This window comes from Klebsiella sp. CN_Kp073 (assembly GCF_040065495.2).
In the GTDB taxonomy this organism is placed as follows: Bacteria; Pseudomonadota; Gammaproteobacteria; order Enterobacterales; family Enterobacteriaceae; genus Klebsiella; species Klebsiella aerogenes.
This window is the reverse complement of the sequence record NZ_CM198051.1, coordinates 2,238,453-2,296,123: the sequence shown is the minus strand read 5'-3', so window position 1 is coordinate 2,296,123 and position 57,671 is coordinate 2,238,453. Positions and strand designations below refer to the sequence as shown.

General features: G+C 53.2%; 53 protein-coding genes and 3 pseudogenes (2 of these 56 cut by a window edge). 18 read left to right on the top strand and 38 right to left on the bottom strand.

What is annotated here, in order from left to right; genetic code table 11:
• Positions 1-387: the 5' portion of a YdbH family protein gene (locus tag ABLV66_RS11040; RefSeq protein WP_348876721.1), read on the bottom strand. 2,247 nt of this gene lie to the left of the window's left edge; 387 of the gene's 2,634 nt are visible here — the first part of the coding sequence; the start codon lies at positions 385-387; its stop codon lies off the left edge, out of view.
• Positions 388-573: 186 nt separating this feature from the next.
• Between ABLV66_RS11040 and ABLV66_RS11035 the strand changes: the two genes are divergently transcribed.
• The 3 genes from ABLV66_RS11035 to hslJ all read left to right on the top strand — a co-directional run bounded on the left by ABLV66_RS11035 (position 574) and on the right by hslJ (position 2,758).
• A complete protein-coding gene (locus ABLV66_RS11035; protein ID WP_348876722.1) occupies positions 574-1,074 on the top strand; it encodes a DedA family protein in 501 nt (166 codons plus the stop codon).
• 146 nt (positions 1,075-1,220) lie between these two features.
• Positions 1,221-2,210, top strand: a complete 990-nt coding sequence (locus tag ABLV66_RS11030) for a 2-hydroxyacid dehydrogenase (protein WP_032711778.1) — start codon at positions 1,221-1,223, stop codon at positions 2,208-2,210.
• 125 nt (positions 2,211-2,335) lie between these two features.
• On the top strand, positions 2,336-2,758 hold the full coding sequence (gene hslJ / locus ABLV66_RS11025) for a heat shock protein HslJ (protein ID WP_032711779.1): 423 nt from the start codon (positions 2,336-2,338) through the stop codon (positions 2,756-2,758).
• A 16-nt stretch (positions 2,759-2,774) separates the two neighbouring features.
• On the opposite strand, the gene ABLV66_RS11020 is transcribed toward hslJ, so the two are convergent.
• Positions 2,775-3,041: a putative hemolysin gene (locus ABLV66_RS11020; RefSeq protein ID WP_032711780.1), complete on the bottom strand. Its 267-nt coding sequence runs from the start codon at positions 3,039-3,041 to the stop codon at positions 2,775-2,777.
• A gap of 655 nt (positions 3,042-3,696) precedes the next feature.
• Between ABLV66_RS11020 and nifJ the strand changes: the two genes are divergently transcribed.
• The 4 genes from nifJ to ttcA all read left to right on the top strand — a co-directional run bounded on the left by nifJ (position 3,697) and on the right by ttcA (position 10,468).
• Positions 3,697-7,224, top strand: a complete 3,528-nt coding sequence (gene nifJ, locus ABLV66_RS11015; protein ID WP_348876723.1) for a pyruvate:ferredoxin (flavodoxin) oxidoreductase — start codon at positions 3,697-3,699, stop codon at positions 7,222-7,224.
• A gap of 361 nt (positions 7,225-7,585) precedes the next feature.
• A complete protein-coding gene (gene ompC, locus ABLV66_RS11010) occupies positions 7,586-8,740 on the top strand; it encodes a porin OmpC (RefSeq protein WP_047048936.1) in 1,155 nt (384 codons plus the stop codon).
• Positions 8,741-8,884: 144 nt separating this feature from the next.
• Positions 8,885-9,319 (top strand): universal stress protein UspF, encoded by a 435-nt coding sequence (gene uspF / locus ABLV66_RS11005; RefSeq protein ID WP_015366316.1) that lies wholly within the window; start codon positions 8,885-8,887, stop codon positions 9,317-9,319.
• Positions 9,320-9,532: 213 nt separating this feature from the next.
• Positions 9,533-10,468, top strand: a complete 936-nt coding sequence (gene ttcA, locus ABLV66_RS11000; RefSeq protein WP_015366315.1) for a tRNA 2-thiocytidine(32) synthetase TtcA — start codon at positions 9,533-9,535, stop codon at positions 10,466-10,468.
• Positions 10,469-10,516: 48 nt separating this feature from the next.
• Here the strand turns inward: ttcA and dbpA are convergent, their stop codons facing one another.
• The 3 genes from dbpA to zntB form a co-directional block, all read right to left on the bottom strand.
• Positions 10,517-11,890, bottom strand: coding sequence for an ATP-dependent RNA helicase DbpA (dbpA, locus tag ABLV66_RS10995; RefSeq protein WP_348876724.1), 1,374 nt, complete (start codon positions 11,888-11,890; stop codon positions 10,517-10,519).
• Positions 11,891-11,904: 14 nt separating this feature from the next.
• Positions 11,905-12,087 carry a proline-rich small protein YnaL gene (gene ynaL, locus ABLV66_RS10990; protein ID WP_071596126.1) on the bottom strand — a complete coding sequence of 61 codons (183 nt, stop codon included), beginning with the start codon at positions 12,085-12,087 and terminating at the stop codon, positions 11,905-11,907.
• Positions 12,088-12,374: 287 nt separating this feature from the next.
• Positions 12,375-13,358, bottom strand: a complete 984-nt coding sequence (gene zntB / locus ABLV66_RS10985; protein ID WP_045397470.1) for a zinc transporter ZntB — start codon at positions 13,356-13,358, stop codon at positions 12,375-12,377.
• A 180-nt stretch (positions 13,359-13,538) separates the two neighbouring features.
• Here zntB and ABLV66_RS10980 point away from each other — a divergent pair, with 180 nt between their 5' ends.
• Entirely contained in the window at positions 13,539-13,982 is a 444-nt protein-coding gene (locus ABLV66_RS10980) for a GNAT family N-acetyltransferase (RefSeq protein ID WP_047079062.1), read from the top strand.
• A gap of 403 nt (positions 13,983-14,385) precedes the next feature.
• Here ABLV66_RS10980 and ABLV66_RS10975 read toward each other — a convergent pair whose 3' ends face one another.
• The 4 genes from ABLV66_RS10975 to ABLV66_RS10960 are packed head-to-tail and all read right to left on the bottom strand — an operon-like array spanning position 14,386 to position 18,639.
• Positions 14,386-15,303 (bottom strand): ROK family protein, encoded by a 918-nt coding sequence (locus ABLV66_RS10975; protein WP_315710729.1) that lies wholly within the window; start codon positions 15,301-15,303, stop codon positions 14,386-14,388.
• The gene (locus ABLV66_RS10970) at positions 15,300-16,160 is read right to left on the bottom strand and encodes an ABC transporter permease (protein ID WP_047048947.1); all 861 of its coding nucleotides are present in this window, start codon (positions 16,158-16,160) and stop codon (positions 15,300-15,302) included. Before ABLV66_RS10970 ends, ABLV66_RS10975 begins: the two co-directional genes overlap by 4 nt.
• Position 16,161: 1 nt before the next feature.
• Positions 16,162-17,082 (bottom strand): ABC transporter permease, encoded by a 921-nt coding sequence (locus ABLV66_RS10965; protein WP_045397480.1) that lies wholly within the window; start codon positions 17,080-17,082, stop codon positions 16,162-16,164.
• Between the two features lie 24 nt (positions 17,083-17,106).
• Complete coding sequence (locus ABLV66_RS10960; RefSeq protein ID WP_348876725.1) at positions 17,107-18,639, bottom strand: ABC transporter substrate-binding protein; 1,533 nt, start codon at positions 18,637-18,639, stop codon at positions 17,107-17,109.
• A gap of 232 nt (positions 18,640-18,871) precedes the next feature.
• On the opposite strand from ABLV66_RS10960, the gene ABLV66_RS10955 reads away from it, so the two are divergent.
• The 5 genes from ABLV66_RS10955 (at position 18,872) to ABLV66_RS10935 (ending at position 25,322) form a co-directional block, all read left to right on the top strand.
• A complete protein-coding gene (locus ABLV66_RS10955) occupies positions 18,872-20,005 on the top strand; it encodes an ROK family transcriptional regulator (protein WP_213292490.1) in 1,134 nt (377 codons plus the stop codon).
• 13 nt (positions 20,006-20,018) lie between these two features.
• A complete protein-coding gene (locus ABLV66_RS10950) occupies positions 20,019-21,470 on the top strand; it encodes a M81 family metallopeptidase (protein ID WP_315710734.1) in 1,452 nt (483 codons plus the stop codon).
• A 3-nt stretch (positions 21,471-21,473) separates the two neighbouring features.
• Positions 21,474-23,291, top strand: coding sequence for an ABC transporter ATP-binding protein (locus ABLV66_RS10945; RefSeq protein ID WP_348876727.1), 1,818 nt, complete (start codon positions 21,474-21,476; stop codon positions 23,289-23,291).
• Between the two features lie 188 nt (positions 23,292-23,479).
• Positions 23,480-24,226, top strand: coding sequence for a DeoR/GlpR family DNA-binding transcription regulator (locus ABLV66_RS10940; RefSeq protein WP_045397495.1), 747 nt, complete (start codon positions 23,480-23,482; stop codon positions 24,224-24,226).
• Between the two features lie 13 nt (positions 24,227-24,239).
• Complete coding sequence (locus ABLV66_RS10935) at positions 24,240-25,322, top strand: oxidoreductase (protein ID WP_348876728.1); 1,083 nt, start codon at positions 24,240-24,242, stop codon at positions 25,320-25,322.
• A 44-nt stretch (positions 25,323-25,366) separates the two neighbouring features.
• Here ABLV66_RS10935 and ABLV66_RS10930 read toward each other — a convergent pair whose 3' ends face one another.
• The gene (locus ABLV66_RS10930; protein WP_047048965.1) at positions 25,367-25,993 is read right to left on the bottom strand and encodes a helix-turn-helix transcriptional regulator; all 627 of its coding nucleotides are present in this window, start codon (positions 25,991-25,993) and stop codon (positions 25,367-25,369) included.
• Complete coding sequence (locus ABLV66_RS10925; protein ID WP_047079056.1) at positions 25,990-26,967, bottom strand: threo-3-hydroxy-L-aspartate ammonia-lyase; 978 nt, start codon at positions 26,965-26,967, stop codon at positions 25,990-25,992. Before ABLV66_RS10925 ends, ABLV66_RS10930 begins: the two co-directional genes overlap by 4 nt.
• A 249-nt stretch (positions 26,968-27,216) precedes the next feature.
• On the opposite strand from ABLV66_RS10925, the gene ABLV66_RS10920 reads away from it, so the two are divergent.
• A complete protein-coding gene (locus tag ABLV66_RS10920; protein ID WP_045397506.1) occupies positions 27,217-27,411 on the top strand; it encodes a hypothetical protein in 195 nt (64 codons plus the stop codon).
• A gap of 79 nt (positions 27,412-27,490) precedes the next feature.
• On the opposite strand, the gene ABLV66_RS10915 is transcribed toward ABLV66_RS10920, so the two are convergent.
• Positions 27,491-28,249, bottom strand: a complete 759-nt coding sequence (locus ABLV66_RS10915; protein WP_063416110.1) for a hypothetical protein — start codon at positions 28,247-28,249, stop codon at positions 27,491-27,493.
• Positions 28,250-28,709: 460 nt separating this feature from the next.
• Between ABLV66_RS10915 and ABLV66_RS10910 the strand changes: the two genes are divergently transcribed.
• Positions 28,710-29,276 (top strand): DJ-1/PfpI family protein, encoded by a 567-nt coding sequence (locus ABLV66_RS10910; RefSeq protein WP_045397511.1) that lies wholly within the window; start codon positions 28,710-28,712, stop codon positions 29,274-29,276.
• A gap of 67 nt (positions 29,277-29,343) precedes the next feature.
• Here ABLV66_RS10910 and ABLV66_RS10905 read toward each other — a convergent pair whose 3' ends face one another.
• The 18 genes and pseudogenes from ABLV66_RS10905 to ABLV66_RS10820 all read right to left on the bottom strand — a co-directional run bounded on the left by ABLV66_RS10905 (position 29,344) and on the right by ABLV66_RS10820 (position 46,657).
• Complete coding sequence (locus ABLV66_RS10905; RefSeq protein ID WP_320482349.1) at positions 29,344-30,684, bottom strand: VasL domain-containing protein; 1,341 nt, start codon at positions 30,682-30,684, stop codon at positions 29,344-29,346.
• 20 nt (positions 30,685-30,704) lie between these two features.
• A complete protein-coding gene (tssE, locus tag ABLV66_RS10900) occupies positions 30,705-31,148 on the bottom strand; it encodes a type VI secretion system baseplate subunit TssE (protein WP_015705635.1) in 444 nt (147 codons plus the stop codon).
• 1 nt (position 31,149) lies between these two features.
• Entirely contained in the window at positions 31,150-31,686 is a 537-nt protein-coding gene (gene tssJ, locus ABLV66_RS10895; protein ID WP_316422433.1) for a type VI secretion system lipoprotein TssJ, read from the bottom strand.
• Positions 31,667-31,908 (bottom strand): annotated as a pseudogene (locus ABLV66_RS10890) (type VI secretion system baseplate subunit TssG); the annotation flags it as partial. The gene tssJ and the pseudogene ABLV66_RS10890, both read right to left, overlap by 20 nt.
• 6 nt (positions 31,909-31,914) lie before the next feature.
• Positions 31,915-32,484 carry a Tli1a family immunity protein gene (tli1a, locus tag ABLV66_RS10885; RefSeq protein ID WP_045397514.1) on the bottom strand — a complete coding sequence of 190 codons (570 nt, stop codon included), beginning with the start codon at positions 32,482-32,484 and terminating at the stop codon, positions 31,915-31,917.
• A gap of 108 nt (positions 32,485-32,592) precedes the next feature.
• The gene (locus tag ABLV66_RS10880; protein ID WP_512174075.1) at positions 32,593-35,007 is read right to left on the bottom strand and encodes a Tle1 family T6SS lipase effector; all 2,415 of its coding nucleotides are present in this window, start codon (positions 35,005-35,007) and stop codon (positions 32,593-32,595) included.
• Positions 34,980-35,546 (bottom strand): Tli1a family immunity protein, encoded by a 567-nt coding sequence (gene tli1a / locus ABLV66_RS10875; protein WP_045423133.1) that lies wholly within the window; start codon positions 35,544-35,546, stop codon positions 34,980-34,982. The genes ABLV66_RS10880 and tli1a (ABLV66_RS10875) overlap by 28 nt, the downstream gene beginning before the upstream one ends.
• A 179-nt stretch (positions 35,547-35,725) precedes the next feature.
• Positions 35,726-36,076, bottom strand: a complete 351-nt coding sequence (locus ABLV66_RS10870; RefSeq protein WP_316423392.1) for a hypothetical protein — start codon at positions 36,074-36,076, stop codon at positions 35,726-35,728.
• The gene (tli1a, locus tag ABLV66_RS10865; RefSeq protein ID WP_348876413.1) at positions 36,049-36,621 is read right to left on the bottom strand and encodes a Tli1a family immunity protein; all 573 of its coding nucleotides are present in this window, start codon (positions 36,619-36,621) and stop codon (positions 36,049-36,051) included. Before tli1a (ABLV66_RS10865) ends, ABLV66_RS10870 begins: the two co-directional genes overlap by 28 nt.
• A gap of 182 nt (positions 36,622-36,803) precedes the next feature.
• Positions 36,804-36,989 (bottom strand): hypothetical protein, encoded by a 186-nt coding sequence (locus tag ABLV66_RS10860; protein ID WP_015705642.1) that lies wholly within the window; start codon positions 36,987-36,989, stop codon positions 36,804-36,806.
• A gap of 19 nt (positions 36,990-37,008) precedes the next feature.
• A pseudogene (locus ABLV66_RS10855) lies at positions 37,009-37,305 on the bottom strand (type VI secretion system baseplate subunit TssF); the annotation flags it as partial.
• A 54-nt stretch (positions 37,306-37,359) separates the two neighbouring features.
• The gene (tssA, locus tag ABLV66_RS10850; protein ID WP_045398046.1) at positions 37,360-38,934 is read right to left on the bottom strand and encodes a type VI secretion system protein TssA; all 1,575 of its coding nucleotides are present in this window, start codon (positions 38,932-38,934) and stop codon (positions 37,360-37,362) included.
• A 41-nt stretch (positions 38,935-38,975) separates the two neighbouring features.
• Positions 38,976-39,251, bottom strand: a pseudogene (locus tag ABLV66_RS10845) (contractile injection system protein, VgrG/Pvc8 family); the annotation flags it as partial.
• 145 nt (positions 39,252-39,396) lie between these two features.
• Complete coding sequence (gene tssH / locus ABLV66_RS10840) at positions 39,397-42,027, bottom strand: type VI secretion system ATPase TssH (protein ID WP_348876414.1); 2,631 nt, start codon at positions 42,025-42,027, stop codon at positions 39,397-39,399.
• Positions 42,028-42,192: 165 nt separating this feature from the next.
• Entirely contained in the window at positions 42,193-42,684 is a 492-nt protein-coding gene (gene hcp, locus ABLV66_RS10835) for a type VI secretion system effector Hcp (protein WP_015366299.1), read from the bottom strand.
• A gap of 119 nt (positions 42,685-42,803) precedes the next feature.
• Positions 42,804-44,339, bottom strand: a complete 1,536-nt coding sequence (gene tssC / locus ABLV66_RS10830) for a type VI secretion system contractile sheath large subunit (RefSeq protein WP_289577727.1) — start codon at positions 44,337-44,339, stop codon at positions 42,804-42,806.
• 42 nt (positions 44,340-44,381) lie between these two features.
• The gene (gene tssB / locus ABLV66_RS10825; protein WP_015366297.1) at positions 44,382-44,873 is read right to left on the bottom strand and encodes a type VI secretion system contractile sheath small subunit; all 492 of its coding nucleotides are present in this window, start codon (positions 44,871-44,873) and stop codon (positions 44,382-44,384) included.
• 401 nt (positions 44,874-45,274) lie between these two features.
• Positions 45,275-46,657, bottom strand: a complete 1,383-nt coding sequence (locus ABLV66_RS10820) for a carbohydrate porin (protein ID WP_348876415.1) — start codon at positions 46,655-46,657, stop codon at positions 45,275-45,277.
• Positions 46,658-47,251: 594 nt separating this feature from the next.
• On the opposite strand from ABLV66_RS10820, the gene ABLV66_RS10815 reads away from it, so the two are divergent.
• The gene (locus ABLV66_RS10815; protein WP_161801886.1) at positions 47,252-48,691 is read left to right on the top strand and encodes an MFS transporter; all 1,440 of its coding nucleotides are present in this window, start codon (positions 47,252-47,254) and stop codon (positions 48,689-48,691) included.
• A 35-nt stretch (positions 48,692-48,726) separates the two neighbouring features.
• Positions 48,727-50,406: a glycoside hydrolase family 43 protein gene (locus tag ABLV66_RS10810; protein WP_348876417.1), complete on the top strand. Its 1,680-nt coding sequence runs from the start codon at positions 48,727-48,729 to the stop codon at positions 50,404-50,406.
• Positions 50,407-50,531: 125 nt separating this feature from the next.
• Here ABLV66_RS10810 and ABLV66_RS10805 read toward each other — a convergent pair whose 3' ends face one another.
• From ABLV66_RS10805 to ABLV66_RS10770, 8 genes are all read right to left on the bottom strand, one after another.
• On the bottom strand, positions 50,532-51,398 hold the full coding sequence (locus tag ABLV66_RS10805; RefSeq protein ID WP_348876418.1) for an aldo/keto reductase: 867 nt from the start codon (positions 51,396-51,398) through the stop codon (positions 50,532-50,534).
• 444 nt (positions 51,399-51,842) lie between these two features.
• Positions 51,843-52,949, bottom strand: coding sequence for a PTS fructose transporter subunit IIC (locus tag ABLV66_RS10800; protein WP_015366291.1), 1,107 nt, complete (start codon positions 52,947-52,949; stop codon positions 51,843-51,845).
• A gap of 43 nt (positions 52,950-52,992) precedes the next feature.
• The gene (locus tag ABLV66_RS10795) at positions 52,993-53,304 is read right to left on the bottom strand and encodes a PTS fructose transporter subunit IIB (protein ID WP_001028229.1); all 312 of its coding nucleotides are present in this window, start codon (positions 53,302-53,304) and stop codon (positions 52,993-52,995) included.
• 52 nt (positions 53,305-53,356) lie between these two features.
• The gene (locus ABLV66_RS10790; RefSeq protein ID WP_047078483.1) at positions 53,357-53,821 is read right to left on the bottom strand and encodes a PTS sugar transporter subunit IIA; all 465 of its coding nucleotides are present in this window, start codon (positions 53,819-53,821) and stop codon (positions 53,357-53,359) included.
• A gap of 279 nt (positions 53,822-54,100) precedes the next feature.
• Positions 54,101-54,778, bottom strand: a complete 678-nt coding sequence (gene alsE, locus ABLV66_RS10785; RefSeq protein ID WP_032711805.1) for a D-allulose 6-phosphate 3-epimerase — start codon at positions 54,776-54,778, stop codon at positions 54,101-54,103.
• A gap of 21 nt (positions 54,779-54,799) precedes the next feature.
• Complete coding sequence (ulaA, locus tag ABLV66_RS10780; protein ID WP_015366288.1) at positions 54,800-56,062, bottom strand: PTS ascorbate transporter subunit IIC; 1,263 nt, start codon at positions 56,060-56,062, stop codon at positions 54,800-54,802.
• Positions 56,063-56,093: 31 nt separating this feature from the next.
• A complete protein-coding gene (locus ABLV66_RS10775) occupies positions 56,094-56,360 on the bottom strand; it encodes a PTS sugar transporter subunit IIB (protein ID WP_045393078.1) in 267 nt (88 codons plus the stop codon).
• Between the two features lie 10 nt (positions 56,361-56,370).
• A complete protein-coding gene (locus ABLV66_RS10770; protein WP_045393081.1) occupies positions 56,371-56,811 on the bottom strand; it encodes a PTS sugar transporter subunit IIA in 441 nt (146 codons plus the stop codon).
• A 222-nt stretch (positions 56,812-57,033) separates the two neighbouring features.
• Between ABLV66_RS10770 and ABLV66_RS10765 the strand changes: the two genes are divergently transcribed.
• Positions 57,034-57,671, top strand: partial view of a LacI family DNA-binding transcriptional regulator gene (locus tag ABLV66_RS10765; RefSeq protein WP_072251429.1) — the 5' portion only. The gene runs 415 nt beyond the window's last position; 638 of the gene's 1,053 nt are visible here — the first part of the coding sequence; the start codon lies at positions 57,034-57,036; its stop codon lies beyond the right edge, outside the window.

Genomic DNA, 57,671 nt, shown 5'->3' with positions numbered 1-57,671 from the left:
GATAGTTAACCAGCTATACGGCAGCATCGATTGCCACTCGGCGAGGGTTCGCGGCGCGCCGGAGAGCGGCTCGCTGGCGGGGATCTTAGCCAGGCAGGCGCTATTGATATCCAGTTCACTCAGGTGTAACCGCCAGCGGCTGGGACGGGTAAGACGCGCGTTGCTGACGCGAGCAATTTCACAATCGCCCACCAGGTAGCGTAAATCGGGGATAACCAACGAGGAGCGCGTCAGGCGCGGACTTTCGCCAAGCGAGATCCGCGTGCCGACCGGCAGCCAGATACCCGCCAGCGTCGGAACCCAATGCGTTAATGTGGCCAGCAGGGCCAACGGCAGCAAAATTAGAGCTAATAACAGCGCAAGAGCGGCTTTATATTTACCCTTCATGGGCAGTCAAATCCTGATTCTAAGTAAAAGCCGATAAGCGCCTATTGTGGCACGTTCGACCCGCGAGTGAAAGTTAACGTCCAGATTAAGGATAGCCGCACTCATTTCTGCTGAAAAAATATTTAGTCTTCGTTTAAATTATGCCTGCGACACTTGGAAAAACAGGTAATAAGGAGCCGTTATTCCGTGGAGCTCATTATCTCGCTGATCGAACGCGCGCAGAGCCACTATTCATTGGTATTACTGATTGTTTTCCTGCTGACCTTCAGTAAATCCTGCGCCCTCATCTCTTTTGTGATCCCCGGGACCTCCGGTTTGCTGGTGCTCGGGGCGTTGGCGTCAACCAGTATCGGTCATTTCTTGCTAATGTGGCTAAGCGCCAGCCTCGGCGCAATCGGCGGATTCTGGCTCTCATGGCAAATTGGCCGTCGCTATCAGCATCATCTGCAGCGTCTGCGCTGGCTCAGCGCCGAACGAGTGCTGCGCAGCCAGCTATTCCTGCGCCGTCACGGCGGTTGGGCGGTATTCTTTAGCCGCTTTCTGTCGCCGCTGCGAGCAACGTTACCGCTGGTTACCGGCGCCAGCGGTACGCCGCTATGGCGTTTTCAGGTGGCCAACGTTGCATCGGGTTTACTCTGGCCATTTATCCTGCTGGCGCCGGGAGCATTTAGCCTTAGTTTTTGGTGAAACGTATTGTCTTTTAAAGAGATTTCTTAAGACTGCGATATGCTCTAGAATTAATATCATAACCTGATGATTAAACTAATTTTTAATATTTGTAAGATTATTTTAATTATGCTACCGTGACGGTATTATCACTAGAGGAAAGCCTTATGAAAATCGCTGTTTATAGTACCAAGCAGTACGATAAAAAGTATCTGCAGCATGTTAACGACGCATACGGCTTTGAACTGGAATTTTTCGACTTCCTGCTGACCGAAAAGACCGCAAAAACGGCCAACGGTTGTGAAGCGGTATGTATCTTCGTTAACGACGACGGTAGCCGTCCGGTGCTGGAAGAGCTGAAAGCCCACGGCGTGAAATACATCGCGCTGCGCTGCGCCGGGTTTAACAACGTCGATCTTGACGCTGCTAAAGAGCTGGGTCTGCGCGTCGTGCGCGTTCCGGCCTACTCGCCGGAAGCCGTAGCAGAACACGCTATCGGTATGATGATGTCCCTGAACCGCCGTATCCACCGTGCTTACCAACGTACCCGCGATGCCAACTTCTCGCTGGAAGGGCTGACCGGCTTCACGATGTACGGTAAAACCGCGGGAGTGATCGGCACCGGCAAAATCGGCGTCGCGACGCTGCGGATCCTTAAAGGTTTCGGTATGCGCCTGCTGGCGTTTGATCCCTATCCGAGCGCGGCGGCGCTGGATCTCGGCGTTGAATATGTCGACCTGCCGACGCTGTACGCGCAGTCCGACGTTATCTCGCTGCACTGCCCGCTTACCGACGAAAACTATCACCTGCTCAATCAGGCAGCCTTCGATCAGATGAAAGACGGCGTGATGGTCATTAATACCAGCCGCGGCGCGCTAATCGATTCTCAAGCGGCTATCGACGCGCTGAAGCATCAGAAAATCGGCGCGCTGGGAATGGACGTGTATGAAAATGAACGCGATCTGTTCTTTGAAGATAAATCGAACGATGTCATTCAGGATGACGTGTTCCGCCGGCTCTCCGCCTGCCACAACGTGTTGTTTACCGGCCACCAGGCGTTCCTGACGGCTGAAGCGCTGATCGGTATTTCCGAAACAACGTTGAGTAATCTTCAGCAGGTTGCTAAGGGCGAAACCTGTCCGAACGCGCTGGTCTAAGCTTCTTTCCCCTTTTGTGCTCCCCGTTAGCGGGGGGCACATTCAGACAATCCCCACAGATCCTGCCTGCATTACAGTTACACTGTTTTTCGTTTTATTGATATGACAAATGTTTTGGAGTACGAATGAATAAGTTTGCTGCACTGCTGGCGGCGGGAATGCTGCTATCGGGCTGCGTATACAACAGCAAAGTTTCTACCAATGCCGAACAACTGCAACATCACCGTTTTGTGCTGACCAGCGTTAACGGCCAGGCGCTACCGACAGGCCAGACGCCGCCGCCGGAAATTAGCTTCGGCGAAAAAATGTATGTGTCAGGCACGATGTGCAACGGCTTCAGCGGCCAGGGCAAGCTGTCTGACGGCGAGCTAAAAGTTGAACAGCTGGCGATGACGCGTAAGCTGTGCGCGGATCCGCAACGGAACGCGCTGGATAATACCCTCAGCAAAATGCTGCGCGATGGCGCGCAGGTCGATCTGACGGAGAATCAGCTCACGCTGGCGACCGCCGACCAATCACTGGTGTATAAACTCGCCGATTTAATGTAGCGAGACGCGTTGCGTATTAGTAGTTTCCGCAGCTTCCGCCCGCTAATGCCTGCTCGCTGCAGCGTTTACCATTCGGTAGTGCGCACATGCCAATAGCGCTGCCATCAAGCTGGCGGGCGACGGATAATGAACCGCCAACCATCGCGCAATTCGCCTGGCCGCTGTCGCTCATCGCCGCGCGCATGCCGGGCGGTACGTGTGCCGCAGTGGCTTGTTGCACCGGCTCGTTGCTACAAGCCGACAGTAATAACGCAGCGCACCCCACTAAAAACGCAGCTCGCATCCTCTCCCCCTTTCAGAAACATCTTAGAATAAACAAACTCAAGAATAATAGGCAGCGCAGCGCCTGCCGTCGAGAGGCGAAATACGTATTTATGCGCCTCATTAACATTTTCTAGCAAATTTTCCGCTTAAAGCTTGATCTCGGCAGGCAAAGCGCCTTACCAGCGCGCTTTTCATCCCAGCCCGAAATATTTTCCCGACGAAAAAATCACGGTTGCAGCGACCGGGCGGCATAGTTTGCACATGATGATTGCGGTGCCGGGTGCCTCCCGGTGAATTAGCCAGTTCGAGCTAATTCGCGTGCTAATTTTCGCCAACAGGGAACTGAACTGAACGCTCCGCCGCAGAGGGGAATTCACCGCAGCAAATAAATAGCACGCGATTGCCGGTTGGCTAAAAGCTATTAAATTTAAAAATATATTTTGCTTTGTTTAAGCGATGCATCGCCGGTATCCGTCACTACCTTTTGAGCCCTCTGGCCAGCCACTTTTCTGTTTTTCCGCCAAAAAATTGATCCAAACATAGATAAGGACATTCCCAAGGACACAAATGCGAAAATGGTCGCGGCGGGCGTTTGCTAAAATATGGAAATAACAACAGGACTCGTCGCCGTTTCACGAGTCCCTTCTTTTTGCGCAATGTAAGGGTGTCTTCTTATGATTACGATTGACGGTAATGGCGCGGTCGCTTCAGTCGCGTTTCGCACGAGTGAAGTTATCGCCATCTACCCGATTACGCCCAGTTCAACGATGGCGGAGCAGGCCGACGCCTGGTCTGGCGATGGGCTGAAAAACGTCTGGGGGGACGTCCCCCGCGTGGTCGAAATGCAGTCGGAAGCCGGGGCTATCGGCGCCGTGCACGGCGCGCTGCAGACCGGCGCCCTTTCCACTTCCTTTACGTCATCGCAGGGCCTGCTGCTGATGATCCCGACGCTGTACAAGCTGGCCGGCCAGTTGATGCCCTTTGTCCTGCATGTCGCCGCCCGTACCGTCGCCACTCATGCGCTGTCAATTTTCGGCGATCATTCCGACGTGATGGCCGTGCGTCAGACCGGCTGCGCGATGCTCTGCGCCAGCAGCGTCCAGGAAGCGCAGGACTTCGCGCTGATTTCCCATATCGCCACACTGCAAAGCCGCGTGCCGTTTATTCATTTCTTTGATGGGTTCCGCACCTCGCACGAAATCAACAAAATCGCTCCGCTGGCGGATGACACCATTCGTTCCCTACTGCCGCAGGATAAAATCGCCGAGCATCGCCAACGCGCCCTTAACCCGGAGCATCCGGTCATTCGCGGCACCTCCGCCAATCCGGACACCTACTTCCAGTCCCGTGAAGCAACCAACCCGTGGTACGACGCGGTGTACGAGCACGTTGAAACGGCGATGAATAATTTCGCCGCCGCAACCGGTCGCCAGTACAAACCGTTCGAGTTTTACGGTCATCCGCAGGCAGAGCGGGTTATTGTCATCATGGGGTCCGCTATCGGTACCTGTGAAGAGGTCGTTGATGAACTGCTGAGCCGTGGGGAAAAAGTCGGCGTGCTGAAAGTTCGCCTCTATCGCCCGTTCTCCGCCGCACATCTGCTGCAGGCCTTACCGGAAAGCGCCCGCGCGGTTGCCGTATTGGATCGCACCAAAGAACCCGGCGCGCTGGCCGAACCGCTATACCTCGATGTAATGACCGCACTGGCGGAAGCCTTCAACCGCGGCGAGCGCGAAACGCTACCGCGTACTATTGGCGGCCGTTATGGTCTCTCGTCCAAAGAGTTTGGCCCGGAATGCGTGCTGGCTATCTTCAATGAATTACAAGCCGCACAGCCCAAGCCTCGTTTTACCGTTGGCATTTACGATGATGTGACGAACCTTTCGCTGCCGCTGGGGGAAAACACGTTACCTGCGGAAGCGAAGCTGGAAGCGCTGTTTTACGGCCTCGGCAGCGACGGTAGCGTCTCGGCGACCAAAAACAATATCAAGATTATCGGCAACTCCACGCCGTGGTTCTCGCAGGGCTATTTTGTCTATGATTCGAAGAAGGCCGGCGGCCTGACCGTCTCGCACCTGCGCGTTAGCGAAAAACCGATCCGCTCGTCGTATCTGATCTCGCAGGCCGATTTCGTTGGCTGCCACCAGCTGCAATTTATCGATAAATATCAGATGGTAGAGCGGTTGAAGCCCGGCGGCATTTTCCTGCTCAATACGCCCTACAGCGCTGATGAGGTATGGTCCCGCCTGCCGCAGGAAGTACAGGCCGCGCTGAATCAAAAGCAAGCGCGCTTTTATGTGGTTAACGCAGCGAAAATCGCCCGCGAGTGCAGCCTTGGCGCGCGCATCAACACCGTTATGCAGATGGCTTTTTTCCATTTAACCCAAATCCTGCCGGGCGACAGCGCGCTGGCCGAACTGCAGGGTGCGATTGCCAAAAGTTATAGCAGTAAAGGTCAGGAGCTGGTGGAACGCAACTGGCAGGCGCTGGCGCTGGCCCGCGAATCGCTGGCGGAAGTGCCGCTGCAGCCGGTTAACGCCAGCAGCCCTAATCGTCCGCCAGTGGTCTCCGATGCCGCGCCGGACTTTGTCAAAACCGTCACCGCGGCGATGCTTGCCGGTCTTGGCGATGCGCTGCCGGTCTCCGCGCTGCCGCCAGATGGTACCTGGCCCATGGGCACAACCCGTTGGGAAAAACGCAACATTGCCGAAGAGATCCCTATCTGGAAGGAGGAGCTGTGCACCCAGTGCAACCACTGCGTCGCCGCCTGTCCGCATTCGGCAATCCGCGCCAAAGTGGTCTCACCGCAAGAGATGGAAAACGCCCCTGCCAGCCTGCACTCGCTGGATGTGAAATCACGCGATATGCGCGGGCAGAAGTACGTTCTGCAGGTCGCGCCGGAAGATTGCACCGGCTGCAACCTGTGCGTCGAAGTGTGTCCGGCGAAAGATCGCCAGAATCCGGACATCAAGGCCATCAATATGATGTCACGCCTTGAGCACGTTGAAGAAGAGAAAGTCAATTATGATTACTTCCTCAACCTGCCGGAAATCGATCGCACGAAACTTGAGCGCATTGATATTCGTACCTCGCAGCTGATTAGTCCGCTGTTTGAATACTCCGGCGCCTGCTCCGGCTGCGGCGAAACGCCGTACATCAAACTGTTGACCCAGCTGTATGGCGATCGGATGTTGATTGCCAACGCCACCGGCTGTTCCTCTATTTACGGCGGCAACCTCCCCTCAACGCCTTATACCACTGACGCTAACGGCCGCGGTCCGGCGTGGGCCAACTCGTTGTTTGAAGACAACGCCGAATTCGGCCTGGGCTTCCGCTTAACCGTCGATCAACACCGCCAGCGCGTAATGCGGCTGTTGAGCGAATTTGCCGATAAGCTGCCGACTGAACTGAATGCCGCGCTACATGCGCAAGCGTCGCCGGAAGCGCGCCGCGAACAGGTCGCCGAGCTGCGTCAGGCGCTGACGGGCGTCGCCGGAGCCGAAGAGCTGCTCACCGATGCGGATGCTTTAGTTGAGAAATCGGTCTGGCTTATCGGCGGTGATGGCTGGGCCTATGATATTGGCTTTGGCGGCCTTGACCACGTGTTGAGCCTGACGGAAAACGTCAATATCCTGGTACTCGATACCCAGTGTTATTCTAACACCGGCGGGCAGGCATCGAAGGCGACGCCGCTCGGCGCGGTCACCAAGTTTGGCGAGCACGGCAAACGTAAGGCACGCAAAGATCTCGGCGTGAGCATGATGATGTACGGTCATGTCTATGTGGCGCAGATTTCGCTCGGCGCGCAGCTTAACCAGACGGTGAAAGCCATTCAGGAAGCGGAAGCCTATCCGGGTCCTTCGTTGATTATCGCCTATAGCCCGTGTGAGGAGCACGGTTACGACCTGGCGCTAAGCCATGACCAGATGCGCCAATTGACGGCAACCGGCTTCTGGCCGCTGTACCGCTTCGACCCGCGTCGCGCCGATGAAGGTAAGCTGCCGCTGGCGCTTGACTCGCGCCCGCCGTCAGACGCGCTGGCTGAGACGCTGCTCAACGAGCAACGCTTCCGCCGCCTGAACGCCCAGCAGCCGGAAGTTGCCGAGCAGTTGTGGAAAGACGCGGCCGCCGACCTACAAAAACGCTATGACTTCCTGGCCCAGCTGGCAGGTAAAGCGGAGAAACCGACAACCGAAAGCTAAACCGGCTGACGCAAATCCGGTGCTATAAAAAAAGCCCGAATAGTAAATCTATTCGGGCTTGTCATTTTCCGACAAATTAATCATTCAATATGAATGAGACGGCAACAATATAAGGATTCAATGACAATAAAGGCATATAACGCAGTCAGAATACGATATTCAATCTGTATTGTATAATTTTTATTTTATATATTTACCCGCAAACCATTCATGCGGAAAATTATCATTACTGTATATTTATTTACTTTAGAATTTACTTATATTGTAACAATTGATACTTATCATATCAGAATGCGCTCCTTTAGCATGGCCGTACTTCCACCCAGGAAGTTAAAACAAAAATAGTTAAAGGAATATCCAAATGAAAAGAAAAGCACTGGCATTGGTTATCCCGGCATTATTGGCTGCCGGCGCTGCTCACGCGGCAGAAATTTATAATAAAGATGGCAACAAATTAGATCTCTACGGCAAGGTAGACGGTTTACATTATTTCTCCAGCGACTCCAGCAAAGACGGCGACCAGACCTACCTGCGTTTCGGCTTTAAAGGTGAAACGCAAATTAACAATATGCTCACCGGCTATGGTCAGTGGGAATACAACGTTCAGGCCAACAACACCGAAAGCTCCGGCGATCAGGCATGGACCCGTCTTGCATTCGCCGGGATCAAAGCGGGCGACTACGGTTCATTCGACTATGGCCGTAACTACGGCGTCCTGTACGACGTGGAAGCCTGGACCGATATGCTACCAGAGTTCGGCGGCGACTCTTATACCCAGTCCGACAACTTTATGACCGGCCGCGCCAACGGTGTCGCGACCTATCGTAACAGCGATTTCTTCGGCCTGGTTAACGGCCTGAACTTCGCGCTTCAGTATCAGGGTAAAAACGAAAACCAGAATACTGAAGATATGAATGTGGGTACCAATAACCGCAGCACCGATGGCGATATTCGCTATGACAATGGCGACGGCTATGGCCTGTCCGCTACCTATGACTTAGGCATGGGTATCAGCGCTGGGGCAGCATATACTTCATCCGATCGTACAAACGCCCAGCAAAACTATACTGTTGGCGATCGCTACGCCAAGGGCGACAAAGCGGATGCCTGGACTGCAGGTCTAAAATATGACGCCAACAATGTTTATCTGGCGACTATGTATTCTGAAACCCGTAATATGACGCCATATGGTTCTACCAACAGCGATCATGGCGGTGGTATCGCCAATAAGACGCAGAACTTTGAAGTCACCGCACAATATCAGTTCGACTTTGGCCTGCGTCCGGCGATCTCTTACCTGCAATCCAAAGGCAAAGACCTGAGTTATATGGGCCAGTACTCTGATAAAGACCTGGTTAAATATATGGATGTCGGCGCGACCTATTACTTCAACCGTAATATGTCCACCTACGTTGATTACAAAATCAACCTGCTCGACGGCAATGACGACTTCTATAAAGACAACGGTATTTCTACCGACAATATCGTAGCACTGGGTCTGGTATATCAGTTCTAATGCTTGCGCCCGCCGTTCACGGCGGGCGTTTCACTTAAACCAACAATAAATTGCCGGTTGTCGTACCAATTTGTGATTCACGCAGTAGCAGAACCTCAATCCTGATGGCATACTGTTTTGGTGGTTATTAAAACAGGAGGTTTTATGAGTAGAATGATTCTGGTACCCATCGATATTTCTGATAAAGAATTTACTCAACGTGTGATCCGCCACGTTGAATCCGAAGCACGCGTCGATGACGCGCAGGTGCATTTCCTCACCGTTATCCCTTCGCTACCCTACTACGCCTCTCTGGGTATGGCCTATACCGCTGAACTACCGGCAATGGATGAACTGCGCGCCGAATCGGAAGCGCAACTGCGCGAATTAGCCAAAGGCTTCGCCATTCCGGAAGACAGAATGCATTTCCACGTTGCCGAAGGCTCGCCAAAAGATAAGATCCTGGCGCTGGCTAAATCGCTGCCCGCCGACCTGGTCATTATCGCCTCGCATCGCCCGGACATCACCACTTATCTGCTCGGCTCTAACGCCGCGGCGGTAGTGCGCCATGCCGAGTGCTCGGTACTGGTCGTCAGATAATCGCAAGCCCGCCGCCCGGCGGGCTTTATTATCTTTACTCCTCGCGGATTAAAGTGCCGGAAAGATGCTGACATTGCCCCCCCGAATCCGTACCATACACGCCACGGTTTTCTATCAGACCTCACTCATTGCTACGCGCCAGCGGGAATTGCTCCAGCGACTGGCACAACGCGTGCTCTTCTGATGCCACACTATGAATTGAGCCACTATTAAATGCTGCAAAATCAAGAAATTAGTAAAAAAGAAAAATACAACATCGACAAGCTGCAGAAACGTCTGCGCCGTAATGTCGGTGAGGCGATCGCCGACTTCAACATGATTGAAGATGGCGACCGTATTATGGTCTGTCTTTCGGGCGGCAAAGACAGCTATACCATGCTGGAAATTCTGCGCAGCCTGCAAAAAAGCGCGCCTATTTCTTTTTCGCTGGTAGCCGTTAACCTCGATCAGAAACAGCCGGGCTTCCCGGAGCACATTCTGCCGGCGTATCTGGAACAGCTGGGCGTTGAGTATAAGATTGTCGAAGAGAACACTTACGGCATCGTTAAAGAGAAAATCCCGGAAGGCAAAACCACTTGCTCACTGTGCTCTCGTCTGCGCCGCGGCATTCTCTACCGTACGGCGACCGAACTGGGCGCGACCAAAATCGCGCTCGGCCATCACCGCGACGATATCCTGCAGACGCTGTTCCTCAACATGTTCTACGGCGGCAAAATGAAAGGTATGCCGCCGAAGCTAATGAGCGATGACGGCAAGCATATCGTTATCCGCCCGCTGGCCTACTGCCGCGAAAAAGATATCGAACGCTTCTCGCAGGCCAAAGGCTTCCCGATCATTCCTTGCAACCTGTGCGGATCCCAACCTAACCTGCAGCGTCAGGTGATCGCCGATATGCTGCGCGATTGGGATAAACGCTATCCTGGCCGTATCGAAACCATGTTTAGCGCAATGCAGAACGTGGTGCCGTCGCACCTGAGCGACGTCAATCTGTTTGATTTTAAATCCATCACTCACGGATCTGCGGTGGTTGACGGCGGCGATCTGGCTTTTGACCGCGAAGAGATCCCGCTGCAGCCTGCGGGCTGGCAGCCGGAAGAAGAAGACGCTCAGTTAGATGAACTGCGTCTGAATGTGGTTGAAGTAAAATAACAGGCAACACGTCTCCGGCAACCGCCGGAGACCATCACTTGTCGCCCCTTACTTCAGCAGACGTACGCGGCAGGACTTGCCTTTAATCTTGCCGTTTTGCAACTGCTTATACGCCTTCTGCGCCACGCCCTGGCGGATAGCGACATAAACATGCGCGGGATGAACGTTGATCTTACCGATATCGGCGCCATCAAACCCCATATCGCCAGTTAACGCCCCCAGCACATCGCCCGGACGCATCTTCGCCTTCTTACCGCCATCGATACACAGGGTCGCCATCTCCGCCTGCAGCGGCGCAATATGATTACCCGCCGGCGCGTTAGCCCAGTTGAGTTTGATCTGCAGCATTTCGGCAAGAATGTTAGCGCGCTGCGCCTCTTCCGGCGCGCAGAAACTAATCGCCAGGCCGCTTTCGCCTGCGCGGGCGGTTCGCCCGATACGGTGGACGTGCACTTCAGGATCCCACGCCAGTTCAAAGTTAACCACCAGCTCCAGCGATTTGATATCCAGGCCGCGCGCCGCGACATCGGTCGCCACCAGTACGCGGGCGCTACCGTTAGCAAAACGTACCAACGTCTGATCGCGGTCACGCTGTTCCAGGTCGCCATGAAGAGACAGCGCGCTCTGGCCGGCAGCGTTCAATGCATCGCACACCGCCTGACAATCGCGCTTAGTATTACAAAATACCACGCAGGAAGCCGGCTGATGCTGGCTGAGCAATTTTTGCAGCAGCTTGATTTTACCGCTTTGCGAAACGTCGAAGAACTGCTGTTCAATAGACGGCAGCGCATCAACGCTATCGATTTCGATCGTCTGCGGATCCCGCTGCACCCGGCCGCTGATCGCAGCGATGGCTTCCGGCCAGGTCGCGGAGAATAGTAAAGTCTGGCGCGAAGCCGGCGCATAACGAATCACTTCATCGATAGCATCGCTGAAGCCCATATCAAGCATGCGATCGGCTTCATCCATAACCAGCGTCTGCAGCGCATCCAGCGACACGGTCCCCTTCTGCAGGTGGTCAAGCAGGCGACCCGGCGTGGCGACAATAATATGCGGCGCATGCTGTAAGGAATCGCGCTGGGCGCCGAAAGGCTGGCCGCCGCAGAGGGTTAATATTTTAATATTTGGCAAAAAGCGCGCCAGGCGACGCAGTTCGCCAGCAACCTGATCCGCCAGTTCGCGGGTCGGGCACAGAATCAATGACTGGGTCTGGAACAGACCGGCGTCAACGTGCTGCAGCAATCCCAGACCAAAGGCCGCCGTTTTACCGCTGCCGGTTTTCGCCTGTACGCGCACATCCTTCCCTGCCAGGATTGCCGGCAACGCGGCGGCCTGCACCGGCGTCATCGCGTGGTATCCCAGTTCGTTAAGGTTGTTCAGTTGAGCTTCGGGCAAAAGGTTCAGTGTTGAAAAAGCGGTCACAATGTTTTCTCGCATTAAAGGGCGGACAATCTGCAGGCGCGTATCCTCGCAGATCTCCGCTCTTGATGCGACAATTTAATCGGGTCATCGTCCGGCGGCGGGTCGGGAAGCGGGTGTGGACGAGGCCGCGGATCGGGAACGGGCACCGGATCGTTAGGCTCAGGGCCGATGGGTATCGACTGCAATGATAGCGCCATTTTACGCATAGTTTATCCCCTCTCTTTACAGGACTATTCTTTAAGCGTAGAAGTTAGCTGGCAGAGGGCAAAAAAAAAGCCGACTCAATAAAGTCGGCGTCGTACGAATCAATTGTGCTATGCAGTAATTCAAAAAAGGAAGTAAGACAATATGGAGCGCAACGCCCATCGCTTGACGTTGCATTCACCTGCGAGAGAGATATTGCCCTGAATGGGTAGAAGGTTTATTGATTTCGCTCAAATATTGCCGGGGTTTCAACGGCAAAATCGCCTGTAAAGACAATTTCTTACAACCATTTACTACGATGTAACCACCAAGTAACACCACCAATTAGAACAACTAACATTACGCAAAAAATCGAAAAACCAAGATGCCAGCTGTTCCCCGGGATACCGCCAAGGTTGACGCCAAACAGCCCGGTCAGGAAGGTGCTGGGCAAAAAGACCATCGCCATCAACGACATCGTGTAAGTCCGCCGCGACAGCGACTCCTGCATAATCTGTGCGATTTCATCGCTCATGATCGCCGTGCGGGCAATACAGCTGTCAATCTCATCAAGCCCCCGTCCAAGACGGTCGGCAATATCCTGCATCCGGCGACGATGATCGTCACTCATCCACGGCAGGCGTTCACTGGCGAGGCGGGCGTAGACATCGCGCTGCGGGGCCATATAGCGGCGCATCACGATAAGCTGCTTACGCAGCAACGCCAGAAAACCGCGCGGCGGCACCTGCTGGTCGAGCAGGTCATCTTCAAGGTCGATAATCCGGTCGTGCAGCTGTTCAATAAACTCGCTGGCGTGATCGGTCAACGCATCGCAGATTTCCACCAGCCAGCTACCGCAATCCGTCGGCCCGTTGCCCTCCTGCAGATCGCCCAGCACATCATCCAGCGCCAGTACTTTACGCTGACGGGTGGAGACGATCAGCCGCTCGTCCATATACAGACGCATCGCCACCAGTTGATCGGGGCGTTCATCGGTGCTGCCGTTAATACAGCGCAAGGTGATTAGCGCGCCGTCGCCGATGCGCGTCACCCGCGGGCGCGTACTTTCCCCGGCCAGCGCGTCGCGAACGTTATTCGGCAACAGCGGCGTGGCGGCTAACCAGTCGGCGCTGTCAGTATGGGTATAATTGAGATGTAGCCAGCAGGGATTGCTCTTATCGATATTATCGTTATCAGCCAGCGGCTTTACGCCGCCCTGCCCGTCGAGCACCCATGCAAAGATGGCGTCCGGCACTTTCAGCTCCGAGCCCTTAATCGCGTCCACTGAACCTCCATTAATGCATGCCTGTAAAAAGCGTGAATAATCCATAAGGTACGCTATTCAGCTGAATTTCGCCTCCCGCAATCATCGCAATCGCCTAACAAATAGGCAGCATACCGCTTTTGGCGACAGCTGATCATATTTGTATTACAATTATATCCGTAATTTTAATGAGGTTTTAGTATGAATATTTATCAAGCCCAGCCCCAGGATGTCGATACCGTCCTGCCGCTGTATCTCGCCTATCGTCGTTTCTATCAGGTCGAAGAAAATCTCGTTCAGGCGCGGGAGTTCATCCTTAAGCGCCTGCAACTGAATGAGTCGGTCATTTTCTTCGCAGAAATGGACGGCAAAGCGGTGGGCTTTACCCAGCTCTATCCCCTGTTCTGCTCGCTGGAAATGAAGCGCATCTGGCTGCTTTACGATCTGTACGTTGATGAATCTGCCCGCCAGCACGGCGTAGCGCAGCAGTTGATTGCCCGTGCCGAACAGCTGGCAAAAGAGAGTGATTCAGCATTTATTATGCTTAGCACGGCAACCGATAATACTAAAGCGCAGGCGTTATACGAGCGTAGCGGCTTCGTACGTGATACGGATTTTTACGTCTATAACAAAATGCTCAAGTAAGTTGGTCAGGCCGTCATAAAGGGAGAACCCGCCATTGGCGGGTTCTTATTAGTTCGTATCAGTCGTCGGCTAATCCACAGTAGTAACCCTTGCCATCGTCTGGGCGGGCACAGGACGGGATTAGCAGCAAGCGTTCATTTTTTCTCTTCCGCATAGCGGCGGGCGTTATCGTGTAAATTGGTGCACATGGTTATTACTCCATTTTTATAAGCAGACTAAGAGCCTATCCCATTAGGGCTATTTTACTTGCCATTTTGAACCAGGGCAGTGCTCGAAATCCTCACGTACTACGTGTACGCTCCGGTTTCTGCGCGCTGTCCGTGTTCAAACTGGCTGCGCCAATTACGCCTACTGGGATAGGCTCTAATCCTAGAAGCTTCCGTCAGATTTGCCACATTCCTGGCTAAAATTTTTCCCAGCCCAGCACCGATGCCCCCAGTAATCCCCCTTCGCGACTAAATTGCCCGGCGACCAGTAGTGGCTCAGCGCTCTTCAGCAGAATCTTTGCCCGCAACGCGGTATCAAGGCGCGCCAGCAGAGACGTTTCGCTCGCCAGCCCGCCGCCTGCGACGATTTTATGCGGCCCGAGGATATTTACCGCATGTGCCAACGGTTCGCTCACCAGATCAAGCCATACTTCAAGGGTGAACGCCGCTGTCTCTTCTCCGGCCATGCCCTGCGTCACGATCTCGACACTGCTTAGCGCCTGACCGCTGAGCAGTTGATGCAGCCGCTGCATCCCTTTTGCCCCGCCAAGGGTGTCAAGACACCCCTGCTGTCCGCAGCCGCAGGGCAGCCGCGGCAACTCAACTCCCCGCAGATGAGTGCGCGTAATGGGTCCGTGCCCCCACTCGGCGCCGATCCCCTGATTGCCGTAGAGGATTTTGCCGTTGATGGCAATCCCGCCGCCGATCCCGCTGCCGAGGATCACCCCTAACACCACCGGCAGATCTTTTGCCGCGCCGAAACGCGCTTCGGCCAGGGTAAAACAGTCAGCATCGTTAGCCATCGCCACCGGGCGCCCGAGCTCAGCCTGCAGGGATTGGATAATATCGATACCGGCAAACGGCGGAATGTTGCTCGACAGAATACGATCGTTGGCAACATCCACCACTCCGGCGCAGGAGAGCGCCAACGGACTCTGTCCGCTAATCGCATCGCCATATTGCGCGATAATCTCCTGTACGGCGTCGATGAATGCCGGCCAGGAAGTCAGCGGCATCGCCCGCTGACGCGGCATTACTACCTGGCCAGGCGCCGGAGAGATAGCGCTTTTAATAAAGGTTCCGCCAATATCCAGGCACAGCACGCTATTACTCATAGGCGAGAGTCCATGATGTCACGCAGGCCATCGCCCAGCAGGTTGAAGCCTAATACCGAAAAGACAATAGCCAGCCCCGGCCACAGCGAAATCCCCAGGCTGATGCCAAGGAAGTTACGCCCGTCGCTCATCATCGTTCCCCACTCCGGCATCGGCGGTTGCACGCCCATGCCGAGGAAGGAGAGCGAAGCGGCGGCCAGGATCACCGAGCCGCCGGTCAATGTCGCCTGCACGGTAATCGGCCCCAGGGTATTACGCAGAATGTAGTGAATTATCTGTCGGCGATAGCCAATTCCCAGCGCCCGCGCCGCTTCCATGTACTCCATATTCTTGATACCCAAGGTCAGGTTACGGCTGAGGCGCGCGTAAACCGGCACGGAGAAGATAGCGATCGCCAACAGCATATTCAGCAACCCTGCGCCGAGGACGCTGACCAGCAGGATAGCCAGCACGATGCCGGGAAAAGCGAAAATGACATCCATCACCCACATAATCAGGTGATCGACACTTTTCCCGCACAACGCGGCGATGATGCCCAGAGGCAGCCCCATCAGTAGCGACAGCGCCACGCTGACCACCACTTCAATCAGTGAGATCCTGGCGCCGTAAATAGTGCGGGAAAAGATATCGCGGCCATAGTCATCGGTGCCCAACCAGTGGTCGGCCGACGGCGCGGAGAGAATATTCAGCAGGTCCTGCGCGTAGGGATCGTAGTGGCTTAACCATGGCGCGAAGATGGCGCATATCAGGATTAAAGCGACGATGATGCCGCCGAGGGTCAGCGAGGGATGCTCCATCCCCCAGCGCAGGCCGCTGAGTACGCCGCTGCGCGATTTGGCGAGTGAAATTTCCGACATATCAGTCAAACCTTATTTTCGGGTTGATTCTGGCGATAATCATCTCGCCAACCAGGTTCATCACCACCACGCTTGCCACCGTAATCATCGTCACGCCCTGGATAACGGGATAATCGCGATAGCGCACCGAATCCACCAGATAGCGGCCTATCCCCGGCCAGTTAAACACCGACTCGGTCACCACCGCGCCGCCGATCAGGCTGCCGAAATTAAGCGCGATAATGGTCACGATGGGGATCAGCGCATTGCGCAGCGCATGTTTAAAATAGACCTGAAACGGCGCCAGCCCTTTGGCCCGCGCGGTGCGGATATAATCTTCGCCTAACACGTCAACCATACTGGAGCGGGTCATCCGCGACATTACCGCCATTGGGAAAATCCCCAGGCAGACCGACGGCAGGATATAGCTTTTCCAGCCATCCGCGCCCAGCAAAGGCAGCCAGCCCAGCTTCACCGAAAAAGTATCCATGGCGATCAGCGCCAGCCAGAAGTTGGCTATCGACGCGCCGGCAATCGCCACCAGCATCAGCACATGGTCGGCAACATGATTGCGGTAAATGGCCGCGCACATCCCCATGGGAATACCGAGGATCACCGCCATCATCCACGCCAGCAGCGCCAGGCCTAAGGTATAAGGAACCCGCTCGCTCATTTCGGTGGAGACCGGCTGGCCGGACTTCAGCGAGGTGCCAAAATCCCCCTTCAGCATTCCGCTGACGAAATGGCCATACTGCACCGCCAGCGGATCGTCCAGGCCGAGGCGCGTATGCATACGGCTGACATCATCCTGGGTGGCCTGCGGCCCTGCCATCAGGCGGGCCGGGTCACCGGGGAGCATCCTGATCGCCAGAAAGACAATCAGCGATGCGCCCAGTAGGATCAGCGGCAAAGAAAGCAGTTTTTTAATCACATAAGCTTTCATAACAACTCCACCCTGACCCCAGCGTTACGGTTTTTGCGCTTCGGTGACGATAATTTCGCCGCCCGGCTCCATCCGCACGCCTTTAATGGTGGCGCGGGTGGCGTACAGATCGTCCTGGAAATAGAGCATCACATGCGGCGCGTCCTGCATAATGGCCTTTTGCGCCGCCACATATTCGGCGATACGCGCGTTGTTATCCATGGTGGTCGCGGCTTTATCTAACAGCTCATCTACCTGCGGGTTGCGGTAGAAACCAAGGTTAGCCCCGGCCGGCGCGGCGCTCTGTGAGTGGTACAGCGGGCGCAGTTGCAAATCAGAACCATTAAGGCCGGAAGACCAGGAGGCCAGCACCGCATCGGTACGGTTGGCCAACTTTTCCGCCGCCGGGGCAAACGCCGCTTTGCTCCAGACGCCGCTCTCCATCTGCTGGATGTTAAGTTTCACGCCAACTTTGCCCCACATCGCCTGCAGGATTTGCGCGGTACGCGCATCCGGTCCCTGCACGGCGATGTTCATCTCAAAGCCCTGCGGGTACCCGGCCTCTTTTAATAGCGCTTTCGCTTTATCGAGATCCCACGGATAGTCGTTGAGGGTTTTATCATATCCTTCGTTCACCGGCGCCAGCGGCGAGTTGGCGGCAGAAGCAAAACCAAACATCACCGCCTTCAGCAGCGCTTCTTTGTCGGTCGCCAGGTTCAGCGCCTGACGCACGCGGACATCATTCAGCGGCTTTTGCTCAACGTTGAGCGCTACCCAGAATACCGACGCTCCCTGCCCCTGCTCCAGCTTCACCTGCGGGTTGCTTTTCAACTGCAGACCAAACTGCGGCGGTACCGGGTTAATCACATCGACCTGGCCGGAAAGCAGCGCCATGTTCATCACCGACGGCTCCGCGCTCCAGGTCCACTTAATCTCATCCGGGCCGTGATTCTCGCCCCAGTATTTCGGGTTTTTCTTCTCCAGCACATATTCACCGGTTTTATACTCCTGCAGCATATATGGGCCGGTACCGTCCGCTTTACGGCCAATGGTGCCGGCTTTCGCCGCCGTGGGGCTCACCATCTTCGCTGAGCCGCCGGTCAACAGATTGAGGAAAGAGGGATAGACCTTTTTCAGCGTAATCTCGACGTTGTCATCATCGAGCTTCTTCACGGAAGCGATCACGTTGCGCATCCGCGAACTGGCTGCCAGTCCGCCTTTCGGGTCGATATGTCGTTCAATATTGGCGACGACCGCATCGGCATTGAACGGCGAGCCGTCATGGAAAGTGACGTTTTTACGCAGGGTAAAAGTCCAGACTTTACCGTCATCGCTGACCTTCCAGGCGGTGGCCAGCGCCGGGGCGATTTTGAAATCCGGCGACAAATCCACCAGACCTTCATACATCGGTTTTAAAACGGTATCGGTAAAGGTCGCGGTTTGGTCGCCCGGATCCATGCTACGCGGAGGTTCGTTTTGCATCACGTTCAGCGTCGCTGCCTGCAGCGCCGTCGCCCCGCCGGTTGCCAGTAAGCCTGCCAGAATGGCAAGTCGATATTTATTCATAATTGCCTTCATCCGTTAACCCCTACCTGTCTGTTATGTCGCCAGTTGTGGCTGTTATGTTGCGATTAGGTTTTCTTTTTACCCAAAACAGAGTCCCATAAATGTGATATTAGCCATGATTAACGCTTAATTAGGTAATAAATTTAACTTATATGTGATTGTTTAGTTATTTTTGAAAATAAACTGGTTGCTAAAGCGCCAGCCCGCGATTATGTTCAGAAAAAAGCGTTATGGCTGAGTAACTATGCTGAACAAACTCCACCAACAATTGATTCATTTGGTCTGTAGCGAGGAAGGCGCCAGCCGCGCAGACCTCGCCCGCCTGACGGGTATGAGTAAAGCGGCCATTGGCGCACTGGTAAAAGAGATGCTGGCCGATGGGCTGCTAGAGGAGAGCGATATGGCCGCTTCCGGCGGCCAGGGGCGCCCCTCCGTCACCCTTTCGCTGGCGCCGGACGCCGCTTACGCTATCGGCATCTCGCTGATTGATAATCAGCTGGTGTTGGTACTGATGAATGCCAGCGGTGAGAAAATCGCCGAGCGGCTGCTCACGCCGCTGCTTGAAATCCCCGCCTTAATCCAGCAACTGGCGGATGAAATCCGCAGTTTGTTAAACGATACGCTTATCGAGCGCCAACGGCTGGTCGGCATCGGTTTTGCTCTGTCTGCCTTTGTCGACGCCGCGCAATCGGTCTGCGTACAGTCGGCGCTGCTGGGCTGGCATCAGGTACCGCTAGCTGAACTGTTAAGCCGCGCGACCGGCGGGATCCCGGTATTGATTGAAAACGACACCCGGGCGCTGGCGAACTGGGAGAAAACTTTTGGCCATCTACGCAAGCTGGAGAGCGCAGTGGTGATTTCTCACGGCAGCGGCATCGGCAGCGCGGCGGTCATCTGTAACCGAATCTGGCGCGGCGCCCACGGCGGCGCGGGAGAAATAGCCCACTGCACCATCGTACCAGCGGGCACGCCTTGTCGCTGCGGGAAGCGTGGCTGTCTCGACACCATTGCGTCTCTCACCGCCATCTTTGAACAGGCGCGTATGGCCGGTATCGACACTGACCAACTGGATGAACTGGAAGCCATGGCGCGTAAGGGCCACAGCGCCGCCATCCAGATCCTGCATCGGGCCGGCGATGCCTTAGGGTTAGCCATTTCACATCAGATCCAGACTCACGATCCGGCGGCGATCATGCTTGCCCACCAGCCGGAAAGCTTTAACGGTTTACTGAATACCGTGATGCAACAAGCCATTGAAACCAACCTGCTGCCGGGGATGGCGGGAAAAACGCCGCTTATCTATCGTCCGCTGGCTCAGGACAGCTGGGCGCTCGCCGCGGCGAGCGTCGCGCTGACTCACGTTCTCTTTCCAGGATAATTTCGAGGTCCTTATGCGCATTGCCGTTGGCGGAATACATATTGAATGCAGCACGTTTAATCCGGTCCTGACTCATGAAGCGGAGTTTCGCACCGTCAAGGGCGAAGCCCTGCTGGAAGCGCCTCACTTTCAGTTTTTACGCGATTATCCGGCGACATTTCTGCCGACGCTGCACACCCGGGCGATTCCCGGAGGCCCGGTGGCGCGAGAGACCTATGAGCAGTTCAAGGCCGAATTCTTAAGCCGGCTGCAGGCGCAACTGCCGATCGACGGCCTGTACCTTGCGATGCACGGCGCAATGTACGTTGAAGGTATGGAAGACGCTGAAGGCGACTGGATCACCGCCGCCCGCGCCTGCGTCGGCGATGACTGCCCGATTGCCGTCAGCTACGATCTTCACGGTAACGTGACCCAGCGCATCATCGACGCCATCGATATCTACTCAACCTATCGCACCGCGCCGCATATCGATATCGAAGAGACCATGCGCCGTTCGGTCAGTATGCTGGTGAATAGTCTGCAAAGCGGCGTGCGCCCGGGCATAGTGTGGGCCCCTATCCCGGTATTACTGCCTGGCGAGCGAACCAGTACGGAAGATGAACCGGCAAAAAGCCTGTACGCCATGTTGCCGCACAGCGACCAGATCGACGGCGTACTCGATAGCTCATTAATGGTCGGCTACGTGTGGGCCGATGAACCTCGCGCCACCGCCGCGGCCATTTTTACCGGCACCGATCGCGCGGTACTGGAGCAACAGGCCGCAAAACTGGCGCAGGCCTATTGGGATGCGCGGGAAGATTTTGTTTTCGGCTGTCGGACGGGCAGCGTCGCCGAATGCGTCGCTCAGGCCATCGCCAGCGCCACGGGCCCGGTGATCCTGGCGGATTCTGGCGATAATCCAACCGGCGGCGGCGTCGGCGATCGCGGCGATGTGCTCGCCGAACTGCTACGCCAGCAGGCGCAAAATACCCTGGTGGCCGGCATTACCGACGCGCCGGTGACGCGTGCGGCCTTTGAGGCCGGCATTGGCGCAGAACTGCAGTTGACTATCGGCGCCAGCCTCGATCCGGCGGGCGTCAGCGCGAGCGCGCGTTTTACCGTCACCGGTCTGCTGGCGGCGGATCCGCAGCGCCCGGCCAATCAGGCGGTGCTACAGACAGGTGGTGTTACCGTGGTGGTAGCCGACCGCCGACGCCCGTATCACGATATCGCTGACTTTAGCGCGTTGGGGCTCAACCCGCGGCAGGTGAAAATCCTGGTGGTCAAATCCGGCTATTTATCGCCGGAGCTGGCGCCGTTGGCCAATCCGAACCTGATGGCGCTCTCGGAAGGGGTGGTCGATCAGGATATTGAACGGGTGGCGCGTCTGCGGATGCTGACACCGACCTGGCCATTTAAGCGTGATCTCGAATTCACCCCACTGGTGCGGGTTTCCGCTCGCGCGCCCTTTGCCGGGGAGTGCTGACTCATGAACCGTGAAACGCCTGCGCCAGTGCTGGCCGTCGACAATCTGAGCGTCGCATTCCGCCACGGCGATAGCTGGCAGAAAGTGGTGCGTAATATCTGTTTTAGCCTCTATCCAGGTAAGACGCTGGCGATCGTCGGCGAATCCGGCTCGGGTAAAAGCGTGACGGCGATGGCCATTATGCGTCTGCTTTCTGCCCGGCATAGCCGTACCGAGGGACAGGTGCTGCTCGGCGGCAAATCCCTGCTCGACCTTCCTGAAGAGGAGATGCGTCGCGTGCGCGGCGCCGAGGTGGCGATGATTTTTCAGGAGCCGATGACCAGTCTTAACCCGGCATTTACTATCGGCAATCAGATAGCGGAAGTTTTTATCCGCCATCAGGGCTTATCGGCGCGCCAGGCGAAGCAGGAGGCCATCGCCCTGCTGGAAAAAGTCCGCATTCCGCATGCCGCGCAACGTTTCGATGAATATCCGCATCAGTTTTCCGGCGGTATGCGCCAGCGTGCGATGATCGCGATGGCGCTGGCCCTGAAGCCGAAACTGCTGATCGCCGATGAACCCACGACCGCGCTGGACGTCACTATCCAGGGGCAAATCCTCGATCTGATTAAAACCCTGCAGGCAGAAAACAATACCGCGGTGCTGTTTATTACCCATGATATGGGCGTAGTCGCGGAAACCGCCGACGATACGCTGGTGATGTTTCGCGGCGATGCCATCGAATGCGAGCGTACGCCGACGCTATTCGCCACCCCGCAGCAGCCCTATACCCGTACGCTGCTGGCCTCGGTACCCGCGGCAGGTGAAATGGATATAAGCTCGACCCCCTGTAAGTTCCCATCGGTGAACCTGCAAACCGGGGAAATCCGTCGTTACCCGCCAGAGCCTGACCTCAGCCTGACCAGCAACGAGCCGGTATTATCGGTCAAAAATCTGGTCACCCGTTTTCCAGTTAAAAAAGGCTTTTTTAATCAGTTAGCCGGGCATATCCACGCCGTAGAAAACGTTAGCTTTGATCTATGGCCCGGAGAAACGCTATCGCTGGTGGGCGAATCAGGCTGCGGTAAATCGACCACCGGTCGCAGTCTCATTCGCCTGGTCCAGGCGCAATCCGGCCATGTTCGCCTTAATGGCTATGACGTCCTGCAAGCCGGGCGCCAACAGCAAAAGCGGATGCGTCAGGATATCCAGATGATTTTTCAGGATCCGTTCGCCAGCCTGAATCCACGGCTGAAAATCCAGGAAACGTTGATTGAACCACTGCTGGAAAATGGCCTCGCCACACGCCAGCAGGCGCTGGCGCGCGCCCATGAATTGATTGAGAAAGTGGGACTCAGCGTCGCGGTGCTTAACCGCTATCCGCATGAATTTTCCGGTGGTCAGCGCCAGCGCATCTGCATTGCCCGCGCGCTGGCGATGAATCCCAAGGTGATTATCGCCGACGAGTCGGTGTCGGCGCTGGATGTGTCGGTCAAAGCGCAGGTGGTCAACCTGATTATCGAACTGCAACGAACGATGAAAATCGCCTTTCTGTTCATCTCTCATGATATGGCGGTGATTGAACGCATCAGTCACCGGATAGCGGTCATGTATCTCGGCGAAATCGTCGAAATTGGCCCGCGGCAGGCAATTTTCGCCAATCCGCAACACCCCTATACGCAGAAGTTAATTGCGGCGATCCCGAAAACCGATCCGTCTCGCCGACATCTTCTGCGCGAAGCCAATAACGATGAACTACCCTCGCCGTTTCGCGATAAAGACTGGCAGCCGCCGACGCGCCGCTACGAACAAGTCGGTAATCAGCACTGGGTAATGCGCTGAGCGGAGTACCTTTAAATAGACCGGCTTAACGCTCTGTAGTCTGCGCTGAGCCGGTCCCCCTTCCCAAAAAGCGATGCACAATCCCCCCTTTTAGCTGGCAACGCATTTTTTGCTGCTTTTTGCGATTCACATTCTCACTTCATGCTGTATTATGCGGCTTATTGCAGTCTTTTGCAGGAACAACGATTATGCATAAAACCGCCCGACAACAGTTTTTACTCGAACTACTGAGCGAAAACGGTCAAATTAGTATCAGCGAACTGGTCGAACGATTGCAGGTCTCGCCCGATACCGTTCGCCGCGATCTTAGTGACCTGGAAAAACGCGGACTGGTACAGAAAAACCATGGCGGCGCTATCGCTCTCGATCTTCCAGCTATGAATCGTCAGGCGCGCAATGCGCTGCTGCCCGAGACTAAGCAACGCCTCGGCGCGCTGGTCGCCCGTGAGATTCCTCCAGGATCAACGCTATTTTTAGACGCCGGCAGCACGGTACTGGCCGTCGCCGCTCATCTAAAAGGACCGCTGACGGTCATCACCCCTTCGCTGGATATTGCCCAACTATTTAGCGAACGGCCCGATATCGAGTTGGTTTTACTTGGCGGAAAATGGGATATGCGGCAGCGGCTGTTTGCCGGTAGCGCCACGCTGGCGCTGCTTTCTCGTTACCGCGCGGATATCGCCATTCTCGGCGCCTGCGCGATCCATGCGCAACAAGGGCTTAGCGCCAGCCAGGAAGCGGATGCGGAGGTAAAGCGCGCGATGCTGGCAGCCAGCGTCGAGCACTGGCTGGTGGCTGACCATCTGAAACTTAATCGCTGCGAGCCATACCTGGTCGCCGAACTGAAACACATCGATCGTCTGTTCCTCGACAAGCCATGGCACGCGCTTGGCGAAGACAATTCAATGCAGGTCAGCATTGCTGACGCTGAATAACGTGGAGAAAGTCATGCATAAAGTTATCACCGGCGCAGGTAAACCTATTAACATTGCGCTGATCGGCTATGGATTTGTCGGCAAAACGTTTCACGCACCGCTCATTAACTCGGTCGATGGGTTAAAGCTTGCCGTCGTCGCCTCCCGCGACGAAGCCAAAGTGAAGCAGGACCTGCCAGATGTCACGGTAATCGCTTCTCCGGAAGAGGCCATTCAGCATCCGGACGTCGATCTGGTGGTACTCGCTTCGCCGAACGCCACCCACGCCCCGCTGGCTCGACTGGCGTTGAACGCCGGTAAGCACGTGGTGGTGGATAAGCCCTTCACTCTCGATATGCAGGAAGCGCGCGAGCTGATCGCGCTGGCGGACGAAAAGCAACGACTGCTTTCAGTCTTCCACAATCGCCGTTGGGATAGCGATTATCTCGGCGTTAAGCAGGCCATCGAGCAGGGGCTGATCGGCAAGGTTAAGCATTTCGAGTCGCATATCGACCGCTTCCGCCCGGAAGTACGCGTTCGCTGGCGCGAGCAAAACGTGCCCGGCAGCGGCCTGTGGTTTGACATCGGCCCGCACCTGATCGACCAGACGCTACAACTTTTCGGCCTACCGCAATCGGTACAAGGCAATATAGCCACTCTGCGACAGGGCGCGGAGATCAACGATTGGGCGCACGTGGTGCTGAATTATCCGCAGCACAAAGTGGTTTTGCACTGTAGCATGCTGGTGGCCGGCGGCGTCTCGCGCTTCACGGTCCACGGCGATAGCGGCAGCCTCGTGAAACTGAAAGCAGACCAGCAAGAGAGCCAGCTGCTGGCTGGGGTCGTCCCAGGGAGCGAAAGCTGGGGCCAGGATGACGACAGCATGACGCTGTTCGACGCCAGCCTGCAGGCGCACACGCTCGCCACGCCGAAAGGCGATCAGCGTCAGTACTATATTCAGGTTCGCGATGCCCTGCAGGGCAAAATCGCCAACCCGGTGCCGCCGCTACAGGCGCTGGCGGTGATGGCGGTGCTGGAAGCCGCCGTTGCTTCAGCAGAAAGCGGCAGCGTGCAAAAGCTGGCGTTAACCACCGACGAACTGACCGGGCTTCAGTAACCCCTTGATGGAATAGCGGCTGCAGCTCCGCGCGGCCGCTACGCTTATCTCTCCTGTCGGGCGTATAAATAGGCGGTCGCCCGCGAAATGCCAAGATGCTGCGCGACCATTTCCATTGATTTGCGCAGATCTAATAGCCCCTCTTTACGCAATTGTTGAATCACCGTTTTACGATCCGTCGCACTCAGCGCCCTGGCTGTCGTCGCCCGCTCGGCGGCGAATGCATCAATTCGTTGGCGAATGGCCGCTGCGCCGCCCGGTTCAAGATGCTCAACCACCGTGGCGCTTTCCGTGGCGGTAAAGCGCGCCAACGCGCTCTGCATACCGCGAAACAACGTCATATCGACGTTAAGACAGAGGGCGGCAACATATTCACCGTTATCGCCCTTAATACCGATGGAGGTACTTTTCACCGCACGGCCATCGGCAAATTGATTGGCATAGTTGGCAACGACGGCCGGAAACTCGGCGCTGGCAATCCGCGCTAACCCCATCTCGGTCGCCGGCTGACCAACCTCTCTGCCGGAGAGATTATTGTGGATTGATAAAATGGCCTGTTGAGGATGCGTCAGGTCATGGACGACCACTTCACAAAACGGCGCGAAGGTTTCGCTTAACCCCTGGGCGATGAGATCAAGCTGTGCCAGCAAGGGCGACATCTCGCTACTCATAATTCGTTCCCGGTGGCCAATAAAGCGCTGTAACGACTCATATCCACATTACCGCCGCTGATAATAATGCCGACTTTTTTACCCCGCAGATGCGCCATGGCGCCTCGTGCGGCAGCGAAGCCCAGACAGCCGGTCGGTTCGACCACCATTTTCATCCGCTCGGCGAGAAATTTCATCGCTGCGACCAATTCATCGTCACTCACGGTCAGGATATCGTCGACGTGTTGCTGTATTAGCGGAAAAGTATATTGCCCCAGATGCTGGGTCTGCGCGCCGTCGGCGATGGTTTTCGGCGTCTCAATATGCACAATGCTGCCGCAACGAAAAGATTGCTGGCCGTCATTGCCAGCTTCGGGCTCTACGCCATAGATTTTACACCCCGGAGACAGATGACGCGTCGCCAGCGCCGAGCCTGACAACAGCCCACCGCCGCCGAGGCAGACAAATAGCGCATCCAGCGGACCGACCTCTTCTATTAGCTCTTTCGCCGCCGTCCCCTGCCCGGCAATCACGTGCGGATGATCGTAAGGAGGGATAAGGGTTAACCCATTCTGTTGCGCCAGATCGCGACCGATCTGCTCGCGATCCTCCGTGTAGCGGTCATAAAAAACGACTTTACCACCGTAGCCCCGGGTGGCGGCGACTTTAGCCGCAGGCGCATCGTGTGGCATGACGATAGTCGCCGGAATGTCCAGCAGTTTAGCCGCTAGTGCAATGGCCTGCGCGTGATTACCAGAAGAAAACGCCACTACCCCGGCCCGTTTTTGCGTTGGGCTAAACTGTTGCAACGCGTTCATCGCGCCGCGGAATTTAAATGCCCCCATGCGCTGATAATTTTCACACTTTAAAAACAGCTGCGCTGAGTATTGCTCATCCAGGGTACGGGAGGTCATCACAGGAGTAGAGTTGGCGTAACCGGCAATCCGCCGGGCGGCGGCTGCCACGTCGCGATAATCGGGAAGTTGTAGAGTCATTGTTTCGCCTTGTTGTTCAATGAGTAATCAGGACCTAATACATTTCGTCTAATTAAATACATTATGTATGATCAATATTCAACCGCAAATGGCATAGATCGCAACCAGAAGAAAATGTGCTCCGCTTGCCTATTGCCTGCTGGAAATTTCCCACATTTGGGAGCAGGATATAATCAAATACCTGATTATTGTGGTAACGCCCCATCAGCTTCTGCGGACGCAACCCGACACACTGGACAGGAGAATGTCATGTATTACACGTTAGGAGAAAAGACCCTCCACTTTTATCGCTATCAGTGCCGTTACTACGTTGCTCATTGGGACGGCGGTCACGTGATGGCCGAGCAGTTCAAGCCGTTTATCGCCGGGATCAGCGAAAAGACCGGTCTGGAAGCAAAGCGTGTGGAAGCCGTCGCTCGCGATTACTTTACTAACGTGGATTAACACAATCCTTTGATATCGCCAGAAAAGACTAAACGGCACCTCAAAGGTGCCGTTTTATATTCACTTTGGTGAGAACCAATCAGGCGGTGGGGATTTTTGAAATAATATATTCGAGTGATTCATCAATATTCTCACCTGCCAGCATTTTCTTCCGCACGCTAAACGCCCGGCCTGTACGTAAGAATTTTAGGGAGACAGTGTCATTAGTAACACCTTTTCCTGTTAATACGATTTCATTCAGCGGTACGATAAAAGTATCTGAGTACAATTTTGGTTTAACTATCAATTTATCACCAGAAAGACCAATCATAACGCTCTCCTTGAGGCGTACCCCATTCCAGATATTGAGAATGCCTACTGCGACCAATAAATAGCCAATTCCCACGCCCATCACCAGCACAATAACTCCCATGCATAAAGCAATAGCACCAGTAGGCGCAAATCGGGATGTATCGCATGTTAATTTATAGTTTTTATCTTCAGGCTTAGATATATCAACCTCTGCTTCAGGGTTATAAACATCAAGGTTTGCATTGCAGTATCTTTCGTAGCTAAAAAGATAACCGATTAAAAACAACAAACCAATCGGCACCATAGCAATCCCACCGATATAAGCAAACACAATACCAACACGCGGGACTTTCGGTAATAAAAAAACGCTTACCACCTGAACAACTATAGCAAGGGGAAGTACAATTGTGACCAAATCTTTAATCAAACGCAGCGTTCGATCGTAGCCATAATAATCTGAAAGCGAGTTGACCTCATTGAGCACCAAAAGAAACATGGCTAAGTTAATTATAATACCAATCAATGTCAGACGGTGAATTTTATTCATTCATACTCCATTATGCTTACTCATCGTAACATATTAATTTAATTAATGGGTTTACACTATGCCGCCAATAACAAAAGGCATTTTTAACACCTGACGCCGTTCAACAATTCGAAATATCCGAATATATTCTCGCATGTAAAAAAGACAACACACACATAAGATAAAAAAATATTCCAAAAATTCGCACGCCAATAAAAAGAGCCAGCCGATATTAACAAACACACCCTCCCCGTCAACAAAAAAAGCAAAACACAATATACAGGCGTCATTTCTTTTTAATGTAAACTTCCCTGGTGCGGAATTTAATTCATGCGTTAAATTTATTACTCTTGATCCGATACATCAGGTCTATATTTTATCGACATTGCTGCTTTCATTCTTATTCATGCATTAACCATTGGCATTGTTCATTTTACCAGGCTATACCTTAGGCATCATTATTCATCAAGGATCTGTTGCAATGGGCAAGAAAATTTTAATGCTGGTGGGTGATTACGCTGAAGATTACGAAACCATGGTCCCGTTTCAGGCATTACAGATGATTGGCCATCAGGTCGATGCTGTCTGCCCGGATAAAAACAAAGGCGACTATATTATGACGGCGATTCATGATTTTGACGGCGCACAAACCTATAGCGAAAAACCCGGTCATCGCTTCGTACTGAACGCTGACTTCGATAGCGCCAATGAGCAAGACTACGACGCACTGCTCATCCCCGGCGGCCGTGCGCCAGAATATCTGCGCCTGAATGAGCAGGTGATTAAGCTGGTACAGGCTTTTGACGCTGCGCGTAAACCGATTGCCGCCGTCTGCCACGGCCCACAGCTTCTCGCGGCCGCCGGCATTCTTAAAGGCCGTACCTGCAGCGCTTATCCAGCTTGCGCTCCCGAAGTTCGCCTCAGTGGCGGACATTACGCCGATATCGGTATCGACCAGGCGCACGTTGATGGCAATCTGGTTACTGCCCCCGCCTGGCCCGCCCACCCGCAGTGGCTTGCTAAATTTGCCGAGGTGTTGCAGCGGTAAGCGCCTTTTCCAGGGCTGGAGTCGCTACGGTACGATATGCCCCCCAGCCCTTACTCCTTGCGCGAAGCTATTCCACGGTTTTATTTTTTACTAGTGCATAAGAGACTATCAGCTGCTGCAGGTGCTGTTCCGCTTGTTGCTGCTGCGCGGCGCGGCTGATTTGCCCTTCTGTCATCGCCGATAGTTGGCGTAACTGTTCTTCAGCCGGAACGGTTCGATTAAGAGACTGAGTAATGGCGAACACCGCGGATTTCAGTTCACTGACCGTCAGGTATTTTCCCTTCTGCTCATCCAGGGCATTCAGACGCTGAGTTAATTGCTGCAGTTGCTGCATTCCCTGATACCACCCGGTGAGGTTTTCCGCCGGCAGCGCGGCAGCTATGATCTGCTGCCGCCACTGCGAGGACAATGTTTTCGCCTGCTCCGGCCATAGCGCCAGTGCCTGTTGTACCAGTTGATCGCTATAGTCGATGGCCCAATTAGGTTTGAGTTGAGCCAGATGTGTAAGCTGCTGCCGGGTCTGCTTTATCCCACTGTCTGCTGACGGTGCGTGCAGAGAAAAGGAGCGTAACTGATCTGGCGAAAGTACCGTCGGCAATGGCGCCAGACTGAGAGCGAATTGCTGCTGTTCCGGATCTGGTTGATTCATCGCCTGCCACCCCCACCCTGCCGCTGCGGTCAGCGCCAGCATCGTCAGCATACCGGCCATAAAAGGTCGCCATCGTTTTTCAGAGTTCTGACGCTCATTGCCGACTTGCACGTTTGGCAGCGTTTCCGGCGGCGCAATATAAACCCACTTTGTTCGCTCAACCCGCTCATCCAAATGGGTGGACGCGTTCTCCATCGTGACTACGTGCGGTAGGGTATCAGCGCTGGTCACGCCATCGCTATTCTCCAGCCGTACTGCCGCGTTATGCATCAAATTGAGCAACGCATCAAACTGACTGACGTGCTTTAATTCCAGACGCTGCAGCGCAGCATCCAGCGCTTTCAGATGCACTTCCGCCTCATAAATCAAACTAAGATCGACATAGGCTAGCGTCAGCGTCCGCAGCGCTTGCAGTAGCCGTTTACCCAAACCGCTAAGGATTTCCAGCCGCGCGTGTACCGGCTGTGGCCAAAGGCTCCCCCACTGACGGGTAATCAGCGTTTCCAGGATAGCCAGTCCTTCATTCAGCCCGCATAAGCCGGTTAACTGCGTACGGGCAAGCGTATACCAAGCCGCGGTCTGCAGCTCTACGCCGTTACGGTCAAATAATGACAGGCAAAGCCGTTCTGCGTATAGCCAGTCAACGTCGGGGCGCGCCGGGTGGCTGAGTTTGTGCATTTCTTCACGCAGCTTTGCGTAGTCTGCCAGCGTGCGCGGGTCGCCGCCGGTAGTCAGGTGACGCTTAGGATAAGTTGTCATAGGGGTAACCAGAGTGAGGGCTAAATAGCGGTGCGGGCATTCAGATACTGTTGCTGTTTCAGATGGCGAAGGAGAACCCTGCCTTCAGGCATAAATTCCGTGCCATAGCGTACCAGACCAATTTCCTTCAGTTCCGCGTCGATGGCATAACGCAGTTCGCCTGGCTGTGTCTGTTCGAGCATCTCCACACGGAGGCTGTTCAGCCGCGGTTCGTATTTGAGCAGTACCGCGGACAGCGTGGTCATTAACTGGTGCGCGCTACCCGGCATCCCCTGGAGAATTTTTGTCATATCCGGCAGACCGTAATCCGGAAGATGCGCCAGCGTGCCAGCCCGGCAGTTGAGGATACGCTGCATATTATCAAGCACCGATAAAATGACCTGATTTTCTTCACCGATCTGATGCAGATCGAGACCGCCGGAGAAATTACCAAACAGGGTGTCGTAAAGTGAGGGGCGCGGCATTTTAGTTACCTTTTAACGGTTGCAGCGTCAGCCGGTTGTGACCGGCTTCGATAATACGCGGCTTGTCGGGGTCGAGGTCGTCGCGGGTCAACACTAACCGCCAGCTGTCCTTGACCCGATCCGGCGCGATAAACATCCCCGCCACCGCGACGTATTGCGCCGCCGTCTCCAGCGGCATATCCAGCGCCACGGATTCCCCCGGGTGTAGACGGATATCTTTTTGGGCCAGCCAATCGCTTGGTATTGCCCGGCTATCGTCAGCAAATAGCGAGGGATAATCGCTGGCGTCAAACGCTTTGCGCTCTTTGAGTTGGTAAATTCGCACTACGGTTGCCAATGACGCCCCTTGCGCATTGTGGTTCACCCCTTCCCGGGCCCGAATATCCAAATGCAGCGTTTTGATCTGTTTATAAAAAATAGCGTAGGTCACTGAGACGGCTCCATCTTTTACGCTCTGCGTCAGGCCGCAGCCGGTTAAGGCTGCAGTGAGAGTGATGGGCAGCAATGTGGCGCAATTTTTACCAACGATAGTTGCCATCTTCATCGTTCTCCCTTCGGTGAATATTTTTCGGACGCGCTGATAACGCCCCAGATGAATGGTGATAATGTCAGTAGCAGGGTATTGCGCGTTAAGCGGGCGCAGTACCGCGGTCCGCCCTAACCGCGCCGCGTTTTTGGGTTGGCAAGAGCGTTGCGCAGCCGGTAATAAATGGCGGGCCACATACAGCTGTAGCCGTACATCCAAATGGGCGCCCAGCCAGGGCATTCAGCGTGGAGTCTGCGGTGTCGGACATACGATCTCCTCCTTGATATGTTTGAAAATAACGTTATCTGCTTTTTTATCCTCATCAGGATGAGGAAGTATCGGGTATTTCGGATCTGCGCGACCGTAGCAGGAACGGACTATCCGCACCTTATCGCAGGGGAAAATATGCACATCAAAACCGCACGCCTGCCCCTTCTCCCAGCGTTCAATGGGGACAGTAATCGGCCCATGTTTCTGATAGTGAGTCTCATAATCATCGGGCATCTCACTCGATTTCATCCAGGCATTAGGATCGGAGGTCCAGGTGATTTTTGCCGTCAGTCCCGGGCGCCAGACATCAGGCACCATCACGCAGCAGAATCCGCCACCGCCACCGTAGGGATTCGCCCTGGGCCCTCCGTAGCCATCAACCTGCACCGAAACGATGGCATCAGGTCCGTGGTTTAATACGGCTATATCAGCGCCGCTCATGCCGTCATGACTGTGATCGCGGCAGGCCGTCAATAGACAGAGAAAAACGGCGACCAGTACCGCCAGCCCTGTGGACAAAATACGGGTATGCTTTATCATTGATGTATCCTTACAAAAATAAAATAAAGTAATGAATTATTAAGAGATGACGTAATTTCAGATTTTTATTTTTACGACGCCGTCCATAGTAATATGGTAATTAAAGTGTCAGGGAAGCAGTATTTTAAAAGCCTCGCTTTTTATATCCCGATATATTTTCCCCAGCACGCCCGATACCGTATTCAGATCTTTCATATCCGTTCGCGCCTGCACTAATATATCGCCAACATTAATATCAATAATCGCTTTTACCCGCTGGCCAAATTGTTTCACCGAATCCCACGTATCGTCATCGTTATCGTAAATCGTCCGCGACGCAAAATAACCGTGGGAAAACGAGGAATGCAGCGGATCATGATTATATTTGGCCAGCGTGTCATGCACGTAGTTATCGTAAAAATCCAGCATCGTCGGCGAGCCCATCAGCGCCGCCCGCCGGGCATCGCCACTTTTCTTGATCTGGATATATTCCGACTCCTGCGCCGCCACCAGCGGACCGCCAAGCTGGTCGGTTTGCGTGGTGGGGATCACATCCAGCAGCACCTGGCCCAGCAGCGCCACGATACCGGTATGGGCAAAGTCATAACCCCACGCCGCGCGGTCCAGCCGATCCTTATCGATAAACGGCACTTCTCGCGGCCCTTCGCTTTCCGCGGGCGCCGTCGCCGACGGCAGCGCGCCGGTCTGCTCATTCAGCGCCTGCTGATAAAAAGGCTTACGCTGATAATACTTATCGGCGTATTGCGGGCTGGCAAAGCGCTCGGTGCGCCAGGCGGTGATCCAGCTCAGCTGGTCCGCCAGCATCACCTCCAGCGCTTTGGCCTTCAGCGGCACATACACCGGATCCGGCAGTTTGCCCAGCGGACCGTTCTCCGGCGGCTTCGCGGCGGCGGCCGCAGCTTTCGCCTTATCGCTATCCGCCTTGTCGTGAGCCGCCTTCAGCGCGGCGACCGGATCCCGGCCCTGAGCCACGGCGATGGCCACCACCTCCGCCTCGTTGACGGCCGGCGTTTCGGTCTTCGCCCCCGCCTGCTGCGCCCCGGCCTGCTGCCAGGCGTTAAACAGGGCGATCGCCTGTTCGGAGATTTTGAAATAATCAGCAACGTAGCCTTGCATTACCCGATATTTTTTGTCCTGAGCCCCACCGGGTAATACTTCTTCAGGTACGCTCAGCGGCGCCCCGGCATCGAAGGCGGCGGCATACATATCATGCAGCACAATCTTTGACAGCAGGCTGCGGGAGTCGGTCTGCACCTTGCCGAGCTCCGCAGGCTTACAGTCGCCGCCGACATCGGCATGCATCCCGGGGTAGACCACCTCCACCGCTCCCGCCGGGTATTTACCGTCCGGACCGCGAATGGAGTCCAGCGGCAGGTCGCCGTGCTGCTCGTGGCCGGCGACAAAGTGGTAGCAGCTTTTTAAGAAGCCTTTGGTGGTCGGCAGCCGCAGGCTGTTGGCCGCCCAGCCCAGATGCCCGGTGGCCGACGGCAGGATATGCGGCACACCAACCGCCGAGACCGAATCCAGCAGTCCCATAAACTCGATACTGATGGGAATGCCCAGCAGCGTGGGTCCCCCCGGAACCACCGTCCCCGCCGGCAGCATATTTGTCGCATCGAGCGGCATTTTAGCGTCATCGAGCAGCGACTCCAGCCCGCGGGCGGTGGCGGCCCCCCGGCAGTAGCCGTAGACGAACAGCTTGATTTTGGCGATGCGCCGCTGCGAGCGCTGGATATGCAGCCGTGTTGGCTGCCGCGGCCACTGATTGACCACGGCACCCAGATGCTTGCTGCAGAACTCATCGAGCGCGCTTTTACGGTTGAACTTCTGGGTCAGCCGCGAGAAGGGCCAGACGGTGGCCATCTGAGGCCGAAAGGTATCCAGTTCGCTGTCCTCGATCCTTTCCTTTTTCACCGCATAGCAAATGCTGCTGTAGGTTTTAAGCAGCGCCTGGTTGATACGGTCCTCACCGCCGTTGGCAAACAGCTCGCCGTCCAGCGAGTATTCGTTCTCGCCAATCTGCGGAAAGCGCGCCCCGCAGCCGGGAAAGTAATAGCTGAAGTAGCCGTCGTTCTCCGCCTTATCTAACCAGTTTGCGGCATGGTAGAGACGGCCGATATTGGTCAGCGGCGGGTTTCGCGAGCCGTACACTTCATTACCATCTTCTTCATTACAGCAGGTACCGTCAAAGAATAGGCTGATATGCAGGCTGGCGGGGCAGCCCGGTTCCGTTTTTTTGTCCGATTGATGATCGGACTCTTTAACATACCCCTCCAGGTACTGCCTGGCGTAGTTGCCTTCGGTCTGCGTTCTGCTCGCTGGCAGGCGGCCGCGCTCGTTGTATTCGGTTTTCTGCTGCGTGGAGTTATCCGCGGGCTTTTTGTCATCCGGCCCGGGAAACTTTGGCGGTAGGCTGGCCGCTTCTGCGGTGGAGGTTTTGACTGCGACCGGAGTGGCACCGGTCTGAAAAGCCGCAATAAGCGCCTTCAGGGCATTCAGCGTGGAGTCTGCGGTGTCGGACATACGATGTTCTCCTTAACATGGTCAAATAATATTTTTTTCGCTTTTTCATCCTCATCGGGCGCACGATGTATCGGATATTCCGGAGATGAGCGATCGTGACAAGAACGAACAATTCTTACCTTATCGCAGGGAAAAATATGCACTTCAAAGCCACAGGCCTGTCCCTTCTCCCAGCGCTCAATGGGAACGGTGATCGGTCCATGGCGCTGATAGTATTGTGAATAGTTGTCAGGCATATCGCTTATTTTCATCCAGGAGTTAGGGTCGGAAGTCCAGGTGATTTTTGCCGTCAGCCCCGGCCGCCAGTCGTTGGGCACCATCACACAGCAGAAGCCGCCGCCGCCGTAGGAATTGGCTCCAGGCCCGCCGTAGCCGTTCACCTGCACCGAAACAATGGCATCCGGACCGTGGTTTAAGACGTTTATATCAGCGCCGCTCATGCCGTCGCGACTGTGATCGCGGCAGGCCGTCAGCAGGCAGAGAAAAACGGCGGCCAGCACCGCCAGCCCGCCGGGCAAAATACGGATATGCTTTATCATTGATGTGTCCTTACAAATACAAAGTGATGACTTATTAATAAATGGCGTAATTAAATGCTTGTATTTATGCTAATAGATGAACTTCCATATATAACTGATGATGATATTTGTAGCGGTCAAATAAAATGGGCCGCTACAAATATCAATACCGGTTTCTCATAGACCAGAGCCGGGCAATATTAGTCAGCAGCGAATTGTGTATGCAGGCTGGCGGGACAGCCCGGCTCCGTTTTTTTGTCCGATTGATGTTCAGACTCCCCGACATATCCTTCCAGATACTGCCTGGCGTAGTTGCCTTCGGCCCGCGTTCTGCTCGCCGGCAGGCGGCCGCGCTCGTTGTATTCGGCTTTCTGCTGCACAGAGTTATCGGCAGACTTTTCTCCGTTTTTATCATCCGGCCCGGGAAACTTCGGCGGTAAGCTGGCCGCTTCCGCGGTGGAGGTTTTAACCGTGACCGGGGTGGCGCCGGTCTGAAAGGCGGCAATAAGCGCCTTCAGGGCATTCAGCGTGGACTCTGCGGTGTCGGACATACGATCTCCTCCTTGATATGTTTGAAAATGATCTTATCCGCTCGTTGCTCCCAGTCAGGAGGAGACTGGAGTACCGGGTAGCCCGGCTGCCCAGGCGGGATGCAGGAACGCACTATCCGCACTTTATCGCAGGGGAAAATATGCACATCAAAGCCACAGGCCTGCCCCTTCTCCCAACGTTCGATAGGGACAGTAATCGGCCCATGTTTCTGATAGTGAGTTTCATAATCGTCCGGCATCTCACTCGATTTCATCCAGGAGTTAGGGTCGGAAGTCCAGGTGATTTTTGCCGTCAGGCCCGGTCGCCAGTCGTTGGGCACCATCACGCAGCAGAAGCCGCCGCCGCCGCCGTAGGGATTCGCCCTTGGCCCGCCGTAGCCGTCAACCTGCATAGAAACAATGGCGTCTGGACCGTGGTTATAGACATTTATATCAGCGCCGCTCATGCCGTCGCGACTGTGGTCGCGGCAGGCCGTCAGCAGGCAGAGAAAAACGGCGGCCAGCACCGCCAGCCCGCCGGGCAAAATACGGATATGCTTTATCATTGATGTGTCCTTACAAATACAAAGTGATGACTTATTAATAAATGGCGTAATTAAATGCTTGTATTTATGCTAATAGATGAACCTCCATATATAACTGATGATGATATTTGTAGCGGTCAATGAATATTGGCCACGATAAATATTCTCAGCAGTTATTTCATATCCGTTCGTGCGTGTATTAATTATTTCGCCGATATTAAGTTCAATAATTGTTTTACTCGCAGGCCCGGCAGGACGCTATTATCGTAAAAATCCAGCATCTGCGGCGAACCCAGCTGCGCCACGATGCCGGTGTGGGCAAAGTCATAGCCCCACGCCGCGTGGTCCAGCCGATCCTTGTCGATAAACGGTACCTCACGCGGCCCCACGCTCTGCGCAGGCGGCGCAGCAGACGGTATTTTTCGGCCCCAGCGGGCGGGAATATATCTCCAGCCCGGCAGGCACCGTTTCCGCCATCTTCATCGTCGGTAGTTCCGGCGTCAGCGCCACCACCGATAGCCACGGAATGGTGCGCAGATAGTGCGGCCACAGCATGCTAACCAGCCCTTCGGTAAGCTCAGGCAGGTCGTCATCAATCTTTTCCCGCAAGCGCTCCATGGAAAAAGCAACCCCTTCAAACAGACGCTCTACGTAGGGATCCGGCGTACCGGCTTTGTCGAGATCCAGCATCGAAATAGCATAAGGTTAAATCATCGATCGTATGTTATCCGTTACTCGTCCATGACGATCATCAGGCGTTTAAACGCACAGCACCGCCGCGCGGGCGGGGTCAATAGCAATCAGGTCCGCCAGCAAACGGTCCATCTGCGACTGCAGACGAGCTCTTTCCGTTTCGCTGCGTCCGGCCTTACCGCGCAACAGCCGCAGATGACGCGCTCGGACTTCAAACAGTAGTTCCGGTTCCCATTGCGCCAGTGACAGCGTGGCTGCCAGCACGTCCAGTTCCGCCAGCAGATGTTGCGCCAGTTCGTTTTTCCCGCTCTGCTCGGCAATCCGCGCCATCAATAATCGCAGTAACCAGCGGCTTCTGGGGGTGGTGATACCCGGACGATGTTGCAGCCAGGTCAGCGCCGCCTCAGCGCCATCGCTGTCGACCAGAGCCAGCGCCTCCGGCTCTAACTGAAGGATGTTGTCGTCGCCGGAAGCGGTGACGGCGCGGGAAGCGGTGTCGTCCAGCCAGATGGTTGCATTATCCAGCACCTGTTGCTGTATCCAGTTCAGCGTCACCTCATCGGCAAACGGCGTACCATCGTTAAACGCCAACCCTTCCAGGCCGATCAAACGTGCCAGCAGTCCTTGCAGATCATGCTGAATAATAGCGGCCTGCGCGTCGCGCCCGGATTTCAACAGCGCCTGGTGAACATACCACTGCAGATCCAGCCACAGATGGTTTGCGCCGCGGGAAAACATCTCGCTGGCCTGCTCGAGTAATTCCATCCAGCTCTGTTGGAGATACAGCCTTTTCAGCAGCGCCCGCTGGTCCGGTTTTGGCGGATCAATACGAGTTCTGCCGTCCGCCAGTAACGGCGGCAACTGATGCAGCGTATCATGGCGAATGCTCTTTATCAGGTGATGGGCAGAGAGCCAGCCATCCGGCTGGTCGCTGAGATACTTTGCCAGCACCCGCGCCTGCGTCAGCAGCTCCTGACCAGAGGTGATACCGCTGAGCACTGGCGCGCTGCCCCCCACCGCCGCTAGCGGCGCATCGCTGATATTCTGCGGGACCACAGCTTCTGGCCCGCCGGATTTCATTAACCGGGTTTCGAGGGCGGCGCACAACGCGCCGGGGACCGCCCCTTCTTGCGTCTGCTCCATGATCAGCAACGCGCCGGTGATACGTAGCGCATCGCTGTTGCATACCTCCGGGTATAACGACAGGCTGTCGAGCATGCGCTGGCTCGCCAGCCAGTCAAGGGCAGCTCTCCTGCTGCGATCCCGCTGCGGGTGTAGACTCACGCCAAAACGCTGCATTAATCCAGCCAGTAATTCCAGCCCATCAGCCAGACCCGCTTCGCCATCGCGGTGCAGGCGGGCCCAGGCGTAGTATGAGGCGACGCGGATATCCTGGGTGACGGTGGTCAGCAGCTTTTCCGCAAGCTGACAAATCAGATCGGTATTGGCGCCGGATAGCTTATTCACTTCTTCGCGCATCAACTGGAAATCATCGTCATAGCCGGGATCATCGCCCGTTGGTTGCTCGGTCGTGACCGGCTGCAGCCAGTTTTCCCACAGCAGCAAACGCTGCTGGGTCTGTGCGGCCAGCGCTTCCGGCGCTACCTGGCTCGCACTAATCAATGTAAGAACTGATGCCATTAATAAAGATCCTCCCTGCGCTGTTCACTCTCCGCCTCGCAGCCCCATACGGACTCCGCCCCGCTGTCGCTCATTCCCGACGGGCTGTTGACGGGGAGTGTCTTACCAAATATCAACGTGCGCTGCGCATCGGCGAAATTCACCACTTCGCTCTGCGCCTCTTCCTGCAGGGTGAAATAATAGAATATGCCGACTTCAGCCAGCAGGCGCTGAATAAACGCCAGGTCGCTCTCGCGATACTGGTTTATCTGTTCGCGTTTTGGGTAGCTTTGCTTGAGATTAAATTCATATTCCCAACCATGCAGGTTATGCTCCTGCGGTTGTGTTGCGCTCACGGCCCAACGAACTCATCCAGGTCATATTTTTTCTCCATAAGACCGCAATGCCCTGCAGATAGTGTTCTGCTTGCCCATCGCCCGCGCCATCCTGTACCGGGATGGGGTTGACGCTAAGAAATTCTCATCAGGAGTGGCTAAATTCCATGACCACGTCGCCTTCTTCATCGACATCCAGAGAAAGGCTCTGCTGCTTCAACCCTGCCGCCAGATGGCTCAACAGTTGCTGACTCAGCATCGGTAGAATTTGTTGATTAAGCAGGCTGTCAATGTTACGCGCGCCGGTATCCGGCAGCAGGCAGGCGTCCGTCAACGCGTCGTACAAGCCTTCGGCAATATCGGTTGTCATACCGTAGTGACGATACAAACGCTGGCTGACCTGGTTGAGTTTCATGTTGACAATTTTGCGCATCGCCAGTTGGCTGAGCGGACGGTAAATAATGGTCTGGAAACGCGCGAGCAGCGCTGGTTGAAAATGTTCTCGCAGCACCGGGCGCAACAGGTCATGTAAATCGGATTCTGTCGCTTCCGGCCGCTCCTCCAGCCTCTGCATCAGCCGATCGCTGCCGAGGTTTGAGGTCATCAGGATCACCGTATTGCGAAAGTCGATTTCGCGTCCCTCGCCATCGCGCATTAAGCCACGGTCGAACACCTGGTAGAACACATTCATCACATCACGATGCGCTTTTTCCACTTCATCAAGCAGTACCACGCTGTACGGGCGTTTGCGTACCGCTTCGGTGAGAATCCCCCCTTGACCGTAGCCGACATAACCGGGAGGCGAACCTTTCAGTTGGGACACCGTATGCGGCTCCTGATATTCGGAAAGGTTGATGGTAATCAGCGATCTCTCACCACCGAACAGCTCATCAGCCAGCGCCAGCGCGGTTTCCGTTTTTCCAGTGCCGCTCGGACCGACAAGCAGAAATACGCCCTGCGGGCCGTTATCCGGTGCAAGCCCGGTTTTGGTCGCCCGCAGTCTCTTGGCAATGGCGTTTAGCGCCATATCCTGCCCCACCACTCGTTTATCCAAATGAGATTCGAGACTCAGCAGTTCCGTCTGCTCGTCCTTCAGCAATGAAGAGAGCGGTACCCCGGTCCAGTCGGCAATCACCGTTGCTACGGTACGTAAATCGACATCCAGCCCCAGCAACGGATGGTTATTCTGGACGCTGGCAAGTTGGCTCTGTAATGCGCCGATCTCCTTGCGGCGGGAAGGATCGGCTCGGCAGCTCAGCAGTTGCTCGGTCAGCTTCAGTTCCAGGCCGTACTGCGTTTCCAGATCACCAAGCTGTAAAATAATACGCGATTCTTCCAGCTCAATTGCCGCCAGCCGCGCTTCGTCGCTACCGCTACCGACCATGGCATCTTCCAGCAACGCCTGTTTTTCCATTTCCAGCGCCGTGATTTGCGCTTTCATACGCGTCAACAATTCCGGCACCGTATCGATTCCCATGCGAATGCGGGCCGATGCGGTATCCAGTAGGTCCACCGCTTTATCTGGCAACTGGCGGCCGGTGAGATAGCGTCGGGAAAGTGTCACGGCGGCGCGAATGGCTTCATCGGTGATATGTACCCCGTGATGCTGAGCATAGCGAGATTTTAACCCGCGCAGCATCAGACAGGCGGTGTCATCGTCCGGTTCGTCGACTTTGACCATCTGGAAGCGGCGCTCCAGCGCGGCATCACGCTCGAAGTACTGCTTATACTCACTCCAGGTCGTGGCGGCGATAGTTCGCAGTTCGCCGCGCGCCAGGGCCGGTTTGAGCAAATTAGCGGCATCCGCGCCACCGGCCTGGTTGCCTGCGCCGATGATAGTATGAGCTTCATCGATAAACAGCAGCACCGGAACAGGCGACTGCTGTACCGCTTCGATAATGTTCTTAAGCCGCTGTTCGAATTCCCCTTTAACGCCTGCGCCGGCCTGCAGTAAGCCGAGATCCAACGTACGCAATGAAACCGGCTTCAGACTGTCCGGCACGTTGCCCTCCGCGATACGCAACGCCAGCCCTTCGACCAGCGCAGTTTTGCCGACACCGGGTTCGCCAACCAGGATTGGGTTGTTTTTTCGCCTGCGCGACAGGATATCCACCATTTGACGAATTTCGTTATCGCGACCAAAGACCGGGTCGATTTTGCCTTCGCGGGCGCGAGCAGTGATATCAAGGGTAAATTTGTCCAGCGCGTTCTGTAACGCAGGGGTCATCTCAGCGGACTTCACGCCCGATTCCACGGGGCGGCCGACAAACTCCACATCGCCAACGTGGCCTGGTTCATCTGGCTGTAATTCCGGGCGCTCATCAGACTGCATATCTAATAGTGGTCGCAGGTGTTCAAGCTGCGCTTGTCCTAACGTTAACAGCGGCCACAGACTGTCACAGCGCACCCGCGTTGGGTTGCTGACTAACGCCATCAGTAGATGAACACTGCGTAGAGAGGTCTCGCCCGCCAGTGAAGCCCTTAACCACGCCTCCTGCATCAGGCTCTGGATGCTGCCGGACAGCTGCGGCCGGCTGTGTACCGAGCGCGGAAGCGTTTCCAGAAAAGAGAGCAGATCCTGCCAGATAGCGTCCATATCCCACTCATAACGCCGCGCTAATACGGTCAGGTCTCCCTCGCCCTGCTCCAATAGTTTTAGCAGCCAGTGTTCGGGAAGGATTTGCGCATGCGCGCGGGCCTGGCACAACGAAGCGGCGCCTTCCAGGGCGCGGGCGCAATAAGGGTTTAAACGGCGTAACAGAATGGCTGGGTTTTCCATGAGGCTCTCTCTTTGTCGATTCCGGACACGCTACCGCCCATCGCCGTTTCCCGTGATGCAGGAGACCAAAGCGCACAAGGTCGGGCAGGCTGATTATTTTTGCTAAAAGCCAACGGTCACTGGCGCTTAGCAAAAAAGCAGACGGCGAACCGCCTGCTTCGGGCGTCAGGCTGTCGTTCGTTCATTCCATGAATCGGAATGAATGATGTTGCCGTCTTTATAGGTCCAGGTGATTTTTTCGTAGCGCAGTTCAATCTGCTCAAGATGGCTGTGCTTCTCGTAGGCTGGGTTCTTGATGTCGTGCATCAGCGGATTGACCTTCACCACTTTCACGTTTTCCAGTTTGGTGTTGAAGTATTCCACTTCCTGACCAGCATCATTGATTTTGTACCACTTGAATTCGGCAGACTTCAGCGTCTGGCCGGTAGTCACCGCCTTGTAGAGATAGGGGCTTGAGGAGTCGATTTCCTTGGTAAACAGAAACGGCGTGTGGATACGCGTGCCGGTTAGCTTTCCGGTGTTGTTGTCGGTCGGGATGTACAGGTTATGCTCCTGCGCCACTACTTCGATGCTGCCTTCACGATCTTTCACATCTACGGAACCTTTAATGTCCGCCCCGCCGTCGTCTTTCAACCATAAATAGACTGGTATTGCCATGTTAATTACTCCATTTCATTTTTTAACACGCCATCATCCTGAGATGGCGCAGGTGTGTTGTCTGTCGCCAGACAGGCTGTAGCCTGTCGAGCCAGACGACTTGGATAGTGACAGGCGTGTTACCCTTTCGCCTTCGGCATTTGGCTAACCAGAGACAAATTGACGTCCATGCCTTCCACCTGGAAGTGCGGCACCGCGAACAGCTTGACGCGGAAGAAGCCAGGGTTATCCTCGATATCTTCCACTACCACTTTCGCATCACGCAGCGGATGTGAGGCCTGCAGCTCGTCGCCCGGATCGGTCATTTCCGTAACCAGGCCACGAACCCAGGTATTGAGCTCCAGCTCAAGCAGGCGGCGATCTTTGGTGGTGCCGATGTTCTCGCGTTGGATCAGTTTCAGGTAGTGGGCGATGCGCGATAGCAGGAAGATGTACGGCAGGCGGGCGTTGATACGGCTATTGGCTGTCGCATCCGCGGTGTCGTACTGCGCGGGTTTCTGAGTTGAGTTAGCCGAGAAGAAGCAGGCATAGTCACGGTTCTTATAATAAGACAGCGGAATAAAGCCCAGATTGGCGAATTCGAACTCACGGGTTTCCGGGATCATCACCTCGGAAGGGATTTTCACCTGATTTCCTGTGCCGAGATCATAGAGGTGGATGGGAAGATCTTTCACCGCGCCGCCCGCCTGCGGGCCACGGATTTGCACGCACCAGCCGTTTTGAATAAAGCTGCGTACCATGTTCGAGGCGAAGGCGAATGACGCGCTGGTCCACAGATACTTTTCGTGATCCGGCCCCTTTACCTGCTCAATGTAGTTAAAGCTGCGCACCGGAACCGTGTCCGGCCCATACGGCAGACGGCCCAATACCCGCGGCATGACCAGGCCGATATAGCGCGAGTCATCGGTATCGCGGAACGATTTCCATTTAATGTACTCAGCGCGATCGAAATAGTTGCCGATATCTTTAATTGCCGCGACTTCTTCCATTGAATCCTTGAGGAAAAATTTCGGCCCTACGGCGCCGATAAATGGCATATGCGCCGCAGCGGAGACTTTCGAAATATTACGCAACAGCGCCATGTCCTGCGGGCTGGCGTCAAACTCGTACGCCGATATTACCGATCCTATCGGCTCGCCGCCGGGGGTGTCGTATTCGGCGGTGTAAGTATGCCAGTACAGGCCGCTCTGTATCACCTCTGGCGCATCTTCAAAATCCTGACGTAAATCGTCTTTGGACACATCGAGGATTTCGGTTTTCACGTTCTGGCGATAGTCGGTGTTATCTACCAGTTGCTTCAGGCCGCGCCACAGAGATTCCACCTTCTGGAACTCCGGGTGATGCATAACAGCATCAAGTTGACGGCTTATACGAAAATCCAGGTCCGCGATGTGGTGGTCAATAAGCGTTTTATCGAGTTTCTCCACCTGCTGGCCGGATTGACGAATGCAGTCCATAAAAACCTGCATCGCCGCGGTCAGGCGTTCCCCCGCCGTGGCCTCTGATAGCGCCGTGTCGTCCAGAAAGACATTAATATCGCCAAGGCTTGATGCCGGGCTCAGATTGATTTTTTCAAACAGAGAAGCGTAAACGCTTTCTTTGTTCATTACGGCAGTTTGCCCCTGTGCGGGGTTCGTTTCAGTATTTACAGACATCAGCATATTCCCGGTTAATCCATTAAAAGAGATGACCGCCGTTTACTTCCCGGCAAGGGCACTCATTTCGGCGCGTAATTCGCTGGACAGAGCTGGATCTTTAAGGATTCTCTCAAGCTCTTTTCTGAAAGTAGCGTTATCAAGCAGGTTCGATTTGAGATCGCGTAATAAATTACGCATCGCCAGCATGGCGCGGAGTTGAGGGATTTGCCGGGCAACCTGTTCGGGCTCAAAGTCTTTTATATCGGAAAAACGCAGTTTAACATTGTCTTCTGAGTTATCCCCAGCCAGCGTATTCTCAACGGTGAGATTGATCTCTGGGTTAAATTCAGAAAGCACACTATTAAAATTATTCTTATTGATATCTATTTTCTGGCGCTCGGCCAATGGTCGATGCTCTTTTCCATTACTGAAATCACCAACGGTGAGCAATTTAAGCGGTAGTTCAACCTTCTTCTGCGCCCCCCCGGTATGTAAGGATAATTTTAAATTAATACGTGCCTTCGGCACCTCATTCTGGAATGAATCAGCCATAGCGGTCCCTTTTCCTTAAGGAATGATTGTGGAGTAAATTTCGTTTTATTCACGACGTTATGTTTAAAGAAATCAGGGCAATATATCAACCAGCAGATACGAAGATCCAGAGATAACAAGTCATTTAATTGGCATAGATCAATATCGCCGGCAAGCAATCATTTCAACCAATAACTTATGCAATCTCAACACGATAACCAATATATAATTCACTCAATCACAGATGGAAACTATTTAAATGTGATAAATTCAACTTTCAGCGTCGAAATAAACTCATTCCTTTTAATAAATGAATTATTAAAAGAAACTATTAATAGAGACGTTAATAAAATAGCATTCTGGGTGTCAAAAACTACCAGACTGGCGTAGGCCAGTCTGGTATTCCCGTAAAAAACATTCTCTCAGAACCAGGCCTCAAACATGCCGCCGATGTTCAGCGAATCCAGCCGCTCGTCGCTGGTGCCGTCTACTTTCGCGGTGTGTTCGTTATCCACCTGGCCGCCGGTCACATAGAAGCGCAGCATCGGGCGGAACTCCGGCCCCATACCGATGGCGATGTTCTGCGACAGCGTCAGCTTCCAGCCGTGGTTATCCCCGCCCTGGTCGTAGTCCACGCGCTGGTAGCCCGCTTCCAGCCAGGTCGAGTGCACATCGTTCCAGAAGTACATTGGCCGGACGATCGCGCCGTAGTTTTTACGGTTGTCGGTATTATCCTTGCCGTTGTCGTAGTCGTGGAAGGCCAGCAGATACTCGATCTGCGCCTGCTGGGTGAATTTATGGCTGCCCTCGAAGCTGGCGTAGACCGTGGTCAGGTCGTCGGTTTTGTTGTAGACGCTGTTATCCGAGTTGTCGGAGTAGCGCAGGATCACTTTGTTCACCCCGCTGTCGTTGGTGTGGCTCAGCACCAGCCCGCCCTGCCAGGCATCGAGGCGCGCGTCGCTGTCCACCGCTTTTGAGTCGAAGCCGTAGTTGGCGTACACCTCGACGTCGATCGGCCCGGCCTTGATGTTGTGGGTTTTGGTGGTCAGCGCGTAGTGGCCGTTGTCGCCGGTATCGGAGCTGCCGGTACAGGTGATGCGCGACGGGTTGGTCTCATCGGCCATCACTTCCGGGCTACAGGATTTCACCTGCGACACCGTCGCCACGTCGAACTGCACGCCGCCGATATCGAAGTTCTTCACCCCGGCGCCCTGGCCGTCGTGGTTCATCCAGAAGTAGTCGTTGATCCCCTGTTGCGGGCGCTGGTGGAAGTCGCGGCCGGCCCAGATATAGGCGTTGGGGTTAGATTCGAGGACGTTGGTGACGCCGACGTAGGCTTTTTTCAGGTTAACCTCGTCGCTCCAGTGGTCAAACATGACGTTGAGATCCCAGATGGCCCCCTGCGCGCTTTTGAACGCTTTGCTGATCTGGAATTCGCCGCCGTTGCTTTCGTTGCCGAGACGGCCGATCGCCGAGGCGCCGTTATAGGAGCCGTCGACGCCGACATATTTCTGGTCGCCGGTCTGGAAGTGGGCGCCATAGCGGGCGTAACCGCTAAATTTCAGGCCGAAAGGGATCGCCAGATCCGGCGAAGCCGCGGTGGTTTGCGGGTTGGTTATAACATCGACCTTCTTATTAGCCGCGGCGTCGATTTTGGCCTGGCGGTCGGCCAGCGCTTTATCGACGGCTTTCGCGACGATGGCGTCGATCTGCTCCTGGGTAAATTCTTGGGCTGTTACAGAGGTAAGCGGAGAAAACACGGCGATGACCGCCATAGTTAATGGAAGCTTTCTTATCATTGTCATCATTATCTCAATAGAGGTTAATTTTATTCAGGCAATAACAATCTGACTCTGGCCACGCAGAATATGTTGCTACTGTGAGAACAATTTAATTTTTATTTTGTTCGACTACAGAGGTTTTATACGAATAACGCTCTCCTTTCCCACAATTAAATTAATGATTAGCGCTAAAACAAGCAACGCCGCAGAGACTTGCCAGTTGAATTTCATTGTATGGTGAACAAAACCATTAATCGCGCTGCACTTGACCTAAGATTGCATGAACACTCCAATATTGGTGGATGTAAGAAATGTAACAACTATGACACATCCTGTATTCTATAAACCGGCTGCTCAATTACGTTATTTCACTCAGCGATTGAGAAAACACTCAAATGTGAGCCATATCGCAAATATCACTTTCATATATTCAACATCATAAAATCCATATAGAGTACAGAGATAATGCCAAACGGCCTTTGCTTTGAGGATCACAGAAGTAAAAAAACATAATTAATTAATTTAAAAACGTAATAGATTCTTCGCGATCTTTTGTGTCAGAAAGTGTTTCACATTCACACAACAAACCGGAGTCTGCTCAGAATGAGTAAAAACATAATGCAAAATCGCAATGATGAATATCATAAATTAACTCGAGGGGAACGTATTGGCTACGGTATGGGCGATTTTGCGCAAAACCTGGTTTTCGGCACGATCGGCGGCTTTCTTGCTCTACATATGTTGACGGTAAATACGATCAGTACAGCCACTGCGGGGTTCATTTTTCTTTTTGTCCGAATCATCAATGTTTTTTGGGATCCGATGGTTGGAACCTATGTGGACAAAAGGACCTCCGCGGCAGGGAAATATCGTCCCTGGCTATTAAGAGCCGGAGTGCCGCTAGTGATTCTTTCCGCTTTGCTTTTTGCCCCCATTCCGGGCGTCAGAGGCTCCGTACCGTTTGCTTTTATCATCTATTTAGCGCTGGATTTAGTCTATTCCCTGGTCAATATACCTTACGGTTCTCTTAATGCCTCGCTAACCAGAGATCCCGAATCAATTGATAAATTAACCAGTACGCGAATGATGCTGGCTAATAGCGCCAACCTTTTAGTCTATACCCTGTTTCCGATGTTCGTACAAATGGCTTCACCAAAAGATCGTAGCCTCAAGGATACTGGTTTTTTTGGCATTGAACTCAACCTTGGTAACTATACCGACCCATCAGCGAATTACGCCTGGTTCGGCGTCTACTCCGTTTATATGTTATTAGGCGCGGTGGCACTTTTTATTTGTTATAAATTCACCAAAGAACGCGTCGTTGCAACCGCAGAACAGACGGCGAATGTCAAAACAACCGATCTGTTCCTTGAGCTCAAAAATAACCGTCCTCTTGTCATTCTTGGACTATTTTTCATGCTGGCCTTTACCTTCATGTTCTTTATGAACACGGTAAATGGCTTTTTCAATCAGTATGTGGTTGGTCACTCTGAGTGGATGGGCGCCGTCGGTCTGGTCGCCTCAATACCGGGTATTGCGTTCCCTATTTTTTGGCCAAAACTTAAGAAAATTTTTGGTAAGAAAGGCTTCTTCCACATTTTCCTGGGGATGTTTATTGTCGGTGAGTTATTAACGTATGTCTGGTCACGGGAAGGTATGCACGATGCGCTGTGGCTTGCTTATATCGCCACATTTATTAAACAGTGGGGCTTAACCTCAGCCACCGGATTTATGTGGGCACTGGTACCTGAAGTGATTGCCTATGGCGAATTAAAGTCTGGTAAGCGAAATGCGGCAATCATCAACGCGATTATGGGACTCTTTTTCAAGATTGGCTTTACCATCGGGGGCGCTATTCCTCTGTGGTTGCTGGCCGTCTATGGTTTTAATGAAACCGGCGCGCAACAAAGCGCGAGCGCTATCGACGGGATCATGATGACAGCGGTCTGGATCCCCATCGCCTTAGCGATTGTCTCGATGATCATCATGCAAATTTATCCTATCTCAGACAAACACGTCAGCGACATTAACCGCCAACTTGATGAGATTCGGGTGTAAAACCAATACGATTAAATTTATAAAGGTATAATGATATGTCTCTTATCCAAAACCCTATTTTGCGTGGCTTTAATGCCGACCCCAGCATTATCCGTGTTGAGGACACCTACTATATAGCCAACTCGACGTTTGAATGGTTTCCCGGCGTCCGTTTGCATGAGTCAAAGGATTTGCAGCACTGGAATCTGCTGCCGTCACCATTGTCGACCACTACTCTTTTAGATATGAAAGGCAATCCGTCTTCAGGCGGCATCTGGGCTCCGGCGCTCTCTTATGCGGATGGCAAATTCTGGTTAGTGTATACCGATGTGAAAGTCACCGAGGGTGCCTTTAAAGACATGACAAACTACCTGACCACCGCAACTGATATTCGCGGCCCGTGGAGTTCGCCGGTCAAACTTAATGGCGTAGGTTTTGATGCTTCACTTTTTCATGATGATGATGGCCGTAAATATATCGTGCAGCAAACGTGGGACCATCGAGAGTACCATCATCCTTTTGACGGCATTACCTTAACTGAACTCGATACTAAAACGCTAAAACTGATGCCCGAAACAGCAAGAACCATTTATCGCGGTACCGCGGTGGCGCTCGTTGAGGGGCCGCATCTCTATAAACTGCACGGCTATTACTATCTCTTTGCCGCTCAGGGGGGAACGGTATTTACTCATCAGGAGGTGGTGGCGCGTTCCACGACATTAAACGCCGATAGCTTTGAAACTGAGCCTGGGGAGGTATTTTTAACTAACGTTGATACCCCTGACAGCTATATCCAGAAACAAGGACACGGGGCTTTGGTTTCGACGCCCGAAGGCGAGTGGTATTATGCTTCGCTGTGCGCTCGTCCATGGAATCGCCCTGGTGAGTCAATTTATGATCCACGCGGTTGGTCCACGCTTGGCCGGGAAACGGCTATCCAAAAGGTGTACTGGGATGACGATGGCTGGCCACGAGTGGAAGGCGGTCACGGCGGTAGAACGTTTGTCGAGGGACCAAAAGACGCCATTTATACCGAAAGCACGAAAGACAACAGCCAACATGATGAATTTACAACACCAGCGCTCAATCTCAACTGGAATACCCTTCGGGTACCTTTTAGCGGAAAAATGGGTAGCACAGGCAACGGAAAGCTAACCTTAATCGGTCAGGGGTCATTAGCGAACACCCATGACCTGTCGTTGATTGCCCGCCGCTGGCAAGCCTTTTACTTTAATGCTGAAGTTAAAGTAGTCTTTAATCCCTTTAGTTACCAACAAATGGCCGGGTTAACAAATTACTACAACGATCGCCACTGGAGTTTTGCTTTTATCACCTGGAATGAAATTAACGGCAGAGTCATTGAGGTCGCCGAAAACAACCGTGGAAAATATACTTCATATTTGAAAGATAATGCGATTAAGGTTCCTGAAAACGTCGAATACGTATGGTTACGGACGAAAGTCAGGAAGCAGACCTATAGCTATGAGTATAGTTTTGACGGCATCGCGTTTATTGAAATCCCGGTGATATTAGATGCCGCTGTTCTTTCTGATGACTATGTCCTGCAGAGCTATGGCGGTTTCTTTACTGGGGCATTTGTAGGTCTTGCTGCAGTAGACTACTCCGGTTATGACGTCAGCGCCGAGTTTTACCATTTCGATTATCAGGAACTGGGCGACTCATTAATTGGCGATGATGTTTATAGCTGGGAGGCTGGCGAGCTACGTGCTGGTTAGTTTGATGAACATCTTTTATAGTCAACCTGGCGCAGATTAACCCGGTAAGATGAAAGCGAAGATCTGTGGATTGGCAATGTTTATATCAGGACGGTGGGTTCCCCCACCGTCTCATTATGACTTTTCTACTGCTTTTTAACGCCCAGACAACCGCGAACAAATTCAGGATTAAAGTGTTTCACCGCTTCACCCACATAGCCTAAATCCAGTGCGCTGATTTGCGCCATTTCGCTGTCAGTCAGTGAGAAATCCCAGATTGCAAAGTTCTCTGCAATCCGTTCCTGCCGAGTGGATTTAGGAATCACCGTGACACCGCGCTGCACGTTCCAGCGCAGGACAACCTGAGCAATGGTTTTTTGATGAGCAGCGGCAATCCCCTGAAGCATTGCATCTTCATAAGGTTTATATCTGCCGCCGCCTAACGGCGCCCAGGCTTCAGGCTGAACGTTATAATGCTTCATGGTTTCCAGCGATGCGGGTTGCGCAAAGTAAGGATGCAGTTCGACTTGATTGACCATAGGTTTAATTCTGACGGTTTCGCAAAAGTTGGCTAAGACATGCGCATAGAAGTTGGACACGCCAATGGCTTTCAATTTACCGGCTTCATAAGCATGTTCCAACGCGCGCCAGGCGCTGAAATAATCGCCCATGGCCTGATGCAATAAATAGAGATCGAAGTAATCCAGGCCCGATTTTTTCAGTGACGCCTCGATACCGGCTTTGGCCATATCGCCGTTGGCCATGTCCTGAACCCACAGTTTTGAGGTAATAAATAATTCCTCACGGGTACACAGCCCTTCGGCAATAGCTTCACGAACCGCCTCGCCCACGGCGTCTTCATTGCCATAGACGGCAGCGGTATCAATCAGGCGATAACCGGTACGAATAGCGCTTAATACCGACTGCTTACACTCTTCTTTATCGGTAACCTTAAACACGCCAAAACCGACCATCGGCATGTTGAGGTTGTTACTTAAAACTGTGTATTCCATGAAAAGGCTCCCGTCATGTGAAAACATCATTTTAGGACCGGAATGCCAGCATGATTAGTCTGTCATTTCTGATTTGACCTATGCATTGAATTCATAAATACAGGCAGGTTTGATTGGCGCAACGCTACAGAGCGGCGAACGTATTGAATTAATGCCGGATATGGAAACGACGATTAAGACTGAACCACAAAATATTACTGCTATTTACCCTCATGCTCTTCACCCAACGTTAATCGTCAGGGCCGTAATTGATTATTAGATAGTCTTTTTAAGTAACTCTGATAACATGCCTGTAAAAAATGGGCCACCCTGGCGACCCATTTTTTACTCGTGGCGATTAGAACAGAATGCAGAAATAATATATGTCGCAAAAACAATAACATTCTATTATCACATTGTATTGTGAACGCGACATCAAGTTACGGCATGCCATTATGCATATATCTAACTAATCTTAATATCATCGAAGTTGATATCTTCCTCTTCTTGATCGTTATTAATAACAACATCGCGAGGAACATCTTTTTTGATGACAGCATAGATGGTTGCTGTTACTAAAATATTAACTATTAATGCCATAATACCTGCCATAGGATTTGACATTGTTGGGAGCATTAATACCCCGCCAAAAGGTACAGTTGCATCCGCACCATAAACCATGGTGATTGCACCACCACAAGCACCGCCGATTGCCGCTGCTGCAATACCACGAACGATATCATTCATCACTATAGGGATAGATCCTTCAACAATATTCACTACCCCCATAGGAACCGCCGACTTCAACATTTCGATTTCTTCGTTATTATAGATATTTTTGCGAAGCAGCTTAGCGATAAAAAATGCAAGCCCAAAACCGATAGGTGTTGCCGTGTTGACTAACTGAAGGGCCGTAACTGGCTCATTTATACCCTGTGCCTGGAGGGTTAAGACGAATGCAAAGCACGTTTTATTGATCGGCCCACCAAAGTCAACGATACACAACGCCCCAATAACAGCACCTAACACTAAATTAGATGAAGTTCCCATACTTCTCAGGAACGATGTGAGTGCATCGGTAAAAATACCAATAGGCGTGCCGATGATATAGACCATGAGCAGAGCACTGAAAATGGATGCAAAAAATGGCACAATCAATGTCGGCATTAAACCCCGAGCCCAGCCAGGAACCTTCACATTTTTAATGATAGCAAGAGCAATATACCCGGAAATGTAGCCGCCGATCATTCCCCCGATAAAACCCGCACCAATAGCATTAGCGGCCAGACCGACAACAAAACCAGGGGCAATACCGGGCTTACCTGCGATCGAACCGGAAATTCCGATAGCAATAACGACGGGTAATAGTCCGAGTGCCTTAGCTCCCATGGTAGCGAAAGCCTGCCACAGATCAAATTGACCCGATACTAAAGTGTCCTGAACCGTCCCGCCAAAACCCATACCGATGGCAATAATAAACCCAGCGCCACAGACAATCGGAATCAAGAATGAGATGGCAGTCAGCAGATGACCTTTAGGGTTTGCTGCTTTCCATATTTCTTTTATATTCATAAATTACGCCCTTTATTTTATATAGGATACGCATAGGTAGGGGTTATGAATTGACTAATTCACCAAGCTTTTCAATAAGCTTATTTGGTGATTTAACTGCCATTTCCGTTGGTACTTTGACGACTTTCTTTCCGGCAAACCTTTCTTCACCGGAAACTTTAACATCGGCGGCTAACAGAACAATGTCGGCTTGTGCAATTTCTTCAGCGGTCAAGGCATTCTCAATACCTATAGTGCCTTGCGTTTCGATTTTGACATTGTGACCGGCCTTTTTTGCAGCTATTTCAATTTTCTTTTGCGCAATATAGGTGTGTGCAATACCTACAGTGCAGGCTGTAATTCCAACAATATTCATAACTATTCTCCAGAATGGTTTTTTAGATACTATGGCAGATCTGACAATTAATTTAAGCGCTGGCACCTTCAGCATTTAAAAGATCAATAATTTTTTGAGGGGAATCTTCCATCAGCAATTTTTCTACTATCTCTTCATCGGCAAGTGAACCTGAAACCTGGGATAATAATCGGATGTGGGTAGTATTTTGATCCACCAGGCATACAGCAAATAAAATAATACAACGAACGTCACTACCATCCATCGTTTCCCAGGGGATATGATGTTGGGTTCGTCCAATGGCCAATGCCGTACGGGCTACGCCTGAGGATTTACCATGCGGGATCGCTATATGATTTTCGAATCCAGTGGAGCCCTGTTCTTCACGTAACCAAACATCTTTCAGAAAAATATCTTTATTAATAACTGCTCCATCACGTACTAATAAGTCAGCTAATTCTTCAATTGCTTCTTCTTTACTCTTAGCCATCATGTTCAATTTGATATTTTTTACGTTCAGTACACTCGAAATGTCCATAAGTTACCTTCGTTAATATAAATAATCATTATTAATCAGCGATACCAGCTTCTGCCACCATGCAGTCTGCCAAACCTGTCGGGGCGCCTCGGTGGTCGGACAGCATAAATAGATAGCATCCGCAAGCGTGCGACGAGGCGCCGCACGCGAACTCCAGATATAAAAAGGGTTACAGCGCTCTCAACCATATAAATCTAACGCGAAGGCAAAAAGACAGACCGGTTAAATAGACTCTTTGCACCGCACAATGGCTCAATACGGCTGAGCGCGCTGCAATTTTCAGGCAGCGATTTCGCGTTGATAGATATCGACCATTTTATCCCATGCATCGCTGACATTATCCGCCAGGGAGAACAGGCCCGAGGTTCCCACAATAAAGACGTCAACGCCCGATTGGGAGATAACATTAAAAGTTTTCTCGTTACAGGAGCCGTCAATTTCGGTCAGATAGTGGTACCCATGCGCTTCGCGCATCGCGATCAGCTGTTTAATTTTATTGAGCGACTCCGGGATAAACTTCTGACCTGCGTAGCCTGGGTCAACCGACATGACGGTCACTTTATCCAGCAGGTGCGCGTACTCTTTAATAGCATCCGCCGGTGTAGCAGGGTTCAACACCACGCCGCAGCGACGACCAGCGTCTTTAATCTGGTTCAACAGACGGAATATTTTGTTATTCGCCGTCTCAGGGTGGAAGCTGATAATATCGGCCCCGGCATCAATACACATTGGAATTATATCTTCCGGGTGATTCACCATTAGATGTACGTCGATCGGCACATCGGTAATTTTTTTCAGGTTTTCGATAAAAAACGGTGATAGCGTAATATTCTTCACATAGTTACCGTCCATAATATCGACGTGATAAAAATCAGCCCGACCGTTCATTGCCGTAATTTGCTCTCTGAATTGCGTTAAATCCATACACATTAACGAGGGCGAAAATTTAGCTGCCATACCTCACCTCTTTAAAATTAGTTAGTTAAACAGTGACACGACATGCCCAAGAATGATGCCAACAACGCCAAAGTCCGCATCGCCAAAGGTGGTGGATGCAAAGCCAAGGTCGCCCATCAGGGGCAGCAAAATCGCGGGCAAAAAAGAAATCAACAGACCGTGGGCGAATGCCCCCACCACCGCGCCGCGACGACCGCCGCAGATGTTGCCGTAAACGCCCGCCGTCGCGCCGCAGAAAAAGTGTGGCACCAGGCCGGGAACAATGACGCTCAGGCCAAGCAGCGGACACAGGAACATACTCACCAGACCAGCGGCAAAACTTGACAGGAAGCCGACGATCACCGCGTTCGGGGCGAACGGAAAGACGGTTGGACAGTCGAGCGCCGGTTTCGCGTCTTTCACCAGCTTGTCGGCGATGCCTTTAAAGGCCGGAACAATTTCGGCAATAATCATGCGAACACCCGCAAGGATGATCCACACGCCCGCCGCGAAGGTCAGCGATTGGATAATGGCGAAGATGATAAAGTTCTGACCACCACTGATGCTGGTCTCAACAAACTCTTTACCTGCGACCAGTACCAGAATCAGGAACAGAATCATCATCGTCAGCGAGATGGCTACCGAGGAGTCACGCAGGAAGTTCAGCGTTTTCGGCACTTTCAGCTCTTCAATCGACGGGCTGCCTTTACCGATCGCCTTCCCCACCAGCGCCGATAGCAGATACCCGGTTGAACCAAAGTGGCCCAGCGCCAGGTCATCAGTGCCTGTAATTTTGCGGGTAAATGGCTGCAGAATAGCCGGAGAGACCACCATCATGATACCGAGGATTACCGCCCCCACCAGTACCACCCAGAACGGCGACAGACCGCCGACAGAAAGAATGACAGCCAGCATCGCCGACATATACAGCGTGTGGTGGCCGGTCAGGAAGATGTATTTCAGCGGCGTAATACGGGCAAGGACGATGTTAAACAACATCCCCAGCACCATGATCATGGCTGTCGCAGTACCGTAGTTTTTCTGCGCCAGCGCCGCCATGGCGTCAGTATTGGGTACAACCCCCTGAATATGGAAGGAGTGCTCAAACAGCTGGCTAAACGTCGTTAACGTCGTGGCGACAATCGCCGCCCCGGATGTTAATATCACAAACCCCATAATGGTTTTGAGGGTTCCGGAAATAACGTCGGAAACTGCTTTTTTCTGCAATAATAAGCCGATCAGGGAAAACAGACCGACCAGTATTGCTGGTGTGCCCAACACATCATGAATAATAAACTGCAGCATAGAATGACTCCGTAAGGCCGCAAATAATTAATCAGAGATTCTCGGAAAGAATTTCTTTGATTTTATTGTTATCCAGCAGGTTAGATAAACCAAAAACCTGTGCAGAATGGCTGGACAGATGTTCAGCTATATCCCTGGCGCTAAGAATAATATCGGCAGTTTCGCTTTTTGCTGAAGTCAGATCGGTATGGGAAACCTCTGCTTCTTTATTCAACTCTGTAATGATTTTTTTTACGTTCATTTCAACGATAAAGCTACTACCTAAACCGTTACCACAAACAATCAGAATCTTTTTCATCTCTACCTCATTATCCATTGATAACGGCTTGAATTGTTTTCATTGATGATGCTTTCAGCAGTGCTGAGAGTCGTTCATCATCGCTAAAAATGTCCGCCAGTGCTGTAATCATATTGATGTGTTCATCTCCCGAAAGCGCACACAGCATAATCACGACGTAAATAGGGTCATTATCTTCCGAATCAAAAGAAACGCCTTTTTTAATATGTAATAGCGATAGCCCGTTTTTAATAGCCCCTTGCTCCGGGCGAGCATGTGGCATCGCCAGACCAGGCGCTAAAACATAATAAGGACCAAGTTTTTGGTGGCTGTTAAAAATGGCCTGAATATAATTTTCAGTAATCGCCTCTTTCGCCAATAAGGGTTGGGCCGATAATGTAATTGCCTGTTTCCAGTCACTAATTGAATCTACAATCTGGATATTTTCCGTGGGTAGCCAGGTCGTAATCATAAATACCCCGATGGCGTTTAAGGTGCGCCTACTATAGTGGAATGCCTTTACGGCTTACCGTGATCTCCCTCGCAAAGTTAGCGCTAACATGGTAGCTATGTTAAAATTATTGTTACCGCTAACTTGATAAACCATACTTATCATTACTTTGCTGTTGGGCAATGCGCAAAGCGCTAAATATCATTTACAATGGCTGCCCAGTCAGGCGAAAGGAGGAAATCAGTGCAGACGTTAGAAGCGGACGATGGCGCGAGAGAAAAACGCAGAAAAAATACCGGTAAAATTACGCTCGCTGAAGTAGCAAAACTGGTTGGCGTTAGCACAATGACCGTGTCTCGCGCGTTACGGATGCCTGAAAAAGTGAACCCTGAACTGCGCACACGCATAGAAGCAGCGGTAAGCGAACTGGGTTATGTGCCAAATCTGCAGGCCCGCAACCTTGCCTCCGCTGACTCTAGCCTGGTGATGGGCGTGGTTCCCTCTTTTTCCTCCCCGGGCTTTCTTGCCGTCTCCGAAACACTGCAGACCGTGCTTGCGACCCAGGGCTATAGCATGATGTTTATCGAATCCGGCCAGGGTGGACAGAGTGAAGAAAAAGCTTTTGCGCAAATGCTCGCTTACAACCCGGCTGCGATTGTTCAATTCAATATTGATAACATCAGCAGTTGTTCGCAAATGATAAGTAATACCGGCGTGCCGGTGGTTGAGATTGGCGCCATCAATCGTGATGCGAGCTGGGTTAGCATTGGTGTTGACTATGCTGCAGCCATCAAAAAGTTGGTCACCTCGCTTGTACAGGCCGGATACAAAAATATCGGCCTGCTTTGCACGGCTTCCAATAACATTATGTTTCGCCAGGT

Excerpts from the sequence above, each read along its gene's own strand:
- ABLV66_RS10970 (WP_047048947.1), bottom strand. The coding sequence starts at position 16,160 with ATGTCGGAAATTTCACTCGCCAAATCGCGCAGCGGCGTACTCAGCGGC.
- ulaA (WP_015366288.1), bottom strand. The coding sequence starts at position 56,062 with ATGCTGCAGTTTATTATTCATGATGTGTTGGGCACACCAGCAATACTG.
- ABLV66_RS10775 (WP_045393078.1), bottom strand. The coding sequence starts at position 56,360 with ATGAAAAAGATTCTGATTGTTTGTGGTAACGGTTTAGGTAGTAGCTTT.
- ABLV66_RS10905 (WP_320482349.1), bottom strand. The coding sequence starts at position 30,684 with ATGACAACTTATCCTAAGCGTCACCTGACTACCGGCGGCGACCCGCGC.
- ABLV66_RS10815 (WP_161801886.1), top strand. The coding sequence starts at position 47,252 with ATGCAAAATCGCAATGATGAATATCATAAATTAACTCGAGGGGAACGT.
- ABLV66_RS10810 (WP_348876417.1), top strand. The coding sequence starts at position 48,727 with ATGTCTCTTATCCAAAACCCTATTTTGCGTGGCTTTAATGCCGACCCC.
- tssA (WP_045398046.1), bottom strand. The coding sequence starts at position 38,934 with ATGGCATCAGTTCTTACATTGATTAGTGCGAGCCAGGTAGCGCCGGAA.
- ABLV66_RS10800 (WP_015366291.1), bottom strand. The coding sequence starts at position 52,949 with ATGAATATAAAAGAAATATGGAAAGCAGCAAACCCTAAAGGTCATCTG.
- ABLV66_RS10790 (WP_047078483.1), bottom strand. The coding sequence starts at position 53,821 with ATGGACATTTCGAGTGTACTGAACGTAAAAAATATCAAATTGAACATG.
- tli1a (WP_045423133.1), bottom strand. The coding sequence starts at position 35,546 with ATGATAAAGCATATCCGTATTTTGCCCGGCGGGCTGGCGGTGCTGGCC.
- ABLV66_RS10960 (WP_348876725.1), bottom strand. The coding sequence starts at position 18,639 with ATGAAGGCAATTATGAATAAATATCGACTTGCCATTCTGGCAGGCTTA.
- hcp (WP_015366299.1), bottom strand. The coding sequence starts at position 42,684 with ATGGCAATACCAGTCTATTTATGGTTGAAAGACGACGGCGGGGCGGAC.
- tli1a (WP_348876413.1), bottom strand. The coding sequence starts at position 36,621 with ATGATAAAGCATATCCGTATTTTGCCCGGCGGGCTGGCGGTGCTGGCC.
- ompC (WP_047048936.1), top strand. The coding sequence starts at position 7,586 with ATGAAAAGAAAAGCACTGGCATTGGTTATCCCGGCATTATTGGCTGCC.
- ABLV66_RS10920 (WP_045397506.1), top strand. The coding sequence starts at position 27,217 with ATGTATTACACGTTAGGAGAAAAGACCCTCCACTTTTATCGCTATCAG.
- tssE (WP_015705635.1), bottom strand. The coding sequence starts at position 31,148 with ATGCCGCGCCCCTCACTTTACGACACCCTGTTTGGTAATTTCTCCGGC.
- tssH (WP_348876414.1), bottom strand. The coding sequence starts at position 42,027 with ATGGAAAACCCAGCCATTCTGTTACGCCGTTTAAACCCTTATTGCGCC.
- ynaL (WP_071596126.1), bottom strand. The coding sequence starts at position 12,087 with ATGGCGCTATCATTGCAGTCGATACCCATCGGCCCTGAGCCTAACGAT.
- tssJ (WP_316422433.1), bottom strand. The coding sequence starts at position 31,686 with ATGGCAACTATCGTTGGTAAAAATTGCGCCACATTGCTGCCCATCACT.
- ABLV66_RS11020 (WP_032711780.1), bottom strand. The coding sequence starts at position 3,041 with ATGCGAGCTGCGTTTTTAGTGGGGTGCGCTGCGTTATTACTGTCGGCT.
- ABLV66_RS10870 (WP_316423392.1), bottom strand. The coding sequence starts at position 36,076 with ATGTCCGACACCGCAGAGTCCACGCTGAATGCCCTGAAGGCGCTTATT.
- ABLV66_RS10980 (WP_047079062.1), top strand. The coding sequence starts at position 13,539 with ATGAATATTTATCAAGCCCAGCCCCAGGATGTCGATACCGTCCTGCCG.
- ABLV66_RS11030 (WP_032711778.1), top strand. The coding sequence starts at position 1,221 with ATGAAAATCGCTGTTTATAGTACCAAGCAGTACGATAAAAAGTATCTG.
- hslJ (WP_032711779.1), top strand. The coding sequence starts at position 2,336 with ATGAATAAGTTTGCTGCACTGCTGGCGGCGGGAATGCTGCTATCGGGC.
- ABLV66_RS10805 (WP_348876418.1), bottom strand. The coding sequence starts at position 51,398 with ATGGAATACACAGTTTTAAGTAACAACCTCAACATGCCGATGGTCGGT.
- ABLV66_RS10940 (WP_045397495.1), top strand. The coding sequence starts at position 23,480 with ATGCATAAAACCGCCCGACAACAGTTTTTACTCGAACTACTGAGCGAA.
- ABLV66_RS10820 (WP_348876415.1), bottom strand. The coding sequence starts at position 46,657 with ATGACAATGATAAGAAAGCTTCCATTAACTATGGCGGTCATCGCCGTG.
- ABLV66_RS10950 (WP_315710734.1), top strand. The coding sequence starts at position 20,019 with ATGCGCATTGCCGTTGGCGGAATACATATTGAATGCAGCACGTTTAAT.
- ABLV66_RS10910 (WP_045397511.1), top strand. The coding sequence starts at position 28,710 with ATGGGCAAGAAAATTTTAATGCTGGTGGGTGATTACGCTGAAGATTAC.
- ABLV66_RS10925 (WP_047079056.1), bottom strand. The coding sequence starts at position 26,967 with ATGACTCTACAACTTCCCGATTATCGCGACGTGGCAGCCGCCGCCCGG.
- ABLV66_RS10795 (WP_001028229.1), bottom strand. The coding sequence starts at position 53,304 with ATGAATATTGTTGGAATTACAGCCTGCACTGTAGGTATTGCACACACC.
- alsE (WP_032711805.1), bottom strand. The coding sequence starts at position 54,778 with ATGGCAGCTAAATTTTCGCCCTCGTTAATGTGTATGGATTTAACGCAA.
- tli1a (WP_045397514.1), bottom strand. The coding sequence starts at position 32,484 with ATGATAAAGCATACCCGTATTTTGTCCACAGGGCTGGCGGTACTGGTC.
- ABLV66_RS10965 (WP_045397480.1), bottom strand. The coding sequence starts at position 17,082 with ATGAAAGCTTATGTGATTAAAAAACTGCTTTCTTTGCCGCTGATCCTA.
- uspF (WP_015366316.1), top strand. The coding sequence starts at position 8,885 with ATGAGTAGAATGATTCTGGTACCCATCGATATTTCTGATAAAGAATTT.
- ttcA (WP_015366315.1), top strand. The coding sequence starts at position 9,533 with ATGCTGCAAAATCAAGAAATTAGTAAAAAAGAAAAATACAACATCGAC.
- ABLV66_RS10935 (WP_348876728.1), top strand. The coding sequence starts at position 24,240 with ATGCATAAAGTTATCACCGGCGCAGGTAAACCTATTAACATTGCGCTG.
- tssB (WP_015366297.1), bottom strand. The coding sequence starts at position 44,873 with ATGGCTGATTCATTCCAGAATGAGGTGCCGAAGGCACGTATTAATTTA.
- ABLV66_RS10930 (WP_047048965.1), bottom strand. The coding sequence starts at position 25,993 with ATGAGTAGCGAGATGTCGCCCTTGCTGGCACAGCTTGATCTCATCGCC.
- ABLV66_RS10770 (WP_045393081.1), bottom strand. The coding sequence starts at position 56,811 with ATGATTACGACCTGGCTACCCACGGAAAATATCCAGATTGTAGATTCA.
- nifJ (WP_348876723.1), top strand. The coding sequence starts at position 3,697 with ATGATTACGATTGACGGTAATGGCGCGGTCGCTTCAGTCGCGTTTCGC.
- tssC (WP_289577727.1), bottom strand. The coding sequence starts at position 44,339 with ATGTCTGTAAATACTGAAACGAACCCCGCACAGGGGCAAACTGCCGTA.
- ABLV66_RS10975 (WP_315710729.1), bottom strand. The coding sequence starts at position 15,303 with ATGAGTAATAGCGTGCTGTGCCTGGATATTGGCGGAACCTTTATTAAA.
- ABLV66_RS10945 (WP_348876727.1), top strand. The coding sequence starts at position 21,474 with ATGAACCGTGAAACGCCTGCGCCAGTGCTGGCCGTCGACAATCTGAGC.
- ABLV66_RS10880 (WP_512174075.1), bottom strand. The coding sequence starts at position 35,007 with ATGTCCGACACCGCAGACTCCACGCTGAATGCCCTGAAGGCGCTTATT.
- ABLV66_RS10955 (WP_213292490.1), top strand. The coding sequence starts at position 18,872 with ATGCTGAACAAACTCCACCAACAATTGATTCATTTGGTCTGTAGCGAG.
- ABLV66_RS10915 (WP_063416110.1), bottom strand. The coding sequence starts at position 28,249 with ATGAATAAAATTCACCGTCTGACATTGATTGGTATTATAATTAACTTA.